This window comes from Nitrosomonas sp. Nm58, from assembly GCF_900107335.1.
GTDB lineage: Bacteria > Pseudomonadota > Gammaproteobacteria > Burkholderiales > Nitrosomonadaceae > Nitrosomonas.
This window is the reverse complement of record NZ_FNPQ01000002.1, coordinates 57,672-115,342: the sequence shown is the minus strand read 5'-3', so window position 1 is coordinate 115,342 and position 57,671 is coordinate 57,672. Positions and strand designations below refer to the sequence as shown.

Below are 57,671 nucleotides of genomic sequence, written 5' to 3'. Positions count from 1 at the left end.
CAAGCTTGTGATGAGAAATTCATCCAGTGACATGGCCCATTCCTTGCGGGTAAAAATGAAGCCTTCATTGTGCCCACCCTGCAATGTCAGAAATTGCTTCGGTTCGGATGCTGCCTGAAAGAGCGCCTGGCCGTGCGAAAACGGCACGATTTCATCTTGCGGACTATGCGCGACCAGCACCGGACAAGTAATAGACGGCAAATAGTCGATCGTACGGTATTGAAAACGGGACAGTAGGCGCACCGGCAGGAAAGGATACAATTCCGCTGCCAGATCGGGCACCGAAGTCAGTACGGATGCCAATACCAATGCGCCGGGTTCTTGCTGTGTGGCAAGCCATGCTGCGATGGCCCCACCAAGCGATTCACCGAATAGCACAATACGAGAAGGCGGAATCGCTTTTATCTCGGTCAAGTACTGCCATGCCGCCGATGCATCATGATAAGTGCCTGATTCTGATGGTGAGCCACTGCTTTTGCCATAACCACGGTAATCGAAAATGAACGTGCTATAACCCAGCCGATAAAACGTCAGCAAATAATCCATTCGATGGGAAATATTGCCTGCATTCCCGTGAAAGAAAAGAATGGTTCCCTTTGCAGCAGAGGGAGCGGGCACAAACCAGCCATGCAGGGTTTCATTATCACTCGTGGTAAGCTTCACCGCCTCATAAGCAAGCCCATCCTGGGCCGGCGTAATGGCAATGTCACGTCCGGTTTGCGGAAAATAGATGAGATGCGATTGCGCGAAAAATACCAATAGCAGCAATGCCGCGTAGCTGGCTGCAATGAAGATCACCAGTTTAAGTAACATGCGCATCATAACTAAGTTAACGTAGCATTCTTTAAGGAAGCAAAGTTTATCGGGAATCAATATTCTGATAATCAGCGCCTATCGGTATAATAGCGCATTATTATCTCTAGGATTACCAATGAATTTAGACCGCGTCGATTCAGGTCATGATCTCCCCAACGATTTCAATGTGATCATTGAAATCCCTATGAATTCTGATCCCATCAAATATGAAATGGACAAGAAAACAGGTGCTATGTTTGTAGACCGTTTCATGTCTACTTCCATGCATTATCCGTGTAATTATGGCTACATCCCCCATACCTTATCCGAAGATAAAGATCCAGTAGATGTCCTGGTCATTTCGCCGGTGCCCTTGATTACCGGTGTGGTTGTGCGCTGTAGACCACTCGGTGCATTGCATATGACTGATGAAGCCGGTGAAGATATCAAGCTGGTGGCAGTACCGATAGACAAATTATGCAGTCTTTACACGCAAATCAAATCTCTGGAAGACCTGCCAGAATTCATGCGTGCGCAGATTGCGCATTTCTTCGCTCACTACAAAGATCTTGAAAAGAGCAAATGGGTCAAGATTGAAGGATGGGGGGGTATTGACGAAGCCAAGACAGAGATTATGGCAGGCGTCAAACGTTATAATTCAGCAAAAAATAAACCCAAGTTCTAACCCGAATATTTCATAAATTCGCGTGATGATCACGCAGGATTTTGATTAATAGGGAAGTTTTGAGAAGGAGGGGTGTAGTGATTCATACACCCGACTGAGCAAAATCTTTCTTATTAATCAAAAGACAAGTGAGGGCACGTGCCAATTTATGAAATATTCGGGCTAATACTACTGATCATTTGCTGCGTGAAGAAAGTAAATGATTACACTCGAAATATCAGTCAGTGGCCAGTGAGGTCACTGAAGCGTTTCTGAATAAGCCCAATCTTGCCGTTCCCGTGTAGGCGGGAACCCAAAAAGCGGACTTTCATTCAACGATTTTGAGAAGGTAAAAATTGCCGCTCTATATCCGCTATATCCGGACTTGCGTGAGATACCTTACTTCTGTCCCTGATGGAATCCCTGAGTAGCAGCTTATTGCTACCACGTACTCCATACACTGAGCTTTACTCCTTAAACTTGCTATCGATATGCATCATTTTGATACGCCCATCCATCTAACCGGATTACGATGCAGCAGTCTGGGCTGTTGGGATGTAATCCTGTTCGTATATTTTGTCATTTTCCGGCAAAACCCAGACGACACATACGTTCTTGTTCGCCAGTGCGACTGCAGCAGCATTTTTGTTACGCTGCGTTATCAGCTTGCGCAGCCAGTGTCCGGTTCGGCATTCTTCTCAGCAAAGCGGATATCCGCTCGCGCTAACGGGGAATTTAGGTTTATCTTATCTTAAGACATTGGGTGGTTGATACTGCTCAGAACATTGGTTGATTTTCTGGATGATAGCAACATCGAGGCTGCCCTGATATTGCTTCGCTAATTGACTTGATGAATTTCCGATATATGGGGCAATGTCTCCTTTATCGGGGATAGGTCGGATGTAGTCGCCATTCCACTGAATATCTGACAGGGCGTTTTTGTATTTCTTAGGAACCAGACCTATCAAGCCTGGCAGCTTCACAAATAACACAGTGGGGATACGGTACAGCATGGATTGAGAACTTTCCGGCGATTCTTGCACGTTTGGGCTGAATGGCGGGTTCGATATTCTTTGCAAATCAAGACTCAAACCATGAGACGCCGCCTTGCTCGCCATCCACTCAAGCGCTAAATCGGACAACCCAGTATTCGGATAGCCGCCGCCAACGTTGGAATGCACCCCAGGAAACCACTTTTGTTCAAAGTTTGAAGAATTATGTCGTTTAATATTAGATTCCATAGGAGTCGGGAGAAACGGCAAGCGTCGCTCGTCAACTGCCAAAGCGTGGTAAGCGCTCTCGATAATGGAACTCAGCTGTGTATCATGGAATCCGATTTTAAATAACTTGGCAACGATCCAGCTAAAAACGATGCCAAACGGTGCACCCAATGCACCCACCGTATCGAAAACGCCCAGGAATCTGATTGTTTCGTTACCCCAGGCGTGTTGTCGCCTAAACGCCTCCGAAGCAGGCGCATTGGGATGCCACTTCGGGGATTTATCTTTATAAATAGCATACGCTTCGTTGATCCGATACATACTATCGCGTTTCAGAATACCACTGTTGCGAATCAAGCCAGCAAGGCTTCTGGCTGTATAGGCACCGCGACTGAAACCAAAGATATAAATGGCATTACCCGGTTCATAATTGCTGACCAGAAATCTGTAACCCTCCTTGATGTTATCTGAGATGCCGTAGCCGAATCCCCCACCTTTGATCCGCTCAGTACGACGTGTTCCAATTCCTCGCACATACTCAACAAGCTGCGGATTACCGTGGTTATCAGCGGGAAGAGTCGCCTCGAAGAGTTTGACCACATTCGTGGGGCAAGCTTGCCCATTTTCATTGCGTTGATCCTCACGATTCCACGTTCCATCGAAAAATACAGCGAGTTTCTTCATAATCCTTACCCTCCATAATTAAACTTAATGTTAAAAAGTTAATGGTGTATAGGAAAAACAAACACCCTGTTTGATAAAGTAAAATACGGATCAAACCAGCTTAGCTTTGTTGCAAGATGATGCTAGGAGGTAACAAGTAGGTAGGCAATAATGCATATGCATACAATTTTTATCCTTCGGCGCCAGGAACATCAATAAAAAGAGCCATATGATCTGGTTGCTGTGTTAATGATCCAAACACATTACAACCGCTATTCACACTAAAAAGATTAAAGGGAACGCGCCGCCGGATCCCAATAATGGATTTACTTCTGCCCAAACTAAACAATAAATGGCAAGGATGCGCGCTTTTTAGGACTATAAGGAATCAGCCGTATGAGCAGGCAGGGTGATTGTCGGGATAAGGCTGTAGCAGAGCGCTTCTTCGGAAGCTTGAGGCGGGAACGCGGACAGTGACGCCATGACCAGACTCGGAGTGAAGCCAGGCAGGATGTGCTGCAAAGGTCTCAATATATGTATGTCCTTCTTTTTATTCGAGTCACTATAGTTACTACCCAGAAGCAGTTAAAGATGAGCTAAGGGCTCATTTACCGCTACGGCTCACGCTATACGGCTTGTCCCGCAGCGTAACCCGAAGACCAGGCCCACTGGAAATTAAAGCCACCCAAATGACCAGTCACGTCGACAACCTCACCGATAAAAAACAGGCCAGGATGTTTTTTTGCTTCCATTGTTTGTGAAGAGAGGTCTTGGGTATCAATCCCGCCTACCGTAACTTCCGCCGTTCGATAGCCTTCAGTACCTGTCGGCCTGATATGCCAGTCATTGACAACACGGGCGACTGCTGCCAGTTTGGTATCAGACAGGCCACCCAGCGGCCCATTGCACGCTTGCTCGTCGCAGACGCTTTGTGCAAGACGCCTGGGCAGGATTTCCGAAAGCGCGTTGCTCGCGTGCAGCTTTGGCTGGCTTTGTTTCCTGTCTTTGAGAAATTTGAAAATATCGGTACCAGGTACCAGATTAACGATAATTTGTTCACCATCCTGCCAGTAAGATGAAATCTGCAAGATGGAGGGGCCGCTCAAGCCCCGGTGAGTGAACAGCAGCCCCTCGGCAAAAACTTGCTTTTTGTATCGTACATCCGCCTCGATGGAAACGCCGCTCAGCGTCTTGCACCGTTCCAGCAGCGCCCCGTCGAAGGTCAGTGGTACCAGCCCAGCCCGCGGCCTGATGACATTCAAGCCGAATTTCCTGGCCGTTTCATACCCGAAATGGGTTGCTCCGATTTTTGGGATAGAAAGGCCGCCCGTCGCGATCACAAGCGAAGCGCAAGTCTGGTCACCCTTACTGGTCTTGATGCGATATCCCCCCGGAACAGCCTCGATATCAAGCACCCGCGTTTGCATTTCCAGTTTTACTCCCGACTGGTAAGCTTCTGTCAGCAGCATATTAATGATCTGCCTGGAGGAATCATCGCAAAACAACTGCCCCAGCTTTTTCTCATGAAAGGCAATACCGTGCTTGCGCACTAGCGCGATAAAATCCTGCGGAGTATATTGCTTGAGCGCTGATTTGCAGAAATGCGGATTCTGCGAAAGATAACACTGGGACTGCGCATATATATTGGTAAAGTTGCACCGCCCGCCGCCAGAAATGCGTATCTTCTCCGCAATTTTTGTCATGTGGTCGATCAGCCACACTCTCCGCCCGCGCTTTCCGGCTTCTATCGCACACATCAACCCGGCTGCGCCAGCACCGATGATGATCACATCATAACTATGAAACATGTTTTATTTTGTTGATTAAACCAGAATCTTTTTCTGTAATAGGAAACAGCGAATCACGCGTTCAGTCTGGATTGTGGAGGACCTCAATACAAAGTTTTGTTCAGTTGAGCAGAAACGCCGTTGCTAAGAGCTGATTCCGACCTGCGCGCACGCCTGCAAATACTCCCAGGCGATACCGCCTACATGCTTGCTTCCCTTCAGGGTCGCCATAACGCTGTTGTCGTCAATCTTCTTAATCATCAAAGCAAACGCATAGTCGGGCCCGGTGTAAGTACCGTGTTGACCATAGGGCAGAGCCTCAGGACTCAGATCGGCATAATCAAATACCGCATCTGGATTGGTAGGCGAGTTGCGTGCAAAAACACCCGGCAGGAACCTCATGTCATAAGCGTAAACCTCGGATGCATCAATGTCTGGATAGAGCCGATTGCTGAATTGCAACATGCGAATTGACCACCTGCTATCCGATTGCAGCTTGCTCACCACACAGCGTGCAAGCGCGGAATGATTTCCCGCCATCGGTTCTTCGTAAATCCAAGGCTTCTCTTTCGGTCCACTGACACTGGCACATGCAGATAAGAGTACGACTAAAATGACTATTACTTTTTTCATCACATCATTCTCCCCGAAAAATTGGTGAACATTGGGCGCTGTTTTCAGCTTCACTCATGGTTGAGTGTAATGCGCGTCTATAGGGTAAATACAAAACAGTTGATACAAAAATTGATCTGCGTTATTTTGCTCGATGACTTCCTCTCAGCGCACTTTTTTCCCCTGAAAGAAACCGAATTTCGTTATAGTCATCGCCGTGATAATCTCTGCATTGCAATACTCAAATTATTACATTTAAATCTGCTTTAACTTCCTAAAGCCCCTGAATGTATTTACGCTCTATCAAGTAAATATTTATGTAGCACAAACCATTCGAATAAGATTTTCTTACTCCCCAAACAAAAATGCTCAGGTTTTTTATCCCTCAATCAAATCAAAGTTTTACCAAATTATTACAATGGCAAGCAAGAAAAGGCGGTTTAAAAGTAGCGCTGATCTGCATTGTGGTCGCGTTGGCGCTAACCTTTAATCGCTATTTGGGAGATTACCGCTTTGTATTATCAGTTTTGAAAAGCATTGAATTAAACGATCTCTCAAACATATTCCAGTCATCCATGCTGCATCATGCAAATGCTCAGCTGCACCGATTAATATTCTGGGCGTCCTCTATTATCTTGTTTTATTTTATTCTCCCATTGCTGGTAGTTGTGCTGGTTATAAAAGAAAAGCCCAGTGATTACGGCTTGGCACCTCATTACAGTTTCAGCAATTATAGGCCTTATCTTCTGATGATCATCAGTATGATCCCCATAATTGTTTATTTCTCGGGGACGGAAAGCTTCATGGCAGGTTATCCTTTTTATGATGTAGGGAAAACTGAGAAACTTTATCCGAGTTTTGTAATTTGGCAGATGTTTTACTTTCTTCAATTTATTGCGCTTGAATTTTTGTTCCGAGGATTTTTGTTGCACGGCACTAAACGAAAATTTGGGATTTATGCCATCTTTGTCATGACCATTCCCTATTGCATGATTCATTTTGGTAAACCGCTACCTGAAACGATTGGCGCAATTGTTGCCGGTGTCGTGCTGGGTGCGATGAGTCTGAAAAGCAAAAGCATCTGGCCAGGCGTGATGCTGCACTATGGTATCGCCATCATGATGGATTTATGTGTTTTATACCGCAAGGGAATACTATAAACCAGTCTGACTAAGGCAGTGTGGCAATGTTAGCGATACCTTGCATTCTAATTTAGCGGGGGTCAGCGGGACTTGGCAGCAATCATTCCGGGTTTTGCTTCCTTGTTAAGGAATGTCCCTTGCTACCGCCACAGCAAGCTCGTAACCCTTTTGCCCATAACTTCCTCGTTAAATACCACTTGGGCGATTGGGGTACCGGTACCGGCGACGCCGTAGCAAACATGTAGCGGTAATAGATGCTCTTCTCTGGGATGACAAAATCGAGCCGATGGCGCCTTTTCCCATTCAATCAATCGCTGCTCGCGCGCTTCAGGCGAAATCGCCTGGCTGGTGCATGTTTCGATCAGCCAGCTATCAAATGCATCGTTTTCTTTGTTGCTGTCAACATCCTGCGAGAAAAAAGCCTTCAAATTATGAAACGACATGCCTGATCCGATAATCAGGATATTTTTCTTTCGTAAAGGCGCGATGGCTTTTCCAAGCGCGATATGCTTTCCGGGATCTAAATTCCTGAGTAATGATAGCTGGATGCAAGGAATCTGTGCTTGCGGATACATCAGTTTAAGCGGCACGAACAATCCATGATCAAAACCGCGCTGCTCATCCATTTTCACTGGCATACCGCTGGCTGCTATCAACTCAAACACCTCCTTCGCCAACTGGGGATAACCCGGTGCAGCGTACTGGATTTGATAAGCTTCCGCAGGAAACCCGTAGTAGTCATAGATAATTCCAGGATGACTGCCACTGATTATCGTCGCTTGATCTTTTTCCCAATGAGCGCTGATGACTAAAATCGCTGACGGTTCGCCCAGTTTGCTTCTGATTTCCTTCAGAAAAGAAACCATCTTCTCATGCCTTTTATCACCCAAAATGGGTAACGGCCCGCCGCCATGAGGCAAATACAAAACGGGTGAAAACGTTTCAGATGCTTGGTTGACCATATAAAATTCCTAAGGGTGAAAAGCGCTCATGTTCTGCTAAGAGGAACATACCCCTCCCTAGCTGCCCCCTCCTCTCCAAGCGGTTAACCCGAATATTTCATAAATTCGCGTGATGATCACGCAGGATTTTGATTAATAGGGAAGTTTTGAGAAGGAGGGGTGTAGTGATTCATACACCCGACTGAGCAAAATCTTTCTTATTAATCAAAAGACAAGTGAGGGCACGTGCCAATTTATGAAATATTCGGGTTTAATTAGCTTGATAATTTCCTGGCCACTTGTGCGACATGGGCTCCCTGGAAACGAGCAATTTTTATTTCGTTCTCTGACGGTTGACGGCTACCATCGCCGCCTGCAAGCGTACTCGCCCCATAGGGTGATCCGCCGGTAATTTCACTCATGTTCAGGATCTCCTGACACGAATAGGGAACACCCACGATAATCATGCCTTGATGTAACAAGGTGCTGTGGAACGAGGTGATCGTGGTTTCCTGCCCGCCGTGCTGGGTGGCTGTGGACGTGAATACACTACCCACTTTGCCAATCAAGCTACCGTTGAGCCACAACCGGCCTGTCTGGTCAAGAAAATTGCGCATCTGCGCACACATATTGCCGAAACGTGTTGGTGTGCCAAAGATAATGGCATCGTAGTGCGGCAGCTCGTCCACTGTCGCGATTGGCGCCGCCTGATCAAGCTTGGCGCCAGCCTTTCGCGCCACGTCTTCCGGCATCAGCTCGGGCACGCGCTTGAGGGTGACCTCGGTGCCTTCCACGCTACGTGCGCCTTCAGCTACCGCTTTCGCCATGGTTTCGATGTGGCCATACATGCTGTAATAAAGAACGAGAACTTTTGCCATGGGGTATCTCCTGATTTCGTGTGATCGGGGAGTCGTCAGTCACGTGAGTATTACATTTCCAGAATAACACAATCTATTACGGCAATACTCACGATATCTCTTTGGGTATTAAGGGTATTAGCCAACTTAGCTTTCATCATATTGTATTGCCCACTCATGTTTGGCAATTGGCCCTAAACGTTTTAAACAACAGATTGAAGTACTAACAGGACAGAAGGTTAGTTTCGGTAAAAAGAAGAACCATGCTAAAGCCAGCTCATAAATTTGCTTGATGACTCTCATTATAAAGAAACCGCCCTAAGAGGGCGGTTAAAATATTTGTGTCATGTGTTTAGTGCTAGCCTTTTGAGCTTTTTTGAGCGTCTTTGTCCGGCATAGAATCACGTTCCATCGACGCGCTTGGCGGATACTGGCCAGGTTTTGGTTCCATGCAGGCAGTTAGGAAGGACGTTGTTACTAAGAGGGCAGCTAATATGAGTGAAAGTTTCATTTTTGCAGTCTCCTATATAGAAAAAATAAAGATAATTCAAATAATTGGAGTCAGGGTAGCTTAATTATTTAACCCCAATTTTCTGATTGACTCCTGAAGCAGAACAGAAGCAACGGATCAAACCAATTCAGCTTCGCTGCACAATAATGCTAAGGGATAACAATTAGGCAAGCAATAATGCATTTGCATACAATTTTTATCCCTTAGTACCAGAAACATCGGGTAAGAATAGTCATGTAATCTTGCTGCTACGTTAAGGAATTAGGGTATTTACGCCTTCAAACAAACCGCAGGACACTATCTGGATAACGCCATTTCAAGGCGCGATAGGCGCAGCAAATTGGGTAGAGCACTGCCAGCGTGATGGTAGCGGCGAGATAAGCCTGTCCAAGTCCGGCACGCTCCAGAAACAGGGTGAGCATGGTCAACACGGCGAAATGTGCGAGGTAGAAGAAAAGCGCTGTTTGGCCAAATACCAAAATGGGACCATATTGACGGATAACGATCTTCGGCTGCAACCACAGCAGAGCCGCCAGCATGATCGCCATCAATCCCAGTTCCAGTGAAATATAGCTGATGCCCGGCGGATACTTGCTGACATGCAACCATTGGATAATCGAATAGTCTTCACGATACAGTAGCATGTTGCCGTAGGCATTGAAACCGCGCACGAGTAGGAAGCAAACCACGGCCAACGAACCTCCTATCAATAAGACACGCATCACTGACCAGGGATTTTTCGCGCGGGTTGTCAGCCAGTCGCCAAATACCCATCCCAGCATCATGATGGCGAGCCAGGGAATTGCCGGATAGAGCACCGTAAATGATTCACTGAACCAAGGAGCAAAAGTCAATGCCAGCCACAGCGGTACCTCGCCATGCGGTTGCCAGAACAAGACGGTAAAGGCTTCGCCACCACAGAGCAGGATCAGCGCACTGGCTAATAGCACGCGCCTGTCCAGACGATAGAGCAGCGTCATCAGCATCAAGCTGACCCCGATTGCATACAATACTTGCAGATACAGCTTTCCACTCATGAACGAAAATACCACGATATCAAGCAATGCAATGAATGCGCCGCGGATCAGCAGATCACGATCAATGGCTTTGCTATGCATGCCTTTCTCACGACGCTGCATGATACTGAGTGCCATCGCTGTTCCTGTCAGGAACACAAAGGTAGGCGCGCTCAGATGCGTGATCCAGCGGGTAAAAAATTGCTCGACAACAAAACCTGAGCCGACCTCATGCGTGACGATGCTATCGTTTGCGACGCGCCCTTGGTTGAAAAAAGCGGAAGCGTGATCCAGCGCCATCAATATCATAACGATACCACGCAGCCAATCGATCGCTGCAATACGGTTCATCGGGCTCTGCTAAAGCCCATTAACCCGAATATTTCATAAATTGGCACGTGTCCTCACTTGTCTTTTGATTAATAAGAAAGATTTTGCTCAGTCGGGTGTATGAATCACTACACCACTCCTTCTCAAAACTTCCCTATTAATCAAAATCCTGCGTGATCATCACGCGAATTCATGAAATATCCGGGTTAAATTCATTTTATCGAGACTCACCTGCTTCGTCTGTTCAGGTCTTGGGTTTTCGTCCAAAACGTGAAGCATTGAGCATGATGTCAGCACGCTCCCATGCTTTTTTGAAGCGAACTTCGATGAGTGCTGCCTGGTCATTTTTCTGTTGTGCGCGCAGTGCTTGCAGCAGACCATACAATGCCCAGCCGTTGTTGCGGTTGCGCCGCAGGTCTTCCCAATAAACCGTTTCCGCTTCAGCCGGACGTCCTGCCTCGAGCAGAATTGCCCCCAGCACCAGACGCGGCGGAAAATGCCATTCGGCCGGTTCGGTATAAACCAGACCATCTTCCAGGCGGACAGCTTGATCGAGATGGGCGATCGCTTCAGCAAATTTTCCCTGAGCGGCAGCAATCTCGCCGGCCAATACCTCGGGTCCGATAGCCAGTACTGTGCGGGCTGTATTCTGTGAAAATAGCGGTGAGTCCAGGCCCGGCTCCTGCATAATCTTGCGCAATGACGCGAGCTCCTGTTCAGCTTGTTGTAGCTGGCCTGTCGCCACAAATGCGAGCCCACGTACATAGTGCCAGCCACCTGTGAGAAACGCGTTGTTAGCAGGGGGAGGCGGTTCCTTGAGAACGTCTTGCCAGTGCCCAAATCGTGCCAGCGACCAGTAGGGAATAACACGAAATATCGCGGTTACAGGTAACTCATTCAGCGCGGCATCGCTGACCTTGGCTGCCGCCTTACGAGCCGCGTCAATCGCGATCTTACTTTGTCCATCCAGTGTAGCCGCAAACCAGAGAAAGTGGATATTGTGCGGGTAATAGCCCATCGGATAGATCCCTTGCGCTGGGTATTGCGCAAGATAGTCTTCGTCTGCGGCAATAGCGAGCTGATTGCTTTTCATCGAGTCCGCATAGCGTCCGACACGCTGATAGATATGCGAGGCCATGTGCACAACATGGCCCGCGGCTGGCATGAGCGCCAACAGGGTATCCGCTGCTTTTTCTGCACGCTCGGGCGTGCACGTGGGTTCGATGAGATGGATGTACATATGCAAGGCGCCGGGGTGCTTCGGATCTTTGCGCATGACTTCTTCCGTGATACCCACGATTTCCGCCGTACCTTCATACGGCTGACCGTCTGGCATCCAGTAGCCCCATGGGCGAAGATCCATCATCGATTCAACATAGAGCATGGCGATATCGGGATCATCCGGGAAGCGTTGGTGTGCTGTACGCATCGTCTCTGCATAAGCCTGGTTGTTTACGCTGCGTTGCTCCGCTTTTCCTGTATAACGTTTTTCCAGCGCACGAATGAGCGCCTGTTCTCTTGGCGATGCCGTTGCCATAAGCGATGCCGCTTTCTGAATGAGCTCAAGCGCCTCTTGCTCTTCTTTTGGATCCATCATGGCATTGATATTGGGTCCCAGCACAAGCGCCTGGCCCCAGTAAGCCATTGCCAGAGCAGGATCGAGTCGCGCAGCTTCGCGGAAGGCGCGGCGCGCTTCGGCATGATTGAATGCATAAGCCAGGTTGAGTCCTTGGTTCATGAATAATTGCGCCTGCGGGTTTTTTGTGCTGACTGGAAAAGTATGGGGGCCGAGATTTTGCAGTTTAGGCGGGAGCTCGCCAGCGGGTCCTGGCTGATTGGTTTGATCCGTGTGTTCCGCGTGTTTATGTCCAGCACCGGATTTTGCTGGCGCATCTGATGAGATGGCCGGGCTTGCTTGAGCAAAGGTGCAGACTATACTCAAGGTCACGAGTATTAAGCTTGGTTGCCGTGAATAAAACGTTTTGGTTAGCATGGAATACCCCTCCTTTGAGCTAAATCAGAATGCGGTCTGGCCGATGGTATGCCAGACCGCGAGGGAATAACGTGAAGATTGGCTTTGAATGGATGTTGAGTGCTTAATCTTGTTCGATTTCAAACAGCGTACCGTCTTCCTCGACTTTAATCTCAATTTTCTTGCCATCGGGTTTTTTTACATGAGCCTCATAAACGATGACCTTTTTTTTCTCTGTTTCTTTTTCAATTTTCTCAACGGTTCCACCCTGCGCATGTTGCGTGATGGTTTTCTGGACTTTTTCTGGAACCTGAGACCACTCGACCTTTTCATCGCCTAATAAGTCAGCAAAACTGGAGGTTGCAAAGAGCAGTGTTGTTAGTAAAGCGAGTGCGCGTATTTTAACGTTCATCTTGATTCTCCTGTTAATGTTGTTAATACAAACAGTTACATAGGATTTCTGATAAAGGCTGTAAACACGAGTGACTGTAGGTGAGCAGGTAGCGATTCAATTTGCTCATAGGCACCCGCAATCAATCCTACGTAATGTGGCAAGAAAATGCAATGACAGGATGATGACAACGAAGAAACTAACAGTCGAAAAAAAAAGCCCACCAGCTTGACTGGTGGGCTTTTTCAATTGCTAAAATATACAATATTACAGCAATGGAATAATCAGCAATGCCACGATATTGATAATTTTGATCAGCGGGTTGATCGCTGGGCCAGCCGTATCCTTGTACGGATCGCCAACGGTATCACCTGTTACCGCCGCTTTGTGAGCTTCACTTCCTTTGCCGCCGTAGTTATCATCTTCGATGTATTTTTTGGCGTTGTCCCATGCACCACCACCGGTAGTCATGGAAATAGCCACGAACAGGCCGGTAATGATCGAGCCCATCAATACGCCACCTAGCGCTTGTGGGCCAAGGAATATGCCTACCAGCACAGGAATCAGAACGGGCAGTAATGACGGTACGATCATTTCTTTAATAGCCGCTTTAGTCAGCATATCCACCGCACGGGAATAATCCGGTTTAGCCGTTCCTTCCATGATGCCTGGAATTTCCCTGAATTGACGACGCACTTCAATCACCACCGAGCCCGCAGCCCGTCCGACGGCTTCCATCGACATTGCGCCAAACAGGTAAGGCACCATGCCGCCAATGAACAGACCGATAATAACCAGATGATTAGACAAATCAAAAGTGAGCAATTTGCCTGCGTGCTCCAGACCATGCGTGTAGTCAGCAAACAGCACCAGTGCAGCCAGCCCTGCTGAACCAATGGCATAACCTTTGGTCACGGCTTTAGTGGTATTGCCAACCGCATCCAGCGGGTCAGTAATCGCACGAACAGATTCCGGCATGCCAGACATTTCAGCGATACCGCCTGCATTGTCAGTAATGGGACCGTAAGCATCAAGTGCCACGATAATACCGGTCATGGATAACATAGCGGTGGCAGCGATGGCAATGCCATACAGGCCCGCCAGCGAATAGGCAATCAGAATACTTGCACACACTGCCAATACCGGCGCAGCCGTCGCACGCATGGAAACGCCGAGACCCGCGATGATATTGGTACCATGCCCAGTAGTCGATGCATTAGCGATATGCTGAACGGGCGGATATTCGGTCGAGGTGTAATACTCGGTGATGATGACCATCAAGCCCGTCAGGAGCAGGCCGATAGCGGCGCAAACAAACAAGCGCATGACCAGTTCACCGCCGGCGACATCAACACCCTCAAGATTTAAGGACATCCCCCCCATAAACCAGACAGTGACAGGCAGATAAGCAAAAAACGCAATCGCGCCAGCCACAGCCAGGCCACGATAAAGCGCATTCATGATTTTTCCGCCTTCACGCATTTTGACGAAGTAACAACCGATGATGGAAGCGATAATCGAGACTGCGCCCAGCATCAATGGATAAACTACGGCATTGGCTGTATTGGATGTGAACAACAAAGCACCCAGTATCATGGTTGCGATGATGGTAACAGCATAGGTCTCAAACAAGTCGGCTGCCATCCCGGCACAATCGCCCACATTATCCCCCACGTTATCTGCGATCACAGCCGGGTTACGTGGATCATCTTCAGGAATACCTGCTTCGACCTTGCCTACCAGATCCGCGCCAACGTCTGCGCCTTTCGTGAAAATACCTCCACCCAGACGCGCAAAGATAGAAATCAGCGAGCCACCGAAAGCAAAACCCACCAGCGGATGAATGATGTCGCTCATGGACTGATCAGCAGCTGAATCGCTGTACAGCAGTGCGCTATATCCGGCCACACCCAATAATCCAAGTCCTACCACGAGCATGCCGGTGACGGCACCGCCGCGGAATGCGATTTCCAATGCTTCATTCAGTCCAGTGCGCGCTGCTTCAGCCGTGCGCACATTGGATTGAACAGATACGGTCATGCCCAGGAAACCAGCGACTCCAGAAAGCAGCGCGCCTAAGGCAAAACCGAAAGCCGTACTCCACGAGAGGGCTGCACCCACGGCAAGAAATAGAATCACACCCACCATACTAATCGTCATGTATTGGCGCTTGAGATAAGCCGATGCACCTTCTTGAACGGCAGCAGCGATTTCTTGCATACGTGCATTGCCGGGAGACTGAGCATAAATACGCCTGATCCAGATGCCACTGAAAACCAGGGCAAGAATCGCACTGAGAATTGCGATCGTTAAACCATTTGCCATAAAGAACTCCAATTAAAGCCAGACCACCTGAAAAACATGCGAAATTTGGTCTGAAAATTTCGCATCAATCATCTAATTTGAATCAGAAGCAGCAAAAGCGCATATTTTATACGTTCTTGCCGCCAGAATGTAACTGTATGAGATTAAAGCTTGAACTCACCCAACTTCTTGGCGACCGCGATATTTTGCAAGCGCACGTAATCGGGCAATCCATTTTTATAAGGAGGATAATCTTCGCCTTCGATCAATGGCGAGAGATACTCACGACATTTTTCCGTAATACCAAAGCCATCGTCAGTGATAAAGTCCGCAGGCATCATTTTCTCTACGTTGGCGACTTTCGATAATTCAACCATGCCCACTTTCCAGCTGTAAGGCGTATTGGAGACACGCTCAATGGTTGGCATGACTGAGTTATGCCCGGCAATGGCATATTCGACAGCGGCTTTACCCATGGCATAAGCCTGCTCCACATCAGCTTTGGAGGCAATATGACGGGCTGCACGCTGCAGATAATCAGCCACTCCCCAGTGATATTTCAGTCCCAGCCCATCTTTGATGATATTCGCGACGACCGGTGCGACTCCACCTAATTGCGCATGGCCAAACGCATCGCGTAATCCCTGGTCGGAAAGGAAATTGCCATCTGCGCCCTTGACACCTTCTGATACCACCACCGAGCAATAGCCAAATTGCTTAACATAGCTATCAACCTTGGCGAGAAATTTTTCTTTATCAAAAGTAATTTCCGGGAACAGGATGACAATGGGAATCTCACAATCTTTACTCGAAGCCAATCCGCCAGCCGCTGCAATCCATCCTGCGTGACGGCCCATCACCTCCAATACAAATACTTTGGTGGATGTTTTGGCCATGCTCGCGACGTCAAAACTGGCCTCGCGCGTCGATACCGCGATATATTTCGCGACCGAGCCAAATCCAGGGCAGCAATCGGTAATCGGCAAATCATTATCAACCGTTTTGGGAACGTGAATAGCTTGGAGGGGATAACCGAGCGTGTCCGATAACTGCGATACTTTCAGACAAGTATCCGCTGAATCTCCGCCGCCGTTATAGAAAAAATAGCCAATGTCGTGCGCCTTGAAGACTTCGATCAAACGCTCATATTCACGCCGGTTCTGTTCGAGGCTTTTCAGTTTGTAACGGCAGGAGCCAAAGGCGCCAGAAGGCGTATGACGCAACGCCCTGATCGCTTCAGCGGATTCTGCGCTGGTGTCAATCAAATCTTCCGTCAGTGCGCCAATGATGCCATTACGGCCAGCGTATACTTTGCCGATCTTGTCGCTATGGGCGCGAGCTGTTTCCAGGACGCCCGCCGCGGAGGCGTTGATAACGGCGGTTACTCCGCCAGATTGTGCATAGAATGCATTTTTTATTGCCATATGATTTTTTTCTCCTGATTGATCAAAATGTTAGCGCTTCTATTTTTTGTTTACTTTTGGAAGTAACTCAATAACTTCTCAAAAAAATTTTTGGGTTTATTTGTGAGCGATGTGATGATGCTGTGACGTATGGCTTCCACATCGCCCATGCCAGCTATTTTGATATAACGCGGTGCGCCGGACTCTCCGCTTGCCGACCAATGCGAGTAGTACTGGATGAGCGGTTTGGTTTGATCATGGTAGACCTGCAAACGCTTTCTGACGGTCTCTTCCCGATCATCGTCCCGCTGGATCAAGGGTTCACCCGTCACATCATCTTTTCCGTCTACTTTGGATGGATTGAATTCAACATGATAGGTACGACCTGAAGCTGGGTGCACCCGGCGGCCCGACATGCGCTTGATGATTTCGCTATCAGCCACATCGATTTCGACGACGCAATCGATCTGCACATCGGCTGCTTTCAGCGCATCTGCCTGCGGAATGGTGCGAGGAAAACCATCAAACAAAAAACCATTGGCACAATCGGGTTCAGCAATACGCTCTTTGACGAGATTGATAATGATGTCATCCGATACCAGTCCGCCTGACTCCATAATTTTTTTTGCCATGATGCCAAGCTCCGTGCCCGCTTTGACAGCATTACGCAGCATATCACCGGTTGAGATTTGCGGGATGCCGAAATGTTCTTTGATATAGTTGGCTTGGGTGCCTTTTCCCGCGCCCGGGGCACCTAACAAAATGATTCGAATGATTTATCCCCTTTTTTGCTAAAAATATAAGAAATGAATGGCGTCGATATTGATAGTGTCCAAATTATATCGCAGGGAAGTCATACGCTTGAAGTTTTTACTGATTTTTCGAAGTACCCGGATATTCGCTATAAAATGGACTACTGCAAGTTTCTTCCTTCCGGTATTGAATATGCGATAATCCGGAGAATTCTTAACAGGAAAAAAGATGGACGAAAATAGAAATAAGGCATTGGCTGCGGCGCTTTCCCAGATCGAAAAGCAATTTGGCAAAGGTTCGATCATGCGCATGGATGCGAGCGAGGTGGCCAATGATATTCAGGTGGTCTCAACCGGTTCCTTGGGACTGGATATCGCGTTGGGTGTGGGGGGATTGCCACGTGGACGGATCATTGAAATCTACGGGCCCGAATCATCCGGCAAAACCACGCTGACTTTGCAGGTGATTGCCGAGATGCAAAAAATGGGTGGGACGGCTGCCTTTATTGATGCAGAGCATGCCCTGGATCCGCAATATGCCAAGAAAATCGGCGTCAATATCCAGGAATTGCTGATTTCGCAACCCGACAATGGCGAACAGGCACTCGAAATTACCGATATGCTGGTTCGCTCCGGCTCGGTCGATATTATCGTAGTGGATTCTGTGGCGGCCTTGACGCCGCGCGCTGAGATTGAAGGTGAAATGGGTGAGCCGCAGATGGGGCTGCAAGCCAGACTGATGTCGCAAGCGCTGCGTAAATTGACCGCCAATATCAAGCGCAGTAACACCATGGTGATCTTCATCAATCAGATACGCATGAAGATCGGCGTGGTATTTGGCAATCCTGAAACGACCACCGGAGGGAACGCATTGAAGTTCTATGCTTCGGTACGACTAGACATCCGCCGCACCGGTTCGATCAAAAAGGGAGACGAAGTGATCGGCAACGAAACCCGGGTAAAGGTCGTCAAAAACAAGGTGGCGCCACCGTTTAAGCAGGCTGATTTCGACATTCTCTACGGTGAAGGCATCTCACGCGAAAGCGAGATCATCGAATTGGGCGTATTGCATAAATTGGTCGAGAAATCAGGTGCCTGGTATTCCTATAATGGCGAAAAGATCGGTCAGGGTAAAGATAATGTCCGCGATTATCTGAAAGAACATAAGGAAATGGCCAAGGAAATCGAGCAGAAAATACGGGTTGCCGCAGGCTTGGCTGAACCGATGAAGACCACCAAGATTGCTCAAGCAGGCGACAAATCGGGTGAATAATGACCATCAAGCCGAGCTTGCAAACCCTGGCAGTGGGCTATCTGGCCAGACGGGAATATTCGCGGCTAGAACTGGAAAAGAAATTGGCCGAACACGCCCCCCAGACGCCCGAAGCGCTGTCGGAAGCACTGGACGCGCTGGAGCAGCGCGGGTTGCTTTCGGCTGAACGCGTGGTCGAGCAAGTGCTGCATGGCCGTAGGCACAAATATGGCGCGCAGCGCATCCGCCATGAACTGAAAGAAAAAGGCATCGCTGAACATTTGATCGACACAGCCATGATCGATTTAAAAGGTAGCGAACTGGCGGCAGCGCGCGCAGTCTGGCGCAGGAAATTCGGCGTGATCCCTGAAACCTTGAAAGAACGCAGCAAACAAGCGCGTTTTCTGGCAGGAAGAGGATTTTCTGCGGAAATCGTCCGTCAGGTGCTGGCTTGCTCGTATGAAGATGTATAAAGACTGACACCCCATACAGGTTGCATGAAATGGAATAAACATGAAAAGCAGTGAAATAAGACAAAAATTTCTTGAATTCTTTGAGTCGTATGGTCATGCCATTGTCGCGTCCAGTCCACTGGTACCCGGCAATGATCCCACTTTGCTGTTCACGAATGCAGGCATGGTGCAGTTCAAGGATGTATTTCTCGGCCAGGACAAACGACCGTATGTGCGCGCAACCAGTTCGCAACGCTGTGTGCGGGCGGGCGGCAAGCACAATGACCTGGAGAATGTCGGCTATACCGCACGCCATCATACCTTTTTCGAAATGCTGGGCAATTTCAGTTTCGGTGATTATTTCAAGCGTAACGCCATTCAGTACGCCTGGGAGTTTCTGACCAAGGTGCTGGAAATTCCTCAGGAGAAACTGTGGGTGACCGTCTATGCCGAGGATGATGAAGCAGCGGATATCTGGCTCAATGAAGTTGGCATCGAGCCATCACGCTTTGTGCGCATTGCCACCATGGATAATTTCTGGCAAATGGGCGATACCGGGCCCTGCGGCCCATGTTCCGAGATTTTTTATGATCACGGTCCTGAGGTAGCAGGCGGACCGCCGGGTTCAGCCAATGCGGATGGCGATCGGTATATCGAAATCTGGAACCTGGTGTTCATGCAATACAATCGTGATGCCAGCGGCACGTTGCATCCTTTACCGAAACCTTCCGTAGATACCGGCATGGGACTGGAGCGGATTTCCGCGGTGATGCAGCAAGTGCACAGCAATTACGACATTGATCTGTTCCAGGATTTGATCAAAGCGGCAGCGCGCGAGACGCGCAGCCGTGACTTATCGAACAATTCGCTCAAGGTCATCGCCGATCACATCCGTGCCTGCGCTTTTCTGATCACCGATGGCGTCATTCCTGGCAATGAAGGGCGCGGTTATGTGCTGCGCCGCATTATCCGGCGCGCCATCCGGCACGGCTACCGGCTAGAGCAAAAGACACCGTTCTTTCATCGACTGGTCGATGATCTGGCCAACGTGATGGGGCCGGCTTATCCTGAGCTCGTGGCCGCCAAGGAGCGCGTTGCTAGCGTGCTCAAACAAGAAGAAGAGCGTTTCGCGGAAACACTGGAAAACGGCATGCAGGTGCTGGAAGCGGCATTACGCGAGCACAGTGGCACGCTGGCCGGAGAGACTGTGTTCCGGCTATACGATACCTTTGGCTTTCCCGTCGATCTGACCGCCGATATTGCCCGGGAACGCGGCATCAGCATCGATTACACTGGCTTCGACAAAGCCATGGCAGACCAGCGCGCGCGGGCGCGGGCGGCAGGCAAGTTCACCATGCAAGGTGGGGTAGAATATCACGGTATTCCCACCGAATTTTATGGCTACGACAGCTTGCAGCAGGAAGGGCGCATACTGGCAATATACCAGCAAGGCAGTCAGGTGGAATTTATCGAAGCCAGTGAAGAGGCCGTGATTGTTCTTGACCGCACCCCCTTCTATGCAGAATCAGGTGGCCAGGTTGGTGATTGCGGAGAGTTGCTGGCGGTTAGCGGCACATTCATGGTATCCGATACACAGAAAATCCAGGCAAATGTATTTGGTCACAAAGGATTATTAAGCAGCGGCCGGTTGGTGGTGGGCGACACGGTCATCGCAAAAGTCGATCCGCTGGCGCGGATGCGCACGGCGCGTCATCATTCGGCTACCCATTTGCTGCATAAAGCGCTACGTGAAGTATTGGGCAGTCATGTGCAGCAGAAAGGCTCGCTGGTGGATCATGAGCGCACGCGTTTCGATTTTGCGCATAACGAGCCGATGACCGAGCAGCAAATCCGGCAGGTGGAAGAAATCGTGAATGCGGAGATCCTCATTAATACTGAGTGTCAGGCGCGCGTGATGGCGATCGAGGAGGCGAAAAAAACCGGCGCCATGATGCTGTTCGGTGAGAAATACGGTGATGCAGTGCGCGTGCTGGATATCGGCTCTTCACAGGAGCTGTGCGGGGGCACCCATGTCAAGCGTACCGGCGATATCGGCTTATTCAAGATCGTCTCCGAGAGCGGCGTAGCGGCAGGCGTGCGAAGGGTGGAAGCCTGCACCGGCGACCGTGCAATGCACTATGTGGAAGTGCTGGCAGAAGATCGCAGGAAAAGCGCATCCTTGCTGAATGTACCACCCCTGCAAGCAGGTGCGATCCCAATGGCGATTCAGCATTTGCAGCAAGTGAAGAAAGCATTTGAAAAAGAACTGTCCGCATTGAAATCAAAGTTAGCTACGTTGCAAAGCGGTGAGCTCGGCGAGCAGATGCGCGAAGTCAAAGGCGCGAAAGTGCTGGCGGTTAAACTGGAAGAGGCAGACAACAAAACGCTGCGTGAAACCATGGATAAGCTCAAAGACAAGTTCAAGCCCTGCATCGTCGTGCTGGCAACGACAGAGCCCGGAAAAGTGACGCTCATTGCCGGGGTTACCAATGATCTGACAGCAAAAGTAAAAGCCGGCGAGTTAATTAATTATGTCGCCCGGCAAGTGGGCGGCAAAGGTGGTGGGCGTGCCGATATGGCGCAAGCAGGTGGCACCTTGCCTGATAAGTTGCCTGCCGCATTAGAGAGTGTGAGCGGTTGGGTGGAGCAGAAATTATAGGAACAGTATTCAACTGCTCAAGTCAAACAAATTTAAACTGCTTGCAGGTAATTAATCTGGCATGAGGAGATGAGAATGAAAAGCCTATCCAGGAGAAAGCTGCTTAAATTGAGCATGATGGGTGTAGCAGGTGCGTTTACCGCGGAAGGAAGTCTGGCTAAAGCACTCCTGCCTACTCCCCCTGAAACGGAGGGTCCGTTTTATCCTGTCACGCCACAGGACGATAAAGACTTCGACTTGACGCAAGTGCAAGGCCGTGATGGCGTGGCCGAAGGCAAACACATTATCGTCAAAGGAAGCGTGCTGGATAGCCAGGGACAGCCCGTACCGCATGCGACTGTAGAAATCTGGCAAGCGAATGCAAAGGGGCGCTACCGTCACCCGCGCGATCCTAATTCTGCGCCCCTGGACCCCAATTTCCAGGGATGGGCGATCGTATTGACGGATGAGCAGGGTGAGTTCCGTTTCAAAACCGTCATGCCAGGGGCGTATCCTGCATCGGAAACCTGGATGCGGCCACCGCATATCCATTTCAAGATAGCCAAAAAAGGTTACGTGGAATTGACCACCCAGATGTATTTCCCTGATGAAGCGCTGAATGAAACCGATTTGCTGCTCAACGACAAGAAACCCTCCGAGCGCTTGCTGATGATCGCTCGTAAAAGAGGTCCGTCAGCAACAGAAGCGCTGGATATTTACGAGTACGCTATTGTTCTTGAACAAAAATCTTAAATTATTTTTTATTAACACTAAAATATGACAACTAAACATTCCCGATTGCTTATTCTTGGTTCTGGCCCTGCGGGCTATACCGCTGCGATCTATGCGGCGCGCGCCAATCTCAATCCTGTCATCATTACGGGACTGGCACAAGGCGGCCAGCTCATGACAACCACCGATGTCGATAACTGGCCGGCTGATGCACAGGGGGTTCAAGGACCGGAATTGATGGAGCGTTTCCAGAAACATGCCGAGCGCTTTCAAACCGAGATTATTTTCGATCATATTCATACGGCTAAACTGACGGAAAGGCCTTTTGTTCTGACAGGTGATCAAGGCACTTACACCTGTGATGCCCTGATTATTGCGACAGGCGCTTCAGCCAAATACCTGGGATTGCCTTCCGAAGAAGCCTACATGGGCAAGGGCGTGTCGGCTTGCGCGACCTGTGATGGCTTTTTCTATAAAGGGCAGGATGTCGCGGTGATCGGCGGCGGCAATACGGCTGTCGAGGAAGCCCTGTATCTTTCCCATATCGCCCGCCGTGTGACCGTCGTGCACCGACGCGACAAATTCCGCTCGGAAAAAATTCTGATCGATAAATTGATGAACAAAGCGGAAACCGGCAATGTCACATTAGCGCTCAATCATGTGCTGGATGAAGTGCTGGGTGATGAATCAGGCGTGACCGGTATCCGTATCAAGAATACCCAGGATGAGGCCACCCGCACGCTCGATTTACGCGGTGTTTTTATTGCCATCGGGCACCAGCCCAATACTGATCTGTTTCAAGGGCAACTGGACATGAGAAATGGCTATATCGTCACCCGCGGCGGGAATGAAGGCAATGCCACAGCAACGAGCATCCCTGGCGTGTTTGCTGCGGGGGATGTGCAGGATCAGATTTATCGCCAGGCTGTGACCAGTGCTGGAACCGGTTGCATGGCTGCGCTGGATGCAGAGAAATATCTCGATGATTTAAAGTGAAGCGGGGCAAGAAAACAGTCACATCCGATAAGAAAAATAACGATGAAGAGACTGCTTTGTTTCTTGAGGCGATGCGGGATGTCATCCCGCTCACTCCACCCAATCAAGTCGTTCATCGGCAAAAACCGCCCCGGCCTATTCCTCGGCCTGCTGTAGAAAAGCCTACTGCAGAGGATACGCTGTCAGATCATCCTTCTCTGGAAATCCCGGAAGGCGATGAGTGGTCCTATCTGCGTCCTGGCTTATCACGCCAGATCTTGCGTAAATTGCGGCGAGGCCACTGGAAAATTCAGTCTGAGCTGGATTTACACGGTATGACACGGGATCAGGCGCGTTATGCACTGACTGTATTTCTCGATGAGTGCGCCAGGTATGGCGTTCGATGCGTGTGCGTCATTCATGGGAGAGGATTGAGCTCAAAAAACCGTGAACCGGTGCTGAAATCGCGAGTTGGCGGCTGGCTTATGCAACGCGATGACGTACTGGCGTTTTGCCAGGCCAACCCCGAGCATGGCGGTAGTGGCGCCGTGCTGGTGCTGCTTAAAGCATCGGCTTAACTCGCCATCGTATCTTTAGCTGGCCAAGCCCATAATCGCAGCAATAGCGCGGCCAAGGCGGCGAGTCCGCCTGCAAAAAAGAATGCCAGTGATGCGCTATGAAACTGCCACAGGAAACCGAACAGCACACCTGCTGGAATGGCCGCCAGCCCGACTGCCAGATGATACCAGCCAAAGGCGGTACCCCTTTCAGTGGGGCTTGCATAATCGCTGATCAGCGCACGTTCAGCCCCTTCGCTCATGCCAGTAAACAGTCCGTAAAAAATACTGACCAGCCATAATCCACCACTGCTGGTCACCAAACCAAGCAACAGGAACGACACAGCAAACGCAGCCCAGCCAATCAGCATCATACCTCCCCGCCCATAGCGATCAGCCAGTTGCCCCCCGGCAGTCGAGGTCACGGCCTTGGCAAGACTGATCGCAGACCAGATCAGCAGCAACTCGACTACACCGACACCGAGTTGATATCCCAGCAGCAGAATGAACGTTTCGGAGGCGCGCGCAAAGGTGAAGAGCGTCAGAACCAGTAGATAACGCCGTGTCGGCAAAGCTAATAATGACCAGCGTAAGGGGGGCGGTGCTTCAGGTAAGGCGTTTTCCGCTTTCGTTATGTTGCTCTTGTTTTCTTCCTTGATACCTACACCGATTAGTAGGACGGCAACAAGGCCCGGCACTGCGGACCATAAAATCACTTCGGTCAGATCCAGCCCCGACCAAGCCAGTATGGCTGCGGCAGTGAGACTCCCTGCCAGTGCGCCACCATTATCCAGCGCACGATGAAAACCATATGCGTAACCGCGCATATGTGAGGGCGTGGCATCCGCCACCAGCGCATCGCGCGGTGCGCCGCGTATTCCTTTACCGACGCGGTCGATGCTGCGCAGCAACAGCACTACTGGCCAGGAAACAGCCAACCCCAGCAGGGGGCGCGCCGTGTTCGACAACATATAGCCCGCTAATGTCAGTTTCTTGCGGCGCCCACCCATGATGTCAGAATGCCGCCCCGACCAGAGTTTCAACAAGCTAGCCAAGGCATCGGCAATCCCCTCGATCAAACCCAACGCCACCGGCCCAGCCGCCAGGACAGACGCAAGCAAAATTGGAATAAGCGGCGCGACGATATCGGAAGCAAAATCATTGAAAAAACTAACCAGACCAAGCACCACCACGGCACGAGGTAATTTTTTCTGTCCTGCAGTATTTTTATCAGGATGCGGTTTCTGTTTATCCATTCCTACATAATAGCGTAAAATGCGGGTTTCGCCCTGGTAGCTCAGTGGATAGAGCGACCCCCTCCTAAGGGGTAGGTCGGACGTTCGATTCGTCTCTAGGGCGCCAATATAATCAAATAGTTACATCAATCCTTGTTGTCTAGGAATACCCGTTCGGTACATTTTCGGTACACTTTTTTATGGGGTATAACATGGCAACAATCACAAAAACCCAGTCTGGGACATACAAAGTCTTAATCAGGAAAACTGGGGTTCCTATTCAAATCAAAACGTTCAAAAGCAAATCTAATGCAGAAAAATGGGCAAGACTCATTGAATCTGAAATAGATCGAGGCGTATTTGTCTGTAGACAAGAAGCCGATAGAACCACAGTAGGTGAATTAATAGACCGATACATTCAGGAAGTTACCCCTCTAAAGCGATCAGCAAAGAGAGACAAGCAACGAATGCTATTTCTTAAAAGGCATTTTGGTCACTTCATCGTTAGCCAATTACAAAGCAAGCATATTGCAGCCTACCGAGACAAACGGCTAGCAGAAGGGAAGCAAGGCGCAACAATCATCAAGGAAATAGTCTCAATCTCACACCTGCTAGACATATCAATAAAAGATTGGGGAATTCCACTCATAAACAATGTTGCTACATTAGTTCGCAAGCCTAAGCAAGCAAAAGGCCGTGATAGAAGGCTTATTGATGATGAAGAACAAATACTGTTACAAGCAGCAAGAAACAGTAAATCATTTTTACTGACACCCCTCATCATATTAGCCCTAGAAACAGCTATGCGATTGGGAGAATTACTCTCACTCGAATGGAGCAACATAGACATAAAAAGACAAACAGCATTACTACCCATGACCAAAAACGGTGAAACTCGAATAGTCCCCCTTAGCAAAAAGGCTATAGAGACATTAAGCAGCATTCCCCGTCAATTAAATAATCCCAGGGTGTTTTGGACATGGCAACGGCCTGATAGCTTTGAGCATGCATGGCAAAGAATGTTAAAACGAACAAACATACAAAACCTAAGATTTCATGATTTACGCCATGAAGCATGCTCCAGATTCTTTGAACGTGGTTTTAACATCATGGAAACAGCCCACATCAGCGGACATAAAACACTGCAACAATTAAAAAGATATACCCACTTAAGAACAGAAGATATTGTCGCCAAAATGAACGCTTAAAGTCGGTCATCAGCAGTAAAGATTAGTTAAAACTTTACCGATAAACACAACATGGAATGATGCAGCAATACCATCACCACTCGTAAAGCCGCATTATTCCTTATAAAACAGATTATTACAGATATTTTATTGTTGATCAGCTTATGTATGCTTATTAATCAGTTAGATACAAAATTCTACATAAAGCTAAGTTTATCAACAGACATAATACTCATTTAAAACGCCTACAGTCGATTATTTTTGTTGATTGCATAGGTTAAACATAGGATGGTTAGTTTTAACGCAATATAGAGCATTCTGATGCGTATCTCACTTGGCATGGAATGTTAATCACATGAATATTTTAAAACAATTGTTACTGCTAATACTTTTTTCTTAATCTTACCTCCCACCAGTTTTTACCCCCATGATTGACAATGAAGAACAATCACTAACAAAGGTGCTACAGGAAGCTATCCCACTTCAAGTTCATCGAAAAACAAACTATCCCCCAATGAATGAGCAGTTGTCTGGGATATTCTCAGAGCTAGCACAATTAAGAAAGGCTAACAACAAGCAAATAAGGAAAGCTGCACGTGCTAAAAAACACCTTGACGTTATCATTCTGGATTTATGGATTGCAGCAAATTACAGTGATAACCCTTGGCGCATGATTAGCCTAAATCGAAATGACTATACAAAAGACACTCGATACAGAAAGCTATACCTTAAATATGATCTGTTTAAAGGTGTTTTGTATAACCTGATCGCATTAGGCTATATCGAAATCAAGAAAGGCTTCTTTGATCGATCCAAAGGGGAAGGTTTTCAGACACGTATTAAAGCTAGTGACAAACTTCTAGCACTATTGGAATTTGATATAACGAAAATAGAACGTGATCCTGAAACACCTGAAGAAGAAATCATTATAAAAAAAGATGAGAATAAAAAAGTTATTGATTATGTTGATAATAAAATCACTAATCAAATGCGAGAAAATCTACAAAAATACAATAGCTTGCTTAGAAAAACCAATATCGGTACTGATGGAATTAACCTTCGATACAAATATGACCCAACCTGCATCACAGTAAAGCGGGTTTTTAATGCAGATGATTTCGGAGGACGTTTCTATAATGGTTTCTGGATGAATATGCCCAAAGAAGACAGGAGAAAATTAACTATAAATGGTGAAGAAGTCGGTGAGTTGGATTATTCAGCCCTTCATCCAAGAATTGCCTATGCTTTGAAAGGAATTCTATTAAATGAAGACCCTTATACTATAGAAGGATGTGATCGCGCTGAAGTAAAGAAAGCTTTCTTAGTGTTATTCAATTGCGAATCACCTGAACATGCTATCAATACCATTAGAAGTGAATCTCACATCAAGAATGCTAAACCCTTACTTCAAAAAATCGAACAAAAGCACGAAGCAATCAGCGATTATTTCTTTACCCCATCGTTTGGAATGTATTTGCAGCGTAATGACGCATGGCTTGCTGAGTATATTATCAATCGACTAACTAATAAAGGTATTGCTTGCCTTCCTGTTCATGATAGTTTTATTGTAGCTAAGAAATATGAATCAGAACTACGTTCTGCAATGGAAGATATTTTCTATAATACTTTTAGTATTAAACCTATTATTAAGTAATAATATATCTATGTATATGTATATGTATATGTATATGTATATGTATATGTATATGTATATGTATTTATTATAGTTATTAGTATTGTATTAATATTCTAGTATTCTTATTCTTCTTATATACTCTTCTTCCATTACTAAGAGGTTATTTTTGATTAGTTACACCCATTAAGAAAACTCACCAGGATCTAACAGGTTTATAATTGGGATAGAATGGAACATCACACCTAAGGCTTAAATCTAAATTCCGTCGGCAGTGTATAACGTCCTCGTCCCATGATTTGAATTCGTAGTTTCTTTTATGCCTCTTTTTCCGTTGCACACCAGCTAACTCTAATATCCGTTGCTGAGCTTGCATCATCTCTCCAGCCTTACTAGGGTTCTTATTGATATGTTCCCTAGTAATGGTTGCTAACCTTAATTGAAGATCCCCAGGAGTCATTAATCCTTGATCCAGTGCCCTTTTATATGATAAAGCAGATTGTTTAAATGCATCAGGATCATTAGAGGATTTTTCAAATCTAGCGAATATCTCACTAACATCTGCATCGGCTGCTTGTAGGGCAGCTAATAAATCTGGTTTAATCGCTTCTGTTGCATCTTCCTTGTGCCTTGCTTTAGTTGCACAACCTGCCAATAACAAAATTATAAGTATCAGAAATATACTATTTTTCATCCTAGTGGATCGTTCCAGTAAAACCATTACCGTTCGCGGTGAACTTGTCAAACCGCTAAGCAACTGACATCGGCCCTCGACAGGCTCAGGCCGAACGGCATTTTCTGTAACCATTATGCTGGTAATGATTCTCTATCTGAATAAAGCGCAAGCTTCATTTATCGCAAATAATATAGAAAAGTGTTTTTACATCATCAGAAGGGTACCATGGAGAATCAGGTAACCCACTTCTTAATGATACCCATTCCATTCTTTCTGAGCCTGGCCTGAGAGGAGGTATATGTATATCGTAATCGGTTCTGTTTAAAGCAGTAGGTGCAGTATCATAATGTAGAATTTTTACCTTTTCCTTTTGGCAGTCGAATTCATAAAGTGTCCGTTGATCCCAATATGAATCACTTGAGTTTCGTGACCATACTTTTCTAAAATGATCTTTTTTCTGAATTGTAGTTGGATCGTAGTAAAAATGTGGCTTATATCCTTTAACATCATAAAATTTCCAATTAGGAGATTCCCAATCGGGAGCTTTAGGGAGTAGAGCAGTAGCTTTCTTCCTTGCTAAAGCATTTATCGTTAGCTGTGTAACGACGGGGTTTCCGCAGGCAAATTCCCTCAATGTTTTTCCAACAGTTTCAGGTGGTATTGGCTCCCATTCAGGAGAAGGATTATTTCCATAATGAAGAACCTGCCCACCTCCCATGCTTCCACTATGAATAGAACTGTAAAGATTTCTAATCATTTCTTCATCGCAATCAAATTCAACCTGAGATCTTCTGGACAAAAAATTTAATCCTGGTGGGCTCTGTTCGTGCCTATAGTCAAACATGATCCACATTTTTGCCATGTTTCCTTTTTTACGAATGGTATCGTACTCTATAAACAAAGTTGCTTTTTCTGTCTCTCCTACGTAATCCCATTCAGCTACTGTACTATTACTTATGAAAACAGCAAATAAAGTAAACAGCAGCTTTTTTATCAAGTGATTAGTCGCAATCATTTTTCCCGTTAACTAGTTTTTAGCCTAAAATTCTTGCAATCGATACAATCTAAATATAACCAATTGAATAATAATATCTTTATTCAACCGCTTTATTGATTGCAATATTGGCAATCATCTTGCTAATAACGATATGATTGCTTAGCAGCTTTAATTTTTCTGGATTAATTTACAGGACAAGGTTTCTGAGGTTAGCTAGAAGATTTCTAAACTTCGGATTTTCTTGGAGGAAAATTCGGCACCAATTGCACCATAGGTAAGGGTGGGGGTATGTCCCCCCTCCCCCCCCTCACAAGCCAAACTCATAAGTAGCTCATGAATTTAGGCATGCATAGATACAATTCTCGCTGACTCTACGCTTGGTAAAATCAGAGTTATATTCTGGAAATGCCAGCATATTACTAGCCTTGAAAGTGATTTAAGACTGCTAAAAAAACAGATTGAACATCGTAATGAAGAAATTGAAGCTTTATAGATGAATGCAAATTTTACAAACGGCAAGTTATCCTCGAAAACCGTTTTTGGATTAATGTTGCAGAGGAGTTTTTCTTAAAAAAACTAAATCAATTAAGCATTGTTGACGTTAATATCAAAGTACAAATTTTATAAGACAGATTATTTTATGAATGAGCTTTGGGAATTTGAATCAAAATGCGAGTGGAATTATGAATATAGAGGAATGCACTTCTATGGCAAAAAAAGTGGAATACGGTATATCTTCAGAATCACTCAAGAGGCACTAATTTATTGCTTCCAATGCAATGAAGATACACCAGAAGCAGCCGAAGAAATATTCAAACAGAACAGAGATAAAATTGAAAGTGTAGCAAAACGTTACGCTTCAGAAGCTAAAGCAAATGATGATCCGCCACACTATACTATAACGAAAGCAAACTACGAAAATCTTGTAGGGGAACTGACGGGTTAATATATAACGCAATACCGAACACATCATAGTTTAACACTCGACAAACACAATAATCACCGTATTCCCTCCCAATCTATGAATTAAAAAATAATCTGAACCGTTTTATTCCAAATAGATTCAAAATAATAAGTTCTGTGTAGTGCTATTCACTATATAAAATTTGCACTTATTAGTTACGTTATATCTTATTCCACCAATCTTTTATTCTCTGACTGAAAATCTTAGAGCATACGTAATTCAAAAATAATACAAATACCAAGTAACTTACCCCAAGACAGAATGCAACACCCAAACCCATAAAAAGATATTCAAAAGAAAAGCCTTCAAATGATCCATTTTGTAATGCATTGCCTACTCCTCCCCAACTAAAATATTTCATATTTAAATTCCTTAAGTATTAGAATTTCTCTGTTTCCGTCCATTCAAATTTAACTATAACTGCCTTCTCATTTCCATATTTTTGATATCTCTCTTGTCTCTCTTTTGGGAATAGAAAATAGATGAAATCGAGAATTTTAACTCCTACGATAAGAGGTATTTCCCCAATCCAACTTCCTTCTTTTTATTTATACTGAATATTTATCGGTACAATTTCGGTACAGTTGAGGTTATTTTTTATAAAAAGGATAGAGCGATCCACAGAAAAACATGTTATCCTTCAACATGTTATCGACGGGCTTCACGATAGGGAAGGCGTCTCCTAAGGGGTAGGTCGGACGTTCGATTCGTCTCTAGGGCGCCATATATATCAGATAGTTATGCATACAATAAATACTTTGCATAATCTACATTGCTACTATATTGCTACTTTATGTGGTTAAAGGGGCTGTAGTAGATTAGCTTAGTATCTAAGCTAATCTACTACAGCCCCTACTTTTTAACAGTAAAGTCTGTCAGAATATCCAACAATCAATCTCCTGTGGCTCCACTGGTTCTGCCAACTCTGAATTCAACTGCATCGTCATGATTGATTCACGACATTCTTGGATCATCGACAATTCCGAACTGGAGTAACCAATTTGCTGCATTAAAGTCATGGTGGAGTCGCAGGTACCATAATGTGATGGTGGGTACTTTTCAAATAGAATCTGCATTAGAGAAAGTAGACTATCCTTGATCTCTGGGCTATTCAAAATTTGCTCCCGATCAATCGTAGTCACTAACTTCAAGAGGTTGGTATCATATGCGAAATATTCTAGGAATTCTTCCAAATTCTCGCCACTAAGCCATAATCGAGCCTCACTCAGGTTATCAAGAACTTTATTTGCGTGAGAAGCCATACACTCAATCCAGCTTGACCGAACCTTTGGATCAGGCGCTAGAGCCAATAAAGCAGCCCATGCTTCAGGCATAAACTCCCCGTTCGCTCGGAGTTTGTGACGCAGCAACTGCTCAAATACTTTCTCGGAATAGCTAGTTCCTATTGTTTCAACAATATGCGCAACAAGTTTCCCATCTCCTTTTGAGGTGATTTCTTCCCACGCTTTGTCGAAAAGAGCATGAGTGGGATCCTCTGCGATCTTTTCAACTATGTTTTTCCAAATGTCTTGTCCACAGTGGTGTATACCGATAAACCACAGAGGTTGCGGATTCCCTATATAAACTCTCACAGCTGTTGAGATCAGATGAGGATCCAAGTTTTGCATTAATCTTAGAGCTCCATCACTGAGCGCAACACCAGCAGGCAATATCTCTCGTTCCAGAATTGATGGAACTTGCTCACGAGTCAGCACTGCACCGCGCAACCAGAATTTGTCAGTTCTATTTTCATGCAAAATTGCGATGATCGAGCTTTGCTCTTCGTCGGTCAGATCCTGCCAATTGTCTACTAAGTCAGCAATTATACGAACTCAAGCAGCAGTTCCAGGCAAAGAAAGCAAACGGTTCATACGCATAAGGCGCTGCTCTTTGCTGTTCTTCGTCACATTTACCAAAATTTGCGTAACTCCAAGCTCAAAGTCACTCAGAATACGCTTAGTAACAATGCGCTCAAGAATTCCTACCCAACTATCGATGATTCGAAGCATTGATTCGACAGATAGATTCAAGCTGGCTTTATCTATAACATCGAATAGACGTGCATCGTTAATCGAGATTGTTTCTGGCAAGGCATTTAGCACATCCGGTAGCACTGCTTCGAATATTTGCCAGGGTGTTTCTGCACCAGTGTATTCTTCCCGCCCAAAAACTAAGAGCGTATTAATCATTCCAGAGGCTGACGCAGGGGAAGCTGGAAATTTTTGCAAGCCTTCAAGAATATCGGATTTCCGTTTATCGTCATAATTATTCCAAGATTTAATTACTCCCTCAAGCGCAGCCTTTGAGACGGCTGGATGATCTTCCATGAAAATCCTCTGTAGTACATCAGCATCATCCTGTCGTATCTGTTCCAACCATATATTGATAGCCTGAGCACGTATCAATGCTTCATCGTAACTGAGTAAGCGGGAGATAGCGCATACAGTCATTGCGCCAGAATTATTTTCGTAGAAATTTATAGCTTTACAAGCGCATTCAGGTGTAACTTTCGTGGCGCTGGTTCCATCGAGTTTAGACAGTATCCCTACTATCTCGCTTTTTTCTATCGTCCCCCATAAGTTATCTTCGACAATCAGATTTTCTCCCATTGGCAGCCTCGCTTCGCCACTGATCCATTCGACATGTGACAGCGAAATAAAAGTGACTTTATTAACCCATTCTGGAAGCTTATCACGCAAGTTATTTGGTAAATTTGGCAGCTGCCGTATCAGAAATCCAAAACAGATGTCACGCGTAGATGGGTAGCTCGAATCAAGTGCATCAATAGCAAGCCTTACTAAAGCTTGCTTGTTTTTTTCATTCGTAAGCCTGTCATGAATCCACTCAATATTGCGTGCAGTTGCACGTGAAGTAATCGGAGAAAGACAGAAGATACCGCGCTCTAATAAGGTTCGGATTAAATGTGCCGTTTTATGCGTGTTTTCTTCGAACAACGACTCCGCTGCCGCTTGGTAAAATGGATGAGTGAATGATACTCGCTCCTGATCACACCACTCAACAATTCGCCTTAGCTCTAGCTTTTCCAAAGCATCCTGATTATCGTTAGTTAATTGTGGCAGTAATTCGTAGTTTGGAGCTTCTTTAGAATGATGAAATCCTGAATTTTTCGGGAAAGAAATTTGCGAACCCACGATGCGCGATATTCCGAGTAGTTTATTACCGCCATGGCCTAATATAAAAGCAAGCTCTGACTCAGTAATAGGTAAACCGGGGCTAGTAGCAGCCGCTAGCCCTATTAGAATATCCTTGCCCACTTCATGAGATAATGCTTGACCTAGGGAGGATGCATCTACGTGAGCCAAATGTTCTACTTTAGCTAAATTACTTGGATCTTGTACCTTCTGATTTTCAATCGCAAGATAATGCAAACAGCCTGCCTCCAAGCTCAGCTCGCCGCTTTGCAACGCATTTAATACAATAGTGAAAAGCGCCTTGGAAATACTGTATTGTTCGCCCAGTTGTTGCCATAATTTGCACGAAAATTCTGACGATGCCGCTTCTATTTCTATCAATGGAATTTTTGCAATGTTTAGGTCAAAGAGTTTTACTTTCCTCGTGACATTCAAAAGTCGATCCTGTGCTTGTGCGACTATCAGTTTTCTGTCTGGCTTCAATTGTAAAACGAGTTGCTTAATACGCAAAAAAACTCGAAGGGGATCTGCTACAGGATGAGCACCACCCAAAGGATCATCTAGTATTGCAAGCCTTTGAGCATCAACAGAATCCAATAAAAAGCGCTCTGCGGTATCAATATCGAAGGCTTTTTCTACTTTGTATCCCATTTCCTCGAACTCGGCTGCGATCCAACAAGCGACATGAGTCTTACCCACACGCGGAAGCCCTGAAATTAGTAAAGCGGAAGATCTAGACAATGTATTGATCCATTCATCTTCTTTGCCGTGAGCTATATATCCTACTGGTCGGATTCGTGGTGGTTTAAATTTGGCAAGTTCAGAACTAAAATCCACAAATGCATTTTGTTTTCTTATTTTTGCGGTTTTCACGATAGATCGCAGTTGAGCGATCACTTCTGCGGTTCGATCAATCGGTATTCTGTGATGCTTACGTAAGAGAGATTCGCATTTTTCCATTAACGTGTCGTCACTGACTTGCTCTATAACTATCAACCGGCTCAAAATGCTTTGTACATCATTAAGAATAGCTTGTTTGGCAATCTTTTCCAGATGTGTTCTACGTTTTGCTTGAAGCTTACTCTTGTCACCGCCCGAATTTATGACGTTAATAAGTGATTTTAATAGGGCTTCTGCATCTTTTTTCCTGAAGTTAGAAAGTGAATGAGAATCACCTTGCCATTCCAACGAGGGAATATAAATAGATGACTCATCATCACAGCGTCCAGACATCACCAGAACCACTAACCGATCAGGATCATCCATCAAGCGTTCAAAGAGTGAATCTGTTGCTTTGCGGTTCGGAAAGTGCGCAAGGCATTCTGCTACAGTATTTAAGGACACAGTTCCTTTTGCACCTTTAACCTGGATTTCGAACCGTGTTAGCTGATCAGTATTTCTAATAAACATCATCTCTGCGTCTTCGCCGTCATCAGGTTCTATGCGAAATTCAAATTTTATGCGGTCATAAAAACGCAGCATCATCTCAATACAGACAAGATCTTGGAAGTCAAACTTTTCTGGTGCAAGGGTAGCTATTGACATAAATGTAGGTACGTTATTTGGTACTTCTTCTTTAACATAAAAGCTAGATGCCGAGTTTCAGCTGGTGGGAGATAAGAAAAGAACAAAATACTGTCAGTCAACTTGCTTTACTATAGCAACTAAAATATCTAGTTACATCGGTGAACTAAAATGCATATCATAATATGCTAATGGACTATCTAATCGTCCTATTTGAACCGTTCAATGACAGTCTTTGTAGATTTGCTTTGCAAGGTTAAACAGCCCCCCACTAGAGTCATACATTTATCTCGTAATAATCGAGTGTGGTCATTTCTTTTATACTAATTGTCAGTGCTTATTAAATTCTATTTACAAACATTGGGGTCAGGTCGAGAATCAAGAAAAACAAGAGTAACGATCGGGCTATGGCTCACAAGAATAAGAATTCATAATTCTAGACTCTGCCTTTGTTTTTCTTGATTCTTGATTCGCGCCCCCCTGTGACGTAACCCCTATGCGGTGCTAGGCGCTAGGCGAACGCTGATGGGCAAAAGACAAGACCTCATGTGCATGTGTGTGCGTCAGAATAAATGGAGCCAATCACGTACACCATGGATCACACGAACAACCTCAATACCATCTTGTACTGTGCGATACAGAATCAAATATTTGCCCACTGCAAAATAGCGAAGCTCTGGGGCAATTTCAGCTCGCAAACGACCCATTAACGGATTGTTCGCAAGCGCATCGCATTTTTCTTCAATGTCATCGAGCACACGATCAGCTGCCATGGGATTATCCTGCGCGATGTAAATCCATATTCCAATGAGATCTTCCTCAGCTTGCGCTGTCCTTTTAACTGCCGGCATAACTTTACCGGTTTAGCTCTGATCCATTTCTTGGGCCAATACCCGTTGTCGAGCTTTTTCTTTGATCTCGGCCATATCAGTTAAATGACCAGGGCCACTCTCCAGCCCAGCTTGCCAAAGACTTCGTAACTCTCTCATTTCATTTTGCTGAATAGAACGCTTGAGCTTCCAATCGCGCAAAGCTTCCCGGATAACTTCACTACTGCTGGCATATTCACCACTTTCGACACACTGACGGATAGCTGCAGCCATTTCAGGTGTCAGAGCAATACTTAATTTTTCAACATGTGCCATGATAAAACCTCCTTGCGTTATAGTAGTAATATTTACTACTCAGAGCAACAGCGTCAACTGATAAAAAACTAATATGAGCAGGCAGCTCAAGGTCGATTTGCGATAGCCATAAGATATACAAATTTTCATGAAATCAAGCGCTTTAGCGCTGCAAGATTCTGGCAGAACCGTGCCTAGGTGAATCCTCAGGATACCCCTATTTCACCAGCCAACGAAATTAGCTTACCCCATTCACCGCATCCTCCAACACCTTCAAAAATTGATCGCCATAGCGTGCCAACTTGGCCTGACCCACACCGCTGATACGCCCTAGCTCGGTGAGGTTGGCAGGGCGATGATTGAGAATCTCCAACAGCGTGCTATCGTGAAAGATCACATAGGGGGGCACACCCTGTTCGCGAGCCAATTGCAGGCGCATGGCTTTGAGCGCTTGCCATAGCGGGTCTTCCTTAGCGTCGGCGAAAGCCTCGCGCGTTCGCGAGGCACGCTCAGCACGACTCATGGTACGCCCGCCCGTTTCATTGTCGCGGCGCAACCATAGCTTGTTTTCACCACGCAGAAGCGGGCGTGCTTCCTCAGTCAGACTCAGCCCACCATAAGCTTCCATCTGCGCCTGTAGCAAACCGACCGCAACCAGTTGCCGGTAAACACTGCTCCATTGTTGTGATGTCAATGCTTTGCCAATGCCGAAGGTGCTGAGTTGCTGATGCTGAAATCTTTCTACCTGTGGCGTGTTTTTGCCCAGCAGCACATCGATCAGGTGACCGGCGCCAAAGCGCTGTCCCGTGCGGTAGACACAGGACAATGCCATGCGCGCCGCCTCGGTTGCATCCCAGGTATCTACCGGGCTGAGACAGTTGTCGCATTGTCCACAATGGCCAGGATGCGCTTCGCCAAAATAGCGCAGGATCGTTTGATGACGACATGTGGTGGATTCGCAAAAGCCCAGCAGGGCATCGAGTTTTTGCCGTTCAACACGCTTGCGTTCTTCCGGCGCATCGCCTGAATCAAGCATCTGCCGCATCGACACCACATCGCCCAGGCCGTAAACCATCCACGCATTGGCGGGCAGGCCGTCGCGGCCGGCACGCCCGGTTTCCTGGTAATAGCTTTCCATGCTCTTAGGTAAATCGAGGTGCGCTACAAAGCGCACGTTAGGTTTATCTATACCCATGCCAAAAGCCACGGTGGCCACCATGATAACCCCTTCTTCACGCAGAAATCTGCGCTGGTGCTGGTTGCGTGTTGCGGTGTCAAGTCCAGCGTGATAGGGCAAAGCATCCCAGCCGCGCGCTTTTAGCCAGACAGCTGTTTCTTCCACTTTTTTGCGCGACAGGCAGTAGACAATACCCGCATCGTTAGCATGTTCAGCTTCAAGAAAAGCTTGCAGCTGCTGGCGTGGATTGTTTTTGATTGCAACACGATAGCAGATATTGGGGCGGTCAAAACTCGCGATAAACTGCCGCGCATTTTCCAGTGCCAGACGGTCAACAATTTCTGCCCGTGTGGGTGCATCGGCAGTGGCCGTCAACGCGATGCGCGGCACGGTTGGAAAACGTTGGTGCAGTACTGTCAGTTCACGGTACTCCGGACGAAAATCATGGCCCCATTGTGAGACACAATGCGCTTCGTCAATAGCAAACAGCGCCAGACCATTGCGTGCCTGCAGGCGTTCCAGCATAGCCAAGAAACCTTCTGTCAATAGCCGCTCGGGCGCGACATACAGTAGCTTGAGTTCGCCATGCAGCAACCGATTGGATACTTCTCGCGCTGCTCTGGCATCGAGACTGGAATTCAGAAACTCGGCTTGCACGCCAAGTTGATTAAGCGTCTCTACCTGGTCCTGCATCAATGCGATCAGGGGTGACACCACGACCCCTACACCTGGCCGCAGCAAGGCTGGCAGTTGGTAGCATAGAGACTTGCCACCGCCGGTCGGCATCAATACCAGCGCATCTCCTCCGGCAGCAACATGCTCGACGATATACTGCTGTTCGCCGCGAAAGGCCGAGTAGCCAAAAACGTCATGAAGGGTTTGTTCAGGGACTGGAAGGGACATCATTTGGACTAAGTAGCGGAGCAACGCATTGCCGGATAAATTTACTTGTTCTCTACAATTCAATATTCATCAGTGGAATAATAGCGTAACCCGAGCAAATCACTGTGTTGATATTGGTAGTAGGGGCACCAGTTGGAATTTGCCTTGAAGTAGTCAAGCGGAAATCAGAAACTACTCTGAAATCTTAGGGGTTTTATAGGAACAATAAGTAACAGAAAGAGGAGGCTCCGTTTAACTTTTATTACTCTAATATTACCCTAATTAAATCTTAGTAATAATAACTAAAGGCTGGGCAATTCCGGTATATTTTGAAAAATAGTTTAATTATCAATAGTATGAGTAAATTTTTTGATCTGTATAAAATAAGCATTTAGCTGGGATAATTTGTGGATAAAATTAAGCAATTACTTTTATTTCGAGTTATCCAAAAATTATTCAGATTTTACACACAAGTTATCAGTATCAACCGCGCAAAATGTATTTAGCCGCAAGCATAGATTTATGGGTTTGTGAAATTTTTGCCGGTCGAAGGAAAATCGCGTGACGCAGACTTTGACAATGGCGGCGCTGACAACTACCTTTGCAAAGGAAAAGTCCGCTTCTGACCTGATGAAGCACTGATTCTGATTGACTTACCCGTTCACTCGCTCAGATCCCGCTCAACCCTGATTCCCTGCTAAAGCCTAGCAGCCTATATGCCATCCTGTGGGCGCACTGGGGTGGTGGGTTTTTGTGGGAAAATATCGGGGTGTAATGTGCGCTTAAACTAACCTGGCAACCATGACGAAACAAACTTACGACGAATCTTCAATCCGCGTCCTGCGCAAGCTGGAACCTATCCAATTGCGACCGGGCATGTACACCCGGACCACCGACCCAACACACATGGTAGTGGAGGCCATCGACAACGCTGTCGATGAGGCGATGGCAGGTCATGCCAAGCATATCGAAGTGACCCTTTACCGGGACGGTTCAGTCGCTGTCGCAGATGACGGGCGCGGCATTCCGGTCGGCCTGCATCCTGAAGAAAAAGTCCCGACCATACAGGTCGTGTTCCAAGTGATTCATTCCGGCGGCAAGTTTGCTAAAGGCGAGGCGGGCAGCAGCTATAAATTCACCGGCGGCTTGCACGGCGTGGGCGTTTCAGTGACGAATGCACTCTCCTCCCGCCTGGAAGTTGAGGTCAAACGCGAAAGCAAGCACTACCGCATCGCTTTCGCCGAAGGCGAAGTGATCGAACCGTTAACTGTGATCGGCCATTGCGGTGCACGTAACACCGGCACGGTACTGCGCATCTGGCCTAACGCAAAGTATTTCGATTCTCCCTCGCTTCAGCGGGGAGAGTTGGAGCACTTGCTACGCGCCAAGGCGATGTTGCTGCCAGGGGTTAAAGTGCTGCTCAACATCGAAACGGGCACAGGTTTCGATGTCAAGGAATGGCATTTTAGCGGGGGGATCGCACAGTACCTCGATCAGATGATTGCCGAGGATGAGCCGATCGCGCCTGCTTTCTGCGGTGAAAAGTATCTGGCCGCCAACGAAACCTTCTCTGACGACGAGGGGGTGCAATGGGCGCTGGCATGGGTTGCAGGTTCAGGAGGAGGGGAGTCCTATGTCAACCTGATCCCGACGTTGGGCGGCGGAACACACGAGGCCGGTTTGCGCGATGTGGTCTTCAACAGCGTGCGCACTTTTGCAGAACAGCATGGGCTGATGCAGCGCAACGTGAAACTGGCAGCCGAAGATGTGTGGACCAAGCTACGCTTCGTGCTGGCTGTTCGCATGGTTGATCCGAGCTTTTCCGGCCAGACCAAGGAAAAGTTGTCTTCGCGCGAGGCGGTCAAGTTGATGGGAGCTGCCATGCGGGATGCGCTGGATTTGTGGCTTAACGAGCATGTGGCAGAAGCAACCAAGATTGCTGAGCAGGCGATTAAGAACGCCATCAACCGTGGCAAGATCGCTAAAACGGTCGAGCGCAAAAAAGGCTCCAGCGTGGCGGTGATGCCAGGCAAACTGACTGATTCCGAGCTGACCGGCCCGAATGCTGAACTGTTCCTGGTGGAAGGAGATTCTGCCGGCGGTTCAGCCAAGGCGGGGCGTGACAAAGAAACGCAGGCTATCCTGCCGTTGCGCGGCAAAGGCATGAACAGCTGGGAAGTAGCACAAGCGCAGATACTCGCCAACCAGGAGATCCACAATATTGCAGTATCGCTGGCAATCGATCCGCACAAACTTGATAGCGATGTGGATATGAGCACCTTGCGCTATGGCAAGATCATTATCCTGTCCGACGCCGATGATGATGGCAGTCATATCCAGGCGTTGCTGCTTACTTTGTTCTTCCGGCATTTCCCCAAGATCATACAGCAAGGGCACGTCTATATTGCGCAACCGCCGTTGTTCCGGGTGGATGTACCGGCACAGGGCAAGAGCAAACCGCCGCGCAAGCTATACGCCCTGGACCAGATGGAGTTGGACATTCTGGAAGCGCGTCTGCGCCAGGAAGGGGTTAAGGAAGGCAGCTGGACCATTTCCCGTTTCAAGGGCCTGGGAGAAATGGACGCCGTTCAGCTTTGGGAAACGACATTATGTCCGGACACACGCCGGCTGGTGAAGATTCACATCGGCGATGTGGCAGAAGCCGTTGAGACCTTCGATACCTTGATGGGCAGGTCACATGCCAATGAACGCAAGGAGTTGATTACTATTCATGGCAACGAAGTGGAAGCGGATATTTAAAAAATGAAGAACTTGGATCTGTTTGATATTCAGGACGCCTCCTCGCCATCTCAAGAGATGCTGCAGGAAACGGAATCACCTCCCCCTATACTACCGCCTGCATCTTCTCAAGGCGGCAATGACAGCGACGACGGTAGCTTCGACCTGGCCGAATATACGCATCAGGTTTATCTGCGCTACGCCATCAGCGTGGTCAAGGGACGGGCGCTACCCTCCGTGTCGGATGGCGAGAAGCCGGTACAGCGGCGCATTCTCTATGCCATGCATCGCTTGGGATTGACCCAGGGGGCAAAGCCGGTTAAATCGGCCCGCGTGGTCGGTGATGTGATTGGTAAATACCATCCTCATGGTGATTCAGCTTCCTACGAAGCGATGGTGCGCATGGCGCAGGATTTCGTGCTGCGCTATCCTCTGGTCGATGGTCAGGGCAATTTCGGCTCGCGCGATGGCGATTCCCCCGCAGCCATGCGCTATACCGAAGTAAGGCTCACCCAGTATGCCGAACTGCTGCTGTCCGAAGTCGATGCAGGGACAGTCGATTTCCGTCTCAATTACGACGGTTCGGAGCAGGAACCCGTGGATCTGCCGGCACGGCTCCCTTTCCTGTTGTTGAATGGCGCATCCGGCATCGCGGTCGGCATGGCCACGGAATGCTTGCCGCACAACCTGCGCGAGGTGGGCAATGCCGCCATCGCATTGATGCATAATCCGTCAATAGGCATTGATGAGGTATTGCAACACATCCAGGGACCGGATTTCCCCGGTGGCGGCCAACTGGTTTCCAGTCCCGGTGACATACGGGAAGCCTATGTGACTGGTCGGGGCACCTTCCGTGTCCGTGCCCGCTGGAGCATAGAGCAGCAGGCGCGCGGCCAGTGGCGCATGGTGGTGCATGAATTGCCGCCGGGTGTCTCGGTCAAGAAAGTGCTGGAAGAGATTGGCGAATATGCCGATCCGCAAATCAAAGCAGGCAAGAAAGATTTGTCGATAGAGCAGAAACAGATGAAGCAACGGTTCCTCGAGGCACTGGAAACCGTGCGCGACGAGTCCGGCAAAGAGGCTTCCGTGCGTATCGTCCTGGAGCCGCGTTCTTCGCGCATGCCGCAGGAGCAGTTTATCGCCCTGCTGCTCGCGCATACCAGTCTGGAAGTCACAGTACCGGCCAACATGGTCGCCATCGGACTGGATGGCAGGCCGAATCAAAAGAACATCCTGCAATTACTGGCCGAATGGGTACAGTTTCGCACCACCACGGTCACCCGTCGCAGTCAAACCAGGCTTGATCAGGTGCAAAAGCGCCTGCACATCCTGGAAGGCCGCAGGGCGGTACTGCTGAATATTGATGCAGTCATCAGAGTGATCCGCGAAGCGGAGGATCCCAAGGCTGACCTGATGGCGCAGTTCGGAATTTCCGCCATTCAGGCAGATGATATCTTGGAAATTCGCTTGCGCCAGCTAGCCCGGCTGGAGGCCATCCGCATTGAGAATGAAATGAATGCGCTGAAAACAGAAGAAGAAGGCTTGAGGATTGTATTGAGCAATGAAACGGCTATGTGCAAGCTGATCATCAGCGAGATCGACGCTGACGTGAAAAAATTTGGCGACGACCGTCGCACGCTGATTGAAGCTGCTGAACGTGTAGTTGCCAAGGCGGTGTCGGTGCCGGATGAGCCCTGCACGGTCATCCTGTCTAAAAACGGCTGGATCCGTCAGCGCACAGGCCATGAAGTGGACATCAGCACCCTCTCGTTCAAGGATGGCGACCAGCTGCTGGCGATTGGGCAAACGCGCACGACTTATCCTGTTGTCGTGCTGGACAGCAGGGGGCGTGCCTACAGCCTGTCCACGACCGACATTCCCGGCGGACGTAGCGACGGTGTGCCATTGGCTTCCTTGCTGGACATGCCTCCCAAGATGAAAGCGGCAGCGATGTGCACTGCAGCCCCGGATACCCAATATCTGTTCAGCTCGTCCGGCGGGTACGGCTTTATTGCGACGCTCAAAGACCTGGTATCGCGCCAGAGGGCTGGCAAGGCCTTCATGACACTGAGCCAAGAGGATCGCTTGCTGCCACCGGCGGATGTCGCCGGCGGCAGTCTGATCGTGGCACTGGGTAGCAATGGCAAGCTGCTGTCATTCCCGCTCAGTGAAATGAAGGCGTTGTCGGGCGGTAAGGGCGTCATCATTCTCGGGCTGAATGAGGGTGAGATGCTGATTGCCACAGCAGTGCTCCCGGAAGGTTCATCACTCTTGATCAGCGGAACAGGCAGGGGCGGCAAGCTGTCGCATGGGGTGTTAAATTGGGAAGAATTGCAACCGTTCGTATCACACCGCGTACGCAAGGGGATGCTGGCACCGGTCAAGTTCAAACCGGAAAAGATTGAAGTATTCAGAGGAGAATCTGATTGAGTAGGCGGTCCACGCTAAATCTTTAAGATTGTCGATCAAGGATTGCTCATGGCGGGACTTAATGGGGGTCAACTCAGGTACTGTCTGGTTTCGTCCACATCAAAAGATGTTGTCTCCTAAAATAACGTGAGTTCGACATAAAGATCACATCAGCACGACTGGAAGAGCTTGAGAAAGCCTGATATTAAGTAAGGGTTTTTTCTCCCGGAATGCGTAAGCTACCAGCCCGGCTATCAGATTAACAAAAAAGTCAAATACCCCCGGCTTTGCCGGGGTATTTGACTTTGGGGTTGCCGTTGCGTTACCAGAAAGAACCATTCGTGCTGCCCTTTCAGCGTCAGTTGGTTCTGACGAGTGTCGCTCCAAAGAAAGCCGAGTCTACCGGGGACACGAGCTAGCCCGAATATTTCACAAATTGGCACGTGCCCTCACTTGTCTTTTGATTAATAAGAAAGATTTTGCTCAGTCGGGTGTATGAATCACTACACCACTCCTTCTCAAAACTTCCCTATTAGTCAAAATCCTGCGTGATCATCACGCGAATTTATGAAATATTCGGACTAGTGGGTGCAATCAAGGTGTGGATTGCGGGAGCTAGGCGTGGAGTGACGGTGGCAATCAAAAAGAAGCTCAAGCGATGTAATGCGGTGGAACCGGGATCGCGCACATGAACAATAGGCGCTTGGGGAGAAACTTCCCGAAAGGCGTTACAGTCGATACTATGAATATAAACCTGCGCAAGGTTCTGCGTCAGCTGGCGCTTTTGTGTACCCGTTTTGAAATCAGTTTTAATCAGTTGCTGGTTAGCAATATGCTAAATCCACAGCTTAATAGCTGAAAAAACAGGTTTTTTCAGGGACGACTAATTAGGTAAGCAAATTTCACCTTCAAATTGTATATCAATTGCTAATTGACAGTTGATGCTACCGTTAATTACAAGTTTACCCGCGGTAACACCCTGAAAAATTCCACGTCCGGATAAAGGTATAGAAATTTCACTGAACGTCCCATGTATACCTGCTGCAGGATTTTCTGGATCACAACTTTGAAATGTACCCGAGCCCGATGTGCTCAAAGTAAGCTGAGAATGGGTAGTTTCGTTGTTTGCACAGAACAAGGTATGTATAAAATTGATCGAGCCATCGGGCCCGGCACCGCCATTACCCATCATCGCACAGTCAAGTTTACTATTTCTGCCCGACATGCGAACAATTCCTAGCGTTACTCCGGGAGCAACGGCGTTATCATATATCTTACCTTTGACAGCTAAGGACGTTGTATTCTTAGGACATGTAGCATTTGCTTGTCCTGTCAATGCGATCAAACTTACCATGGCAAGTATAAAAGTATTTTTTTTAATGGACATTACGACCTCCTTTATAAAAAATAAAAATTTTTACTGAATAAAGTTTGGATAGAAACCAATTACACTTTGTACCTTCTTGTCATGCGTAGGCACTATAATCGCCTCCTGATATCACTGCATCAACCGATGAACTTTTAGAATCGGCTGCTCTATTTTTTCTTACCATGATCAGCCAGCAGACTAAATGCCCAGAACTTGTGAGCAGGTGGGTGGAAACCTTCCAATATCCAAGTTGTATTTCTAGTAAAAAATAGCTTCTTGCCAGATCTAAAATTTACAAACATGGGGTATAGGAGAAATAAACACCCTTTTTTATTATTGATGATCGGGCCCTAAAATAGTTTCAAGCGACATATTTAAAAAGAAGGTACCGAAAACCTGAAATGCAAGAATTAAAACTATTTGAGGGCCTGTGATCTATAAGCTCTGGTGCTTCTATAGATTATCGAAATATGATGGCGAAAATACATACTAACACATATGAGTTATCTCGTTGACAAACGATCAAAGAAGTATTTTTTGATGCAAATTATGCAATACACCGATAGCTTGATGCTTTTTTTCCTTTAAAATAAAAGATACTCTAGGAAAAGCTCAATCCAATCATGAAGAGGGCTGAGTTCGATAGAATCGCGGATTTGTACAGGTGATCGAAACGGTGGCCGGGTGAGTCGAGATGGTTAAGAATACTGGCTGGTCGGTAGTCTACCTTGTCGCGGCGGGCCTTCTGCAATTCGCCAAATTACCTCCATATCATTCCAAGGGTACTAGTCGCATTTACTTCCATCACCGTTTCACTCATGCGTGTAAGACTTTGAACTTGAACCGGCAGGCTCCAAAATGAGTCTCAACAAGATACGAAAGGTTCGAGGACTTTGGAAACACAAGCTAAATACGGCATCACCTATGACCGAAATGGGTAGGCATGCCGTTGTGCGCTTGAGCCGCCCATAGAATAATGAACATCTCTCAGGAGGGCCCTCATGAAACCTAAGATTGACGGTACCCAATTTGGCTCCATCACCATCGATGGGTCTGATATCGAACACGATGTGCTCATCAGGCCAGGCTATCGGGCGAGATCAAGAAGAGAAAGAAAAAACTATCCAGGGCCGTGTTTGGGACATCGCATATCATTTCGCTTGAAGAGGCTGAGCACATCTTCGAAAAGGGGGCTGAATGGCTTATCATTGGTTCAGGCCACAATGGCAATGTAACACTCTCTAAAGAGGCAGCGGAGTATTTCAAGAAAAAGGAGGTCCAAATTGATCTCTCACCCACGCCCGAAGCCATTCACCAGTGGAACAAGGCTAAAGGCTCAATTATTGGACTTTTTCATGTTACTTGCTGATTTCTGGATCCTGTCATGCATTTATATTTTTATTCCTTAGTCCCTGCTACCCAACCGTGAATAATTTACCTACCACCATGAGCGATTATCCCGTCATTCGCTGGCACGAAGCGGGCATTGATAGATCAGCCCGATGGTGTTCAGAAAAGGATATGCCGCCGCCCAGGCGCGTACTGGTCGCCGATGATCGCATGACAGCAGATGCGGCTTACCGCTTGGTCTGCGAAGGCACAGCGCTGCTGTGGCGAGGCGATTTTCAAAACGCGCGCCAATTACTGCAGGCGTTGGCGCGGCGCGCAGATAAAAAAAAGGGTGACGCACAAACCAAAAAAACAACCTCGTCCCCTACCGAACTCTTTCATCAGCATCGCCAGGCGCAATCGCAACGTGCCCGTATCCTGGACAGCTTGCAGATTCCTTTCAATGCAGATCACAGCATCCCTTTACGTCGCGCGCCCGATGTACGTTTAGCTTGTCTGGAAGCGTATGGCCCACGTGCAGAAGCTTATATCGTTTCGCTGCGTGAATTACAGGGGTTGATCGGGGCCTTTGAGTGGCGTAAAAAGGGTATAGCGTTGCCAGCATTGGGTGCACGTATTCATCCGCATTACGGTGTTTTTGCACCGATCCGCAGCGAATACGTCGGTTTGGTCGCAGATACCCCTTTACCTAGGCTGGTCACGACACACTCTGTCGCGTTCGATATCGGCACCGGCACAGGCATACTGGCCGCCGTGCTGGCGCGTCGGGGCATCCAGCGCATCGTTGCTACCGATCAGGATTTGCGTGCAATTGACTGTGCGCGCGAAAATTTGACCCGCCTAGGCTTGGCAAACCAGGTTGATCTGGCGCAAACAAACCTCTTTCCGGAAGGACAAGCATCGCTGATCGTGTGCAATCCGCCGTGGATTCCCGCTCGACCCAGTTCACCGCTTGAACATGCGATATTCGACCCAGGAAGTCGTATGTTGCGGGGTTTTTTGCATGGACTCAGCGCACATCTGGCGCCCGGAGGCGAGGGTTGGCTGATTCTCTCTGATTTGGCCGAATATCTGGGATTGCGCACGCGTGCTGAATTGCTTGCTGCTATTGACGCGGCAGGCCTGAGGGTCTTGAGTAAATCCGATGTCAAACCACACCATCCCCGTGTCGCGGATACCACTGACCCGCTGCACGCCGCTCGTAGAGCAGAGCTTACCTCTCTATGGCGACTAACACGACAAAATGATCGTTGATCTGGAAGGCACAGTTCCTATAAATCCGTGTATTTCTTTGCGATCCCTTTGGATTTTGCAACAGGATACTTCTGCGCGTTTTTTTCAATCTTCTCCAGCACGATGTGTTTAATATTAAAGTCGTATTTTTCAGCCAGCAGAAAAGCAAACGCGAAGACATCGGCAAGCTCCTCCTTCACTTTATCGATGTCTGCTTGCTCAGAAGGCTTCCAAAGAAAAGCTTCCAGAAGCTCGCCGGCCTCGATATTCAGCGCCAGCGCGAGATCTTTCGGATTATGAAATTGCGCCCAGTCCCGCTCATCACGAAACTCAAGTAATGCCCGGGTGATTTCTTTAATATCGCTCACTTGAGGTCAGTTCCAACGATGGCTAATGAAAGTTTTTTCTCGTTTGCAGCCAGGTTAAAGCGCCCATTCCGGCTGTCCGGCCACTGGCCAAAGCAGCGGTGAGTAGATAACCACCGGTTGGCGCTTCCCAGTCAAGCATCTCTCCTGCACAAAATACTCCCGGCATCATTTTCAGCATTAATTGAGCGTCCAGCGATTCAAAACAAACTCCCCCTGCGGTACTAATCGCTTCATCTATCGGGCGGGTGGCAATGAGTTTTATTGATACAGCTTTAATCGCAGCAGCCAGCAGCGCTGGATGAGCAAATTCTGCAGCAGACAAAGATTCCCGCAGCAGCCCCGCTTTTACTCCTGCAATTCCTATCTGGTTACGCAAATGATTCGCCATAGATTTGGAACCGCGCGGTTTAGATAATGCTTTAACTAGACCAGGTAAGTTTCTGTCAGGAGCAAGATCAAGATAAACCGTTACCGAACCACAGGCATTAATCGTGTCACGTAACGGCGCGGATAAAGCATAAATCAAACTGCCTTCTACACCTGTCGCAGTGATCATGAATTCTCCCGGTTTTTGATAACGTTTCCCGCTAGCATCGGTGAAGGATAATATCACCGATTTCAACGGCTGCGCGGCAAAGCGGCCACGAAAATACTCACTCCACGGCACCTCAAAACCGCAATTGGCAGGCTGTAATGGGGCGATGGCTACGCCTTGTTCTGCCAGTAATGGCAACCATGCGCCGTCGGATCCTAATTTTGCCCAACTGCCGCCGCCTAACGCTAAAATCACGGCATTAGCCTGAATTAATTTCTCGCCGTCTGGTGTTGAAAACTTTAAAGCTTGATTTGCATCCCAACCGCACCAACGGTGGCGGGTATGAAAAGTCACACCCGCTGCGCGTAAACGGCGTAACCAGGCTCTCAATAAAGGAGCGGCTTTCATTTCCAGTGGGAATACGCGTTGTGATGACCCCGCAAAAGTTTCAATGCCCAAATCACGTGCCCAGTCCCTGACCATTTGCGGCGTGAAACGATGCAGTAACGGTGTTATTTCTGATTGTCTGCTGCCGTAGCGCAAAACAAAATTGTTAAAAGGTTCGGCATGCGTCAGATTCAAGCCGCCTATTCCTGCCAATAAAAATTTGCGCCCGACTGAAGGCATCGCATCATAGAGATGAACGTCTAAACCTGGTTGACTTAAAACTTCAGCAGCCGTTAATCCTGCAGGACCGCCACCGACAATGGCAATAGTAGGCATGGTCGTTAAGACACTAAAAATGAATTAAATGGCCAATCCTCATCGCTCACTGGAGCGAGCTGACGATATTTCTGATAAAAATCAACCGAATTTTGCAAAAGTACCTAATCCACGGGATGAAATATTCGGGCTAACGATTTGATTCACTTGCAAAGCAAAGTGTTCGATGCTTTACAAGGAGGAACCGATGGCATGGACGCCTCAACTCGCAGGGATTATGCGCGTAACCGCAAGAACTATGCAAGCGATATGACGGATGCGGAATGGGAGAAAATAAAGCCGTATCTGTGCTGTCACCTGCGGCCCAGGCTGTGCGCGCACGACTTGGTTTCGCGCCGTGCGTGGTGAACGCGCGATATTCTCTCTGCTGCAATCGGGCTGCCAGTGGGAACATGCTGGCTAATACAACGTCAGGGGAGCTTTTTTCGGAATGGATCTGCCGTTCGACTCCGGCGGTACCTGCAAGCAGAATACCATGCTGACGCACCTTGCGCAGATCCACAGCAATATCGAAGTGCCGAAGATCGCCGCTTTCGGCTAACTGCGGGCTTTTCGCTATGAGTGGGGAGGGCTGGGTTGACGGGGACGCCAGAAAACGACTTTTTTGTGAACTGCGAAAGGAGGCTGATCATGTTTGCTGCACAGCTTTTTCAATGATCCTTTATTCCCGGTTTTGTTGTCGTGCTAATATTTTTAACCATCAACTGATAGGAGTATATCAATCATGAGCAACGTAGAGAAACAACAGGCTGCCACGCTTTTCCGCAAATGGTGGGTGCTGTTGTGTGGCCTCCTCCAGGAGCTGGGGAAGCTGTTCACACGTGACATGCTCTCCGTGCTCGGACTCGGCGCTGCACCGATTTGCCTGGGATTCAAGGACCCGATCTGCGATTTCACCGGTGGCACACATGTCTTCCAACGCTGACAGCGCCCCGTACCGGCAGTCGGTCGACGTAGTCCTGTCGGCGCTAGGGTCCGACGCGCATCGCGGTCTAAGCGAGGAGGAGGCGCGCGCGCGGCTCGAGCGGCACGGGCGCAACGAGCTCGCGGTGGAAAAGGTTGTTCCCGTCTGGCGCAAGTTCCTCGCGCAGTTCCAGGATGCGCTGGTCATCCTGCTGCTCGTCGCTGCCCTGATCTCGGCTGGCCTGTGGCTGCTCGAACGCGATTCCGCGCTGCCTTATGAAGCGATCGCCATTCTCGCTGTCGTGCTGCTCAATGCGTTCATGGGGTACGTCCAGCAGGCGCGCGCAGAGCAGGCGCTGGCAGCCTTGCGCGGCATGTCGGCGGCGCATGCCACCGTCGTGCGCAGCGGCGCACGACGCAGCGTCCTGGCGGCTGAGCTCGTGCCGGGCGATGTCATTCTAATAGAGGAGGGCGACACTGTTCCCGCCGATGCCCGGCTTCTCCAGTCGACGGCACTGCAGACGGCGGAAGCAGCGCTCACCGGTGAGAGCCTGCCGGAGTCGAAGGGCACCGACCCGATCGCGGAAGAGGCTATGCTAGGCGACCGGCACAATATGATCTTCAGCGGCACGGTGGCCACCTACGGGCGTGGCAGGGCGGTAGTGATTGCGACCGGCATGCAGACCGAGATGGGGCGCATCGCCAGCATGCTGAAGGAAACGCCGGTGGAGACCACGCCGCTGCAAAAGGAGTTGAGCCGCGTCGGCAGAATTCTCGGCATTATCGTCATCGTCATCGCTGCGGTGATGATCGGTACCATCCTTCTGGTGGAGGAGGTACGCGGGGCCGCGGCGATTTTCGACGTGTTCATCCTTGGCGTCGCGCTGGCGGTTGCAGCGGTACCGGAGGGCTTGCCTGCAGTGGTGACCGCGGTGCTCGCGCTTGGCGTACAGCGCATGGCGAAGAGGAACGCCATCGTGCGCCATCTCGCGTCGGTCGAGACCCTCGGCTCGGCGTGTGTTATCGCCTCGGATAAAACTGGAACGCTGACGCGCAACGAGATGACCGTGCGCGCGGTGGTGACAGCGAGCGGACGGGTCGAGCTTGGCGGCACCGGCTATGCACCCGTAGGCGAGGTCAGCCAGGTTAACGATATGCTGCGCTCGGAGCTTGAGCGCGCGCTCGCGGTTGGCGACCGCGCCAACAACGCTGTGCTCCAAGAGCGCGATGGCTGCTGGTCGGTGCAAGGCGATCCGACCGAAGGCGCGCTCGTCGTGGCAGCCCGTAAAGTGGGGCTGGAAGACGAGACGCTCGACGCGCGCTTCGAACGCGTCGGCGAAGTTCCATTCTCGTCAGAGCGCAAACTGATGACGACAGTGCACACCGATGCCGAGCGCCGGGGGCACTTGATCGCCTTCACTAAGGGTGCGCCGGACGTGCTGCTTGCGCGCTGCACGCACGAGCTCGTCGGTGTAGATACCAGAGTCCTTGGGGAAGCGAGGAAGGCCGAAATTCTGAAAACCAACGAAGCGCTCGCGCGCGAAGCGCTGCGTACGCTGGCGGTGGCCTTCCGGTTGCTGCCGGTGGACGCGTTCAATGCGGAAGAGGTGAGCGAGTGCGTGGAGCAGGAGCTGGTGTTCGCGGGATTGATCGGCATGATCGATCCGCCGCGGGCAGAGGCGAAAGAAGCGGTAGCGCGCGCGCGGGCGGCGGGAATCCGTCCTGTCATGATCACCGGAGATCATCCGGCGACGGCTGCGGTCATCGCTGACGAACTCGGCATGGCGGCCGACACGCGCGCCGTGACCGGTGCCGAACTCTCGAAGATGTCCGACGAAATGCTGGAGCGGACTGTCCGCGAGGTATCGGTCTACGCACGCGTCAATCCTGAGCACAAGCTGCGTATTGTGAAAACGCTGCAGCACCAAGGTGTAATCGTGGCAATGACTGGGGACGGCGTGAACGACGCCCCTGCGCTGAAGACTGCCGATATCGGCATAGCGATGGGCATCACCGGCACAGACGTGTCCAAGGAGGCCGCCGACATTGTGCTGACAGACGACAATTTTGCTTCGATCGTGGCCGCCGTGGAAGAGGGGCGCGCCATCTTCGCCAATATCCGCAAGTTCCTGCGCTACCTGCTGTCGTCGAATATCGGCGAGGTGATGACGATGTTCTTCGGCGTGTTATTGGCTGACGTCATCGGGCTGACCGCGGCGTCGCCCGGCGGTCTCGTGCTGCCGCTGCTCGCGACGCAGATCCTGTGGATCAATCTCGTGACTGACGGCGCGCCGGCCTTGGCGCTGGGCGCCGACCCGGCGGATGCTGATGTGATGACCCAGCCGCCGCGCCCGCGCAGCGAAACTGTGATTACTCCCCGCATGTGGTGGGGTATCCTGCAGGTGGGCGTCATCATGGCAGCGGGAACACTGTTTGTGCTGGACGCGAGCCTGCCCGGCGGTCTGATCGAAGGCGACGGTGACATCCACTACGCGCACACCATGGCTTTTACCACCCTGGTGCTCTTCTCACTCTTCACTGTCTTCAATGCGCGCTCAGACGAGCGCAGTGCGTTCGTGGGATTGTTCTCCAACAAGTGGCTGTGGAGCGCCGTTTTGCTGTCACTTTCTCTGCAGGCGTCGGTCGTCTACGTACCGTTTCTGCAACAGGCATTTTCCACGACGCCGCTCAACGCGGGCGATTGGCTGTTTTGCGCGATGGTGGCCAGCTCAGTGTTGTGGCTGCGCGAGCTGAGCAAGTTTGTTGTCCGTTCAGGCATGCTGCGTGCACCGCGGCATCCAGGGAGGTAGATCATGTCAGCGAAGAGGGGGCAGGCAACATAGGCGATGACAATGTGGCAGCACGCTTGCCCGCTGATTGAAATGCGCCTGCCACGAAGCAAAAGCCGTTGGGAACGATGAGACTATCGTCCGTTAAATCGCGGCGTGGAGCGAGGAAGCGATCCTCGCCGCGCCATATGGGTTAAGCGTAACCTTGAGCTGATTGATAGTTTGATCGTAAAGATTGGGTTGTCACGCGCGTTCCCATCAACATTACTCCCGAACAAAATGAATCAATCTATCATTATGAGAAACACCGAATATGCCGCTCTGCATACCCATCCAAGAGCGGCGGAATGGAGATATATCCCTCGATTCGTATAGCTTAATCCCTAAAATTCTGATATTGCAGTGGAAAGTCAGTAATGGATTTCTTGACGAATGCAATGCATTCCTGCAAGTCATCGCGGTTCTTGCCGGTAACACGCACGGATTCGCCCTGAATGCTGGCCTGCACTTTCAGTTTGCTTTCTTTGATCAGCTTGACGATCTTCTTCGCCAGTTCGGTTTCCACGCCTACCTTCACTGTGCAGGAACGCTTTACCTTGTTGCCGCTGACTTTCTCGATCTTGTCACTGACATCCAGGCTTCGGATGTCCACGCTACGTTTGGTCAGCTTGGTAGTGAGAATATCCTGCACCTGGCTCAACTGAAATTCATTGTCAGCATACAGGGTGAGCACCATTTCGGCCTGTTCCACGCGCGCGTCTGAGCCTTTGAAATCGAAGCGCGTACTGACTTCCTTGTTGGTTTGCTCGACTGCGTTCTTGACTTCGGTTTTATCTACTTCGGATACGATATCGAAAGACGGCATGTTTACTCCTCATTAGGCCACGAAAACGAAAAATTATTAGGGATCACCATAAAAATACCAGATCTGGCCTTATTTGTAGAAGGTAGCACTGATTTTTTTACCCTTGCACATGATTACGCATGAACGATTGAGCGTCCTCTTCAGCGCTCTTATGGCTATTTTTTGATCCTGCTACCGAAGAATCTAATTGTATGCAAATGCATTATTGTCTACCTATGTGTTATTCCTTAGCATCTTAACGCGAATTTATGAAATATTCGGGTTAATGCAGTAAAGCGGTATTGGTTTGATTCTTTGCTTCTGCTTCAAGTGTCGATCAGAAAATTGAAGTAGGTACACCTCAAGGAGGCTAAGATGTACCGTTATGTTGCAGCAGCAATATTCATTGCAATCATTGCACCGATCGCTTTTGCCAGCAATGGGACGACGACGATGCCTCCTCCTGGCGCAACTTGCTTACCCTTCCAGTCCATTCCTATTTTCACAAATGAAATACCCAATCCAGAAAGTGTACTTGGATTCCCCATCGGAGCCCAAGAGGTTACGACCGCTCAGTTGAACGAATATCTCGATGTGATTGATAGACACAGCGCACGAGTTGTTACGGGGACAGCTGCAACTTCCGCTTCCGAGGAGCGCCTGCCACTGCGTTATGCGATCATTGGGCACGAACAAAATGTCACTGCGGAGGGCCTCACTAGAATCCGTAACGCCACGCAACAATTGATCGATCCTGGCATCACCGCTAAAACTGCTCAAGAACTTGCTGCCAATACACCGGCGATCCTGTGGGTAACCGGCAATGTGCACGGCGATGAAGAAAGCGGCGCGGATGCCGCCCTTCGGGTAGTTTACGAACTCGCCGACCGGGATGACTGCGTCATCAACCATATCCTGGACAACGCGATCATCGTGGTATTACCTATCCAGAATCCCGATGGCCGTGAAGCCAATACGCGACGCAATGCTTATGGGTTCGATATGAATCGTGATTGGTTCGCACGCACGCAACCGGAAACTGACGGCAAACTCGAGCTGCTGCGGCAATATCCACCTGTACTGTATATTGATGCGCATGAAACCAGCATTAATCACTACTTCTTTCCTCCATATGCAGACCCTATTTACCATGAAGTACCCGACAGAGCTTTCAACTGGATTAACACCCTCTACGGAGCCTCGATCGCAGCAGAAATGGATCGCCAGAAAATTCCCTTTTTCAATGGCGCGCCATACGATCTCTATGCCGCTGAATATGGCGATACCGTCCCCACCATTGGCTTTCATGCTGCGGGCATGACCTTCGAGAAATACAATGGCGATGATATCGAGTCGCGCACATATCAGCACTTTGTAACTCTCTGGACATCACTCTTCGCTGCTGCAAGTAATAAGGAACGCATCCTCCAGGAATGGCACGATTCTTATGCTGATGCAAAAGCACAAGGTGCAACGGGTATGCTGGAAGCAAATGGTATTTATTATGACGCTAAAGAGCTTTTTCAAGAAGTACCCAATATTTCTGTCAAGCATTACTTTTTCTTGAATGAGCCGGGTCGCTCGCGGGAACTCGCACAATTAATACGGCGCCTCCAGCGCATGGATGTCAAGGTCTGGCAACTTAAGAAATCGCTTGCAGTACCCGATTTCCGTGCCTATGGCGAAGATCCGGGTGAAATCACGCTACCTGCGGGCACATACTGGATTCCGATGGCGCAAGGTCAGAAACATTGGATTCAGGCGATGTTGCACGAGAATCCCTATATTCCCATTAGTGTGAGCTACGATGTTTCAGCGTGGAGCAATCCATTATTGATGAACATATCAGGTGGCTCATCGGGAGCTGATTTCACACCAAACGCTGCGCTTGTAGCGCCGATCGAAGCGCCGATACCACCGGGACTCCCGGCTGGCGCGCCCAGAATCGGGTTATTTGAAATGCCCGGCAGTAATACGAGTATTCAATCCGCCGGTTCAATCCGTTACCTGTTCGAACGCGTCTGGGGTGTTCCCTATGTAAAGGTTACGGATGATGATATTAGAGCGGGCCTGCAAAACATCGATGTTTTGCTTGTTCCCGATGGCTATGTTAATTATGGGCTGCAGGCACTTGGCTCAGAAGGCAAGAAGGCGCTTGCTGCGTGGGTTGAAGGAGGTGGCCGGTATATCGGTTACCTTGCCGGGACGGAGCTTGCGGTTAGCACAGGCATCTCCACCGTTATTTTAAAATCGTCCCATACTAGCGCACCGGGCACGCTGATCCGCATCATACTCGATCCAACAAGCCCACTTGCAGCCGGGGTTGATCCAACTCCAGAAAGCCCCTCGACCTTGGAGAATCCTCCGACCGCCTGGATCATGTACTCCAACGATGATCGCATGACCCCTGGGCTTGGCAAGGCCGTTGCCACCTTTCCTGCTGAAAGCGACCCGGCGTTCCATACCTCAGGGCTTGCGATCAGCGTGGATGAATTATCAAATACGGCTGCCATTGTCGATGAACAAGTTGGTAACGGTCGCGTTATTGTCTTTTCCTTTGATCCGAATTTTCGCGCCTGGACAGAAGGTACCCAGCGCATTCTCTGGAATGCACTGTATGCACCTAATCCAAGTAGCCTTTCAGTCGCGACAGCCAGCAAAGTAGCGTCGGCAGAAGCACGAGCGTCTGCAGTTGATCGTGCAGATCAGGCTGCTCGTGAATTGCCTAAGTTAGGAAAAGCGATCCGTATCGTTGTGCGCCCCATGGATGCCGATGTCACGCGGGCAGTGATACAGCGTTATGGTGCCGAATTTAAGGAATTACAGCACCCCGATCGCACCATTTTTCTACTCGAAAACCGTAAAGGACTCTCCTGGGATGATCACCCCTACTTGTTAAATCTCGCTCATGATCTCAGAGAACTCGTAACTCCCATCTCTTTCAGCGCCCCATAATGGGATGCCTTGAGACGCACGCTGGCAGAACTGCCGTTCTGGCGCTCAGATTTTCATCTTAAGACGAACGGCCCAGTCAAAAATACGGCCGCCCAGCAGCCATCTTGATACTACTGCCGTTTTAGAGTCCGCAGGCAGGGCATGTCGCATAGGAGGAAATGAGGCCGTAGCGGCATCAAGTATTGCTTTTGCGATAATTTCCGGCCCCGGCGCTTGGGGCTCATTTGCCAGAAGACGCGGGAGCGCGGTCACTAGCTTCTGATAAGCGGAAGGATGCGCAACCGTTTTGAGCAATTCAAGCTCCTTTGCGGCAAATTCAGTTTTGATCAGGCCCGGGGCAATGGCCACCACGTTGATGCCAAATTTCATCACTTCTCCACGCAAGGTTTCCGACAACGCTTCCACAGCATGCTTGGAAGCCGCATACCAGCCGAAACCCGGTATGGAGATTTTGCCCAGGATCGAGGCAATGTTGATAATGCACCCCGACCGCTGCGCCCGCATATGTGGTATCACTGCCTGCATGAAACGTGCATAGCCGAAAACGTTGACTTCAAACTGCTGATGGGCCGCTTCCATCGAAACGCACTCGACTGCCCCCAACTGACCATAGCCTGCGTTGTTCACGAGCACATCGATCCGGCCTTTGGTTGCCATGACGTGGTTCACAGCCGCCCGGATAGCCTCCGCATCGGTCACGTCAAGACGAATCGGTTCAATGTGATCCGAACGTATCTGCTCCAGCCTGTCCATGCGCCGTGCCATGGCAAAGACGTAATAGCCGTTTCTGGCGAACAGTAGCGCCGTCGCTCTGCCAATACCGCTGGATGCGCCGGTTACCAATGCAATGCGTTGTGTCATGATGTGATGTCAGAGTGTGCAACTTGGAAAATAACGGGTTCATGGCCAAAAGGCAATCAAAACCCGCCAAAATTCC

General features: G+C 48.7%; 47 protein-coding genes, 1 tRNA gene and 1 pseudogene (1 of these 49 only partly in view). 22 read left to right on the top strand and 27 right to left on the bottom strand.

Translation table 11 applies throughout. The features are described from left to right. Window positions 1-813, bottom strand: the 5' portion of a protein-coding gene (locus tag BLW34_RS02175) for an alpha/beta hydrolase (protein ID WP_256203535.1). It extends 12 nt beyond the left edge of the window; the window shows 813 of its 825 coding nt (coding positions 1-813); the start codon lies at window positions 811-813; its stop codon lies off the left edge, out of view. A 118-nt stretch (window positions 814-931) separates the two neighbouring features. Between BLW34_RS02175 and ppa the strand changes: the two genes are divergently transcribed. Further along, window positions 932-1,480, top strand: a complete 549-nt coding sequence (ppa, locus tag BLW34_RS02170; RefSeq protein ID WP_090540006.1) for an inorganic diphosphatase — start codon at window positions 932-934, stop codon at window positions 1,478-1,480. Window positions 1,481-2,205: 725 nt separating this feature from the next. Here the strand turns inward: ppa and BLW34_RS02165 are convergent. From BLW34_RS02165 to BLW34_RS02155, 3 genes are all read right to left on the bottom strand, one after another. Next, entirely contained in the window at window positions 2,206-3,363 is a 1,158-nt protein-coding gene (locus BLW34_RS02165; RefSeq protein ID WP_090574998.1) for a DUF2235 domain-containing protein, read from the bottom strand. A gap of 605 nt (window positions 3,364-3,968) precedes the next feature. Continuing rightward, window positions 3,969-5,150, bottom strand: a complete 1,182-nt coding sequence (locus BLW34_RS02160) for a BaiN/RdsA family NAD(P)/FAD-dependent oxidoreductase (RefSeq protein WP_090574995.1) — start codon at window positions 5,148-5,150, stop codon at window positions 3,969-3,971. 123 nt (window positions 5,151-5,273) lie between these two features. Next, complete coding sequence (locus tag BLW34_RS02155) at window positions 5,274-5,762, bottom strand: hypothetical protein (protein ID WP_090574992.1); 489 nt, start codon at window positions 5,760-5,762, stop codon at window positions 5,274-5,276. Between the two features lie 153 nt (window positions 5,763-5,915). Between BLW34_RS02155 and BLW34_RS15420 the strand changes: the two are divergent. Together BLW34_RS15420 and BLW34_RS15955 are read left to right on the top strand one after the other, a co-directional pair. Beyond that, a pseudogene (locus tag BLW34_RS15420) lies at window positions 5,916-6,011 on the top strand (IS1595 family transposase); the annotation flags it as partial. 491 nt (window positions 6,012-6,502) lie between these two features. Then, entirely contained in the window at window positions 6,503-6,901 is a 399-nt protein-coding gene (locus BLW34_RS15955; protein ID WP_177165923.1) for a CPBP family intramembrane glutamic endopeptidase, read from the top strand. Between the two features lie 122 nt (window positions 6,902-7,023). Here BLW34_RS15955 and BLW34_RS02140 read toward each other — a convergent pair whose 3' ends face one another. The 8 genes from BLW34_RS02140 to adk form a co-directional block, all read right to left on the bottom strand. Beyond that, window positions 7,024-7,845 (bottom strand): DODA-type extradiol aromatic ring-opening family dioxygenase, encoded by an 822-nt coding sequence (locus tag BLW34_RS02140; RefSeq protein ID WP_090574984.1) that lies wholly within the window; start codon window positions 7,843-7,845, stop codon window positions 7,024-7,026. Window positions 7,846-8,099: 254 nt separating this feature from the next. Beyond that, complete coding sequence (gene wrbA, locus BLW34_RS02135) at window positions 8,100-8,702, bottom strand: NAD(P)H:quinone oxidoreductase (protein WP_090574981.1); 603 nt, start codon at window positions 8,700-8,702, stop codon at window positions 8,100-8,102. A gap of 768 nt (window positions 8,703-9,470) precedes the next feature. Further along, complete coding sequence (locus tag BLW34_RS02130) at window positions 9,471-10,559, bottom strand: acetyltransferase domain-containing protein (RefSeq protein WP_090574978.1); 1,089 nt, start codon at window positions 10,557-10,559, stop codon at window positions 9,471-9,473. Window positions 10,560-10,782: 223 nt separating this feature from the next. Beyond that, window positions 10,783-12,531, bottom strand: coding sequence for a tetratricopeptide repeat protein (locus BLW34_RS02125; protein WP_090574976.1), 1,749 nt, complete (start codon window positions 12,529-12,531; stop codon window positions 10,783-10,785). Between the two features lie 103 nt (window positions 12,532-12,634). Then, a complete protein-coding gene (locus BLW34_RS02120; RefSeq protein ID WP_090574973.1) occupies window positions 12,635-12,922 on the bottom strand; it encodes a PepSY domain-containing protein in 288 nt (95 codons plus the stop codon). 246 nt (window positions 12,923-13,168) lie between these two features. Further along, on the bottom strand, window positions 13,169-15,226 hold the full coding sequence (locus BLW34_RS02115; RefSeq protein WP_090574970.1) for a sodium-translocating pyrophosphatase: 2,058 nt from the start codon (window positions 15,224-15,226) through the stop codon (window positions 13,169-13,171). A gap of 143 nt (window positions 15,227-15,369) precedes the next feature. Further along, window positions 15,370-16,629, bottom strand: a complete 1,260-nt coding sequence (locus tag BLW34_RS02110) for a 6-phosphofructokinase (protein ID WP_090574966.1) — start codon at window positions 16,627-16,629, stop codon at window positions 15,370-15,372. 50 nt (window positions 16,630-16,679) lie between these two features. Next, window positions 16,680-17,381, bottom strand: coding sequence for an adenylate kinase (adk, locus tag BLW34_RS02105; RefSeq protein ID WP_090539974.1), 702 nt, complete (start codon window positions 17,379-17,381; stop codon window positions 16,680-16,682). Between the two features lie 208 nt (window positions 17,382-17,589). Here adk and recA point away from each other — a divergent pair, with 208 nt between their 5' ends. The 6 genes from recA to BLW34_RS02075 all read left to right on the top strand — a co-directional run bounded on the left by recA (window position 17,590) and on the right by BLW34_RS02075 (window position 23,987). Further along, the gene (gene recA, locus BLW34_RS02100; protein WP_090574963.1) at window positions 17,590-18,633 is read left to right on the top strand and encodes a recombinase RecA; all 1,044 of its coding nucleotides are present in this window, start codon (window positions 17,590-17,592) and stop codon (window positions 18,631-18,633) included. After that, window positions 18,633-19,085, top strand: coding sequence for a recombination regulator RecX (gene recX, locus BLW34_RS02095; protein ID WP_177165922.1), 453 nt, complete (start codon window positions 18,633-18,635; stop codon window positions 19,083-19,085). The genes recA and recX overlap by 1 nt, the downstream gene beginning before the upstream one ends. Window positions 19,086-19,125: 40 nt before the next feature. Next, complete coding sequence (gene alaS, locus BLW34_RS02090) at window positions 19,126-21,723, top strand: alanine--tRNA ligase (RefSeq protein WP_090574956.1); 2,598 nt, start codon at window positions 19,126-19,128, stop codon at window positions 21,721-21,723. Window positions 21,724-21,798: 75 nt separating this feature from the next. After that, on the top strand, window positions 21,799-22,455 hold the full coding sequence (locus BLW34_RS02085) for a dioxygenase family protein (RefSeq protein WP_090539967.1): 657 nt from the start codon (window positions 21,799-21,801) through the stop codon (window positions 22,453-22,455). A gap of 24 nt (window positions 22,456-22,479) precedes the next feature. After that, a complete protein-coding gene (gene trxB, locus BLW34_RS02080) occupies window positions 22,480-23,430 on the top strand; it encodes a thioredoxin-disulfide reductase (protein WP_090574953.1) in 951 nt (316 codons plus the stop codon). Then, entirely contained in the window at window positions 23,427-23,987 is a 561-nt protein-coding gene (locus tag BLW34_RS02075) for a Smr/MutS family protein (RefSeq protein WP_256203534.1), read from the top strand. The genes trxB and BLW34_RS02075 overlap by 4 nt, the downstream gene beginning before the upstream one ends. On the opposite strand, the gene BLW34_RS02070 is transcribed toward BLW34_RS02075, so the two are convergent. Beyond that, window positions 23,984-25,222 carry an MFS transporter gene (locus BLW34_RS02070; protein WP_090574950.1) on the bottom strand — a complete coding sequence of 413 codons (1,239 nt, stop codon included), beginning with the start codon at window positions 25,220-25,222 and terminating at the stop codon, window positions 23,984-23,986. The two genes, BLW34_RS02075 and BLW34_RS02070, sit on opposite strands and share 4 nt — an antisense overlap. Before the next feature lie 30 nt (window positions 25,223-25,252). On the opposite strand from BLW34_RS02070, the gene BLW34_RS02065 reads away from it, so the two are divergent. From BLW34_RS02065 to BLW34_RS02055, 3 genes are all read left to right on the top strand, one after another. Beyond that, window positions 25,253-25,328, top strand: a tRNA-Arg gene (locus BLW34_RS02065). An 85-nt stretch (window positions 25,329-25,413) separates the two neighbouring features. Then, entirely contained in the window at window positions 25,414-26,409 is a 996-nt protein-coding gene (locus tag BLW34_RS02060; RefSeq protein WP_177165921.1) for a site-specific integrase, read from the top strand. A 406-nt stretch (window positions 26,410-26,815) separates the two neighbouring features. Then, the gene (locus tag BLW34_RS02055; protein ID WP_090574944.1) at window positions 26,816-28,042 is read left to right on the top strand and encodes a hypothetical protein; all 1,227 of its coding nucleotides are present in this window, start codon (window positions 26,816-26,818) and stop codon (window positions 28,040-28,042) included. A gap of 175 nt (window positions 28,043-28,217) precedes the next feature. On the opposite strand, the gene BLW34_RS02050 is transcribed toward BLW34_RS02055, so the two are convergent. Together BLW34_RS02050 and BLW34_RS02045 are read right to left on the bottom strand one after the other, a co-directional pair. Then, on the bottom strand, window positions 28,218-28,715 hold the full coding sequence (locus BLW34_RS02050; protein ID WP_090574941.1) for a hypothetical protein: 498 nt from the start codon (window positions 28,713-28,715) through the stop codon (window positions 28,218-28,220). Window positions 28,716-28,869: 154 nt separating this feature from the next. Further along, window positions 28,870-29,712, bottom strand: coding sequence for a surface-adhesin E family protein (locus BLW34_RS02045; protein WP_090574938.1), 843 nt, complete (start codon window positions 29,710-29,712; stop codon window positions 28,870-28,872). 622 nt (window positions 29,713-30,334) lie between these two features. Here BLW34_RS02045 and BLW34_RS02040 point away from each other — a divergent pair. Continuing rightward, on the top strand, window positions 30,335-30,640 hold the full coding sequence (locus tag BLW34_RS02040) for a DUF1488 family protein (protein WP_143037843.1): 306 nt from the start codon (window positions 30,335-30,337) through the stop codon (window positions 30,638-30,640). A 178-nt stretch (window positions 30,641-30,818) separates the two neighbouring features. Here the strand turns inward: BLW34_RS02040 and BLW34_RS02035 are convergent, their stop codons facing one another. From BLW34_RS02035 to recQ, 6 genes are all read right to left on the bottom strand, one after another. After that, window positions 30,819-31,019, bottom strand: coding sequence for a hypothetical protein (locus BLW34_RS02035; RefSeq protein WP_090574932.1), 201 nt, complete (start codon window positions 31,017-31,019; stop codon window positions 30,819-30,821). 514 nt (window positions 31,020-31,533) lie between these two features. Then, entirely contained in the window at window positions 31,534-32,415 is an 882-nt protein-coding gene (locus tag BLW34_RS02030) for a hypothetical protein (protein WP_090574929.1), read from the bottom strand. 75 nt (window positions 32,416-32,490) lie between these two features. Continuing rightward, complete coding sequence (locus tag BLW34_RS02025) at window positions 32,491-35,355, bottom strand: nSTAND3 domain-containing NTPase (RefSeq protein WP_090574927.1); 2,865 nt, start codon at window positions 35,353-35,355, stop codon at window positions 32,491-32,493. Between the two features lie 542 nt (window positions 35,356-35,897). Continuing rightward, window positions 35,898-36,185 carry a type II toxin-antitoxin system RelE/ParE family toxin gene (locus BLW34_RS02020; protein ID WP_090574925.1) on the bottom strand — a complete coding sequence of 96 codons (288 nt, stop codon included), beginning with the start codon at window positions 36,183-36,185 and terminating at the stop codon, window positions 35,898-35,900. 12 nt (window positions 36,186-36,197) lie between these two features. Further along, window positions 36,198-36,479: a type II toxin-antitoxin system ParD family antitoxin gene (locus BLW34_RS02015; RefSeq protein ID WP_090574922.1), complete on the bottom strand. Its 282-nt coding sequence runs from the start codon at window positions 36,477-36,479 to the stop codon at window positions 36,198-36,200. 217 nt (window positions 36,480-36,696) lie between these two features. Then, complete coding sequence (gene recQ, locus BLW34_RS02010) at window positions 36,697-38,538, bottom strand: DNA helicase RecQ (protein ID WP_090574919.1); 1,842 nt, start codon at window positions 38,536-38,538, stop codon at window positions 36,697-36,699. A 780-nt stretch (window positions 38,539-39,318) separates the two neighbouring features. Here recQ and BLW34_RS02005 point away from each other — a divergent pair. Further along, window positions 39,319-41,277 (top strand): DNA topoisomerase IV subunit B, encoded by a 1,959-nt coding sequence (locus tag BLW34_RS02005; protein WP_090574917.1) that lies wholly within the window; start codon window positions 39,319-39,321, stop codon window positions 41,275-41,277. 3 nt (window positions 41,278-41,280) lie between these two features. Next, window positions 41,281-43,686: a DNA topoisomerase IV subunit A gene (gene parC / locus BLW34_RS02000; RefSeq protein WP_090574915.1), complete on the top strand. Its 2,406-nt coding sequence runs from the start codon at window positions 41,281-41,283 to the stop codon at window positions 43,684-43,686. Between the two features lie 144 nt (window positions 43,687-43,830). On the opposite strand, the gene BLW34_RS15415 is transcribed toward parC, so the two are convergent. Both BLW34_RS15415 and BLW34_RS01995 read right to left on the bottom strand, forming a co-directional pair. Continuing rightward, complete coding sequence (locus tag BLW34_RS15415; RefSeq protein ID WP_177165920.1) at window positions 43,831-44,004, bottom strand: hypothetical protein; 174 nt, start codon at window positions 44,002-44,004, stop codon at window positions 43,831-43,833. Between the two features lie 544 nt (window positions 44,005-44,548). Continuing rightward, window positions 44,549-45,052, bottom strand: coding sequence for a hypothetical protein (locus tag BLW34_RS01995; protein WP_090574913.1), 504 nt, complete (start codon window positions 45,050-45,052; stop codon window positions 44,549-44,551). A 983-nt stretch (window positions 45,053-46,035) separates the two neighbouring features. On the opposite strand from BLW34_RS01995, the gene BLW34_RS16320 reads away from it, so the two are divergent. From BLW34_RS16320 to BLW34_RS01985, 3 genes are all read left to right on the top strand, one after another. Further along, window positions 46,036-46,269 carry a hypothetical protein gene (locus BLW34_RS16320; protein WP_218138736.1) on the top strand — a complete coding sequence of 78 codons (234 nt, stop codon included), beginning with the start codon at window positions 46,036-46,038 and terminating at the stop codon, window positions 46,267-46,269. Beyond that, window positions 46,167-46,403, top strand: coding sequence for an MTH938/NDUFAF3 family protein (locus BLW34_RS17300; RefSeq protein ID WP_371263902.1), 237 nt, complete (start codon window positions 46,167-46,169; stop codon window positions 46,401-46,403). The genes BLW34_RS16320 and BLW34_RS17300 overlap by 103 nt, the downstream gene beginning before the upstream one ends. A 77-nt stretch (window positions 46,404-46,480) precedes the next feature. Then, a complete protein-coding gene (locus tag BLW34_RS01985) occupies window positions 46,481-47,638 on the top strand; it encodes a methyltransferase (RefSeq protein ID WP_090574910.1) in 1,158 nt (385 codons plus the stop codon). 17 nt (window positions 47,639-47,655) lie between these two features. On the opposite strand, the gene BLW34_RS01980 is transcribed toward BLW34_RS01985, so the two are convergent. Beyond that, entirely contained in the window at window positions 47,656-47,985 is a 330-nt protein-coding gene (locus BLW34_RS01980) for a nucleotide pyrophosphohydrolase (RefSeq protein WP_090539928.1), read from the bottom strand. A gap of 22 nt (window positions 47,986-48,007) precedes the next feature. Continuing rightward, the gene (locus tag BLW34_RS01975; RefSeq protein ID WP_090574906.1) at window positions 48,008-49,243 is read right to left on the bottom strand and encodes a TIGR03862 family flavoprotein; all 1,236 of its coding nucleotides are present in this window, start codon (window positions 49,241-49,243) and stop codon (window positions 48,008-48,010) included. 138 nt (window positions 49,244-49,381) lie between these two features. Between BLW34_RS01975 and BLW34_RS15410 the strand changes: the two genes are divergently transcribed. From BLW34_RS15410 to BLW34_RS01960, 3 genes are all read left to right on the top strand, one after another. Further along, complete coding sequence (locus BLW34_RS15410) at window positions 49,382-49,591, top strand: hypothetical protein (RefSeq protein WP_143037841.1); 210 nt, start codon at window positions 49,382-49,384, stop codon at window positions 49,589-49,591. Window positions 49,592-49,967: 376 nt separating this feature from the next. Continuing rightward, window positions 49,968-50,168 (top strand): hypothetical protein, encoded by a 201-nt coding sequence (locus BLW34_RS01965; protein WP_090574900.1) that lies wholly within the window; start codon window positions 49,968-49,970, stop codon window positions 50,166-50,168. Then, on the top strand, window positions 50,152-52,956 hold the full coding sequence (locus BLW34_RS01960; RefSeq protein WP_090574897.1) for a cation-translocating P-type ATPase: 2,805 nt from the start codon (window positions 50,152-50,154) through the stop codon (window positions 52,954-52,956). The genes BLW34_RS01965 and BLW34_RS01960 overlap by 17 nt, the downstream gene beginning before the upstream one ends. A gap of 355 nt (window positions 52,957-53,311) precedes the next feature. Here the strand turns inward: BLW34_RS01960 and BLW34_RS01955 are convergent, their stop codons facing one another. Beyond that, the gene (locus tag BLW34_RS01955; RefSeq protein WP_090539918.1) at window positions 53,312-53,800 is read right to left on the bottom strand and encodes a YajQ family cyclic di-GMP-binding protein; all 489 of its coding nucleotides are present in this window, start codon (window positions 53,798-53,800) and stop codon (window positions 53,312-53,314) included. A gap of 354 nt (window positions 53,801-54,154) precedes the next feature. Here BLW34_RS01955 and BLW34_RS01950 point away from each other — a divergent pair, with 354 nt between their 5' ends. After that, window positions 54,155-56,734: a M14 family zinc carboxypeptidase gene (locus BLW34_RS01950; protein WP_090574894.1), complete on the top strand. Its 2,580-nt coding sequence runs from the start codon at window positions 54,155-54,157 to the stop codon at window positions 56,732-56,734. A 45-nt stretch (window positions 56,735-56,779) separates the two neighbouring features. Here the strand turns inward: BLW34_RS01950 and BLW34_RS01945 are convergent, their stop codons facing one another. Next, window positions 56,780-57,595: an SDR family NAD(P)-dependent oxidoreductase gene (locus tag BLW34_RS01945; protein WP_090539913.1), complete on the bottom strand. Its 816-nt coding sequence runs from the start codon at window positions 57,593-57,595 to the stop codon at window positions 56,780-56,782. Between the last annotated feature and the right edge of the window lie 76 nt (window positions 57,596-57,671).

Bases quoted from the DNA above. Each gene is read 5' to 3' on its own strand.
- ppa (WP_090540006.1), top strand. From the start codon at position 932: ATGAATTTAGACCGCGTCGATTCAGGTCATGATCTCCCCAACGATTTC.
- BLW34_RS02165 (WP_090574998.1), bottom strand. From the start codon at position 3,363: ATGAAGAAACTCGCTGTATTTTTCGATGGAACGTGGAATCGTGAGGAT.
- BLW34_RS02160 (WP_090574995.1), bottom strand. From the start codon at position 5,150: ATGTTTCATAGTTATGATGTGATCATCATCGGTGCTGGCGCAGCCGGG.
- BLW34_RS02155 (WP_090574992.1), bottom strand. From the start codon at position 5,762: ATGAAAAAAGTAATAGTCATTTTAGTCGTACTCTTATCTGCATGTGCC.
- BLW34_RS15955 (WP_177165923.1), top strand. From the start codon at position 6,503: ATGATCCCCATAATTGTTTATTTCTCGGGGACGGAAAGCTTCATGGCA.
- BLW34_RS02140 (WP_090574984.1), bottom strand. From the start codon at position 7,845: ATGGTCAACCAAGCATCTGAAACGTTTTCACCCGTTTTGTATTTGCCT.
- wrbA (WP_090574981.1), bottom strand. From the start codon at position 8,702: ATGGCAAAAGTTCTCGTTCTTTATTACAGCATGTATGGCCACATCGAA.
- BLW34_RS02130 (WP_090574978.1), bottom strand. From the start codon at position 10,559: ATGAACCGTATTGCAGCGATCGATTGGCTGCGTGGTATCGTTATGATA.
- BLW34_RS02125 (WP_090574976.1), bottom strand. From the start codon at position 12,531: ATGCTAACCAAAACGTTTTATTCACGGCAACCAAGCTTAATACTCGTG.
- BLW34_RS02120 (WP_090574973.1), bottom strand. From the start codon at position 12,922: ATGAACGTTAAAATACGCGCACTCGCTTTACTAACAACACTGCTCTTT.
- BLW34_RS02115 (WP_090574970.1), bottom strand. From the start codon at position 15,226: ATGGCAAATGGTTTAACGATCGCAATTCTCAGTGCGATTCTTGCCCTG.
- BLW34_RS02110 (WP_090574966.1), bottom strand. From the start codon at position 16,629: ATGGCAATAAAAAATGCATTCTATGCACAATCTGGCGGAGTAACCGCC.
- recA (WP_090574963.1), top strand. From the start codon at position 17,590: ATGGACGAAAATAGAAATAAGGCATTGGCTGCGGCGCTTTCCCAGATC.
- recX (WP_177165922.1), top strand. From the start codon at position 18,633: ATGACCATCAAGCCGAGCTTGCAAACCCTGGCAGTGGGCTATCTGGCC.
- alaS (WP_090574956.1), top strand. From the start codon at position 19,126: ATGAAAAGCAGTGAAATAAGACAAAAATTTCTTGAATTCTTTGAGTCG.
- BLW34_RS02085 (WP_090539967.1), top strand. From the start codon at position 21,799: ATGAAAAGCCTATCCAGGAGAAAGCTGCTTAAATTGAGCATGATGGGT.
- trxB (WP_090574953.1), top strand. From the start codon at position 22,480: ATGACAACTAAACATTCCCGATTGCTTATTCTTGGTTCTGGCCCTGCG.
- BLW34_RS02070 (WP_090574950.1), bottom strand. From the start codon at position 25,222: ATGGATAAACAGAAACCGCATCCTGATAAAAATACTGCAGGACAGAAA.
- BLW34_RS02060 (WP_177165921.1), top strand. From the start codon at position 25,414: ATGGCAACAATCACAAAAACCCAGTCTGGGACATACAAAGTCTTAATC.
- BLW34_RS02055 (WP_090574944.1), top strand. From the start codon at position 26,816: ATGATTGACAATGAAGAACAATCACTAACAAAGGTGCTACAGGAAGCT.
- BLW34_RS02050 (WP_090574941.1), bottom strand. From the start codon at position 28,715: ATGAAAAATAGTATATTTCTGATACTTATAATTTTGTTATTGGCAGGT.
- BLW34_RS02045 (WP_090574938.1), bottom strand. From the start codon at position 29,712: ATGATTGCGACTAATCACTTGATAAAAAAGCTGCTGTTTACTTTATTT.
- BLW34_RS02040 (WP_143037843.1), top strand. From the start codon at position 30,335: ATGAATGAGCTTTGGGAATTTGAATCAAAATGCGAGTGGAATTATGAA.
- BLW34_RS02035 (WP_090574932.1), bottom strand. From the start codon at position 31,019: ATGAAATATTTTAGTTGGGGAGGAGTAGGCAATGCATTACAAAATGGA.
- BLW34_RS02025 (WP_090574927.1), bottom strand. From the start codon at position 35,355: ATGTCAATAGCTACCCTTGCACCAGAAAAGTTTGACTTCCAAGATCTT.
- BLW34_RS02020 (WP_090574925.1), bottom strand. From the start codon at position 36,185: ATGCCGGCAGTTAAAAGGACAGCGCAAGCTGAGGAAGATCTCATTGGA.
- BLW34_RS02015 (WP_090574922.1), bottom strand. From the start codon at position 36,479: ATGGCACATGTTGAAAAATTAAGTATTGCTCTGACACCTGAAATGGCT.
- recQ (WP_090574919.1), bottom strand. From the start codon at position 38,538: ATGTCCCTTCCAGTCCCTGAACAAACCCTTCATGACGTTTTTGGCTAC.
- BLW34_RS02005 (WP_090574917.1), top strand. From the start codon at position 39,319: ATGACGAAACAAACTTACGACGAATCTTCAATCCGCGTCCTGCGCAAG.
- parC (WP_090574915.1), top strand. From the start codon at position 41,281: ATGAAGAACTTGGATCTGTTTGATATTCAGGACGCCTCCTCGCCATCT.
- BLW34_RS15415 (WP_177165920.1), bottom strand. From the start codon at position 44,004: ATGGTTCTTTCTGGTAACGCAACGGCAACCCCAAAGTCAAATACCCCG.
- BLW34_RS01995 (WP_090574913.1), bottom strand. From the start codon at position 45,052: ATGTCCATTAAAAAAAATACTTTTATACTTGCCATGGTAAGTTTGATC.
- BLW34_RS16320 (WP_218138736.1), top strand. From the start codon at position 46,036: ATGAAACCTAAGATTGACGGTACCCAATTTGGCTCCATCACCATCGAT.
- BLW34_RS01985 (WP_090574910.1), top strand. From the start codon at position 46,481: ATGAGCGATTATCCCGTCATTCGCTGGCACGAAGCGGGCATTGATAGA.
- BLW34_RS01975 (WP_090574906.1), bottom strand. From the start codon at position 49,243: ATGCCTACTATTGCCATTGTCGGTGGCGGTCCTGCAGGATTAACGGCT.
- BLW34_RS01965 (WP_090574900.1), top strand. From the start codon at position 49,968: ATGAGCAACGTAGAGAAACAACAGGCTGCCACGCTTTTCCGCAAATGG.
- BLW34_RS01960 (WP_090574897.1), top strand. From the start codon at position 50,152: ATGTCTTCCAACGCTGACAGCGCCCCGTACCGGCAGTCGGTCGACGTA.
- BLW34_RS01955 (WP_090539918.1), bottom strand. From the start codon at position 53,800: ATGCCGTCTTTCGATATCGTATCCGAAGTAGATAAAACCGAAGTCAAG.
- BLW34_RS01950 (WP_090574894.1), top strand. From the start codon at position 54,155: ATGTACCGTTATGTTGCAGCAGCAATATTCATTGCAATCATTGCACCG.
- BLW34_RS01945 (WP_090539913.1), bottom strand. From the start codon at position 57,595: ATGACACAACGCATTGCATTGGTAACCGGCGCATCCAGCGGTATTGGC.